A 57,671-nucleotide genomic window follows, 5' to 3' on the forward strand; every position below is an offset into this window, starting at 1 on the left:
ATGCCCGACGTGGAAAGTTTTTGGCATAGCCTTGAAGAAGCCTATCAAGCGATTTTGTCGGCGCCAAGTTTTGATGCTTGGATTAAAACCACACGCCCTTTGAAATTAGACAACAATCAATTGTGGCTAGAAGTCCCTTCTGCAGTTCATCGTGATTACTGGGAAAAAAATCTTTCGGCAAAAATTGTCGAAACTGGATTTAAATTGACCGGTGCAGAAGTGATGCCCCATTTTGTTGTTGCCGATGAAAAAGACGCAGCACTGGCACAAGAACTCGAAGAACCTGCCGAAGAAGAAATTGTTTTTAGTGAACAAAGTAAAAAAGCGATGCTTAATCCTAAGTACACTTTCGACACCTTCGTTATTGGTAAAGGAAACCAAATGGCTCACGCTGCAGCGCTTGTTGTTGCGGAGGATCCGGGTTCGATTTACAATCCCCTTTTCTTCTATGGTGGTGTAGGGTTAGGGAAAACCCATTTGATGCATGCCATTGGTCATCAAATGTTAGTGAATCAACCAGATGCCAAAGTCAAATATGTTAGTAGCGAAACGTTTACGAATGAATTTATCAACTCAATTCAAACAAAGACATCCGAACAATTTCGGAAAGAATATCGCAATGTTGACTTATTATTAGTCGATGATATTCAATTTTTGGCGGAAAAAGAAGCAACATTGGAAGAATTTTTCCATACCTTCAACGATCTTTACAATGAAAATAAACAAATTGTTTTAACAAGTGATCGCCCGCCGAATGATATTCCAAAATTACCTGAACGATTAGTTTCTCGCTTTGCTTGGGGTTTGTCTGTTGATATCACCCCGCCTGATTTAGAAACACGGATTGCAATTTTGCGCAAAAAAGCAGATGCCGAGCGTTTAGAAATTCCGGATGATACACTAAGTTATATCGCTGGTCAAATTGATTCCAACATCCGTGAATTAGAGGGGGCTTTGGTCCGCGTTCAAGCCTTTGCAACTATTAATGGAGAAGATATTACCACTAGTTTAGCGGCGGACGCCTTGAAATCTCTAAAATCAGTTGGTAGTAAAAATCAATTGTCCATTTTACAAATTCAAGAAGAAGTATCCAAATATTATCATGTGCCTCTTAAAGATTTAAAAGGGAAAAAACGGGTGAAAACAATTGTGGTTCCTCGTCAAATCTCAATGTATCTTGCTAGAGAAATGACCGACAATTCCTTGCCAAAAATTGGTGCCGAATTTGGCGGTAAAGATCATACAACGGTGATTCATGCGCACGAAAAGATTCAGCAATTATTGGAAAAAGATCCAGCGATTCAAAAAGAAGTCAGTGAAATTAAAAATTTATTGAACTCTTAGGATGTGGAAAACTAAACAAAAAAGAACAAAGTTATCCACAACTTATACACAAGTGGATAACTTAGTAAAATCAATGCTCTTTTGACTTTTCCACAGAATCAACATGCCCTATTACTTTTATTATTTATTTATATATAATATACAAAACAGTGGCGTACAAAATTAGAACGTATTGAAAATACTTAAAAAGGAGTTTACATTATGAAATTAACGGTCAAACGAAGTGTCTTTTTACAAGAATTACAAACTGTTCAACGAGCAATTTCTTCTAAAACAACGATTCCAATCTTAACAGGTGTTAAAATTGTGTTATCAGAAGATGGCTTATCACTTACTGGGAGTAACGCGGATATTTCAATTGAAAGTTTTTTAAGTAAAGACGATGAAAAAGCTCAAATGACCATTGAACGCACAGGTAGCATCGTTTTACAATCTCGTTTCTTTGGCGAAATTATTCGTAAATTACCAGAAGATATGTTCACAATGGAAGTTCTAGATAACAATCAAGTTGCAATTACTTCAGGAAAAGCTGATTTTACGGTTAATGGATTAGATGCGGATAATTATCCGCACTTACCAGTAATTGATACTCAAAACCAAATGAAATTACCTGTTCATTTATTGACAAAAATTATTAGTGAAACAGGTTTTGCTGTATCGATGCACGAAAGTCGTCCAATTTTAACTGGGGTTCACTTTATTTTAGAAAATCAAAAATTACTTGCCGTTGCAACAGATTCACATCGTTTAAGTCAACGTGTGATCCCGACAGAACAAGCAGTAGAAGACTTTAACATTGTAATTCCAGGAAAAAGTTTAACTGAACTTTCTCGTTCATTAACCAATGAAGAAGAAATGGTTGAAATCAGCATTATGGAAAACCAAGTGCTATTTAAAACAGAAACAATGTACTTCTATTCTCGTTTGTTAGAAGGAAATTATCCTGATACCAACCGTTTAATTCCAACTAGCCATAACACGCAAATTGAATTTTATGTACCAGAATTGCTTTCAGCAATCGAACGTGCCTCTTTACTTTCTCATGAAGGACGTAACAATATTGTTCGCCTTTCAATTTCACCAGATTCTGTTGTTTTATATGGAAATTCACCTGAAATTGGAAAAGTCGAAGAATCGTTAAACTATGAAAATGTTTCTGGTGAAGCGTTGGATATTTCTTTCAACCCAGATTATATGAAAGATGCGTTGCGAGCGTTTGGCGATATGAATATTACCGTGAAATTCCTTTCTCCAATTCGTCCGTTTACATTGGAGCCAACCGAAACAGAACTAGATTTCATTCAACTAATTACACCGGTTCGTACAAATTAATCATGTTTAAAAAAGACCTTCGGAAAATCACTATGATCGCCGAAGGTTCTTTTTTGTCGTCTGTTTAAAGCCGATAAACGCTGCTAGATAAGCTTTTTAAAACTAGAATAGCTTTTACGCTAATAAGATTGTGAATGTTTGAACTATCGTTTGACGAATAAATTCAGCTTTTTTTTTCATGGATAAAGAAAAAAGCCCTTTAATTTTTCGTTTAAGAGCTGTTCATTTTTTTATGAACATTTCCTAGTGAAAGAAGTTTACGTTGCTTAAAACGACGCTCAGACCTCTACAAGCTACTTTTCTTCAATTCCTGCCCTCTTCGTTTGTCTTTGAGTTACCCCTAATTGTTTTTTAGTTAAACGCTACTCGTCATTTCTGCCAAATCAGGCCCCTTTTTTCTCAAGAAAATATCAATTTCCGTTTTAAAATGCTTTTTAAGAGTTTTTTTATCCTAATAATATTTTCGGTCATTTAGAATTAAAATTGCTTAGAATGAAAATTAGACAGATAAATTTGTTTTCTCTTATGAAAAAGGGTATAATATATATGAGAACGTATTAGAAAAAAGAGGGATGTACATTGAAAAAAACGTTTGTTTTAGCAACTGAGTATATAACGCTTGGTCAGTTTCTTAAAGAAATCAACGTCATTGGTAGTGGCGGCCAAGCCAAATGGTATTTGGCAGACAATAGCGTGTTTGTTGATGGCGAGTTGGAAAATCGTCGCGGACGGAAACTTTATGCGGGCATGATGATTGAGATACCTGAAGAAGGTACTTTTTTTATGGTGAAAAACGGAAACGAGTCCGACGATGCGGCTGAATGAGCTGACACTTCAGCATTATCGTAATTATGAAACAGTCAGTTTAGATTTTCCAAAAACGTTAAATCTTTTTTTAGGCGAAAACGCCCAAGGAAAAACCAACTTGTTAGAAAGCATTTATGTTCTAGCAATGACACGAAGTCATCGAACCAGCAATGAAAAAGAATTAATTGGCTGGGAACAAGCAGCAGCTAAAATTAGCGGTGTGGTTGAAAAAAAGACAGGCACCGTGCCGTTGGAAATTTTAATTTCCAACAAAGGACGTAAAACCAAGGTTAATCACATTGAGCAAAAAAGGCTCAGTGCGTACATTGGGCAACTGAATGTTATTTTATTTGCCCCAGAAGATTTATCTTTGGTGAAAGGCTCACCTCAAGTCCGCCGGAAATTTATTGACATGGAACTCGGACAAGTGAGTCCTATTTATCTTTATGATCTTGTCCAATATCAGTCTGTTTTAAAGCAACGGAACCAATACCTAAAACAACTAGCTGAAAAGAAACAAACAGATACTGTTTATCTGGATATTTTGACAGAGCAGCTAGCTGAATTTGGCGGGAAAGTCCTATACGCTCGGTTAGGTTTTCTTAAAAAATTAGAACACTGGGCAAACTTACTCCATCAAAAAATTAGTCATGGACGCGAAACGCTCACCATAGACTACGCATCAAGCATCCCAATTGACAACACGGATCTTTCCTTAGAAGCACTTCAAAATCAATTGCTCCAACAATTAATGAACAATCGTAAGCGTGAATTGTTTAAAGCGAATACTTTTTTAGGCCCTCATCGTGACGATTTGCTATTTATTGTCAATGGTCAAAATGTTCAAACGTATGGCTCACAAGGCCAACAGCGGACGACAGCTTTAAGTATTAAATTGGCAGAGATTGATTTGATGCATTCAGAAACAGGAGAATATCCTGTGTTATTACTAGATGATGTCATGAGTGAATTAGATAATGAACGTCAAATTCACTTGTTAGAAACGATTGAAGGCAAAGTTCAAACGTTCTTAACGACAACTAGTTTAGATCACATAAAAGACAAGCTAACAGTTGAACCAGATATTTTTTATGTTCAACAAGGCAAGATAGAAAGGAATTCAGCGACATGACAGAAGAAGAAAAAAACATGAGAGAACGTGCGCAAGAATATGACGCTAGTCAGATTCAAGTTTTGGAGGGCTTAGAAGCTGTCCGGAAACGTCCTGGTATGTACATAGGTTCTACTAGTGGCGAAGGGTTACACCACTTAGTATGGGAAATCGTTGACAACTCTATCGACGAAGCCTTAGCAGGATTTGCTAAATCAATTCAAGTAATTATCGAACCAGACGATAGTATTACTGTTATCGATGATGGTCGTGGAATTCCAGTCGGGATTCAAGCCAAAACAGGTCGCCCAGCTGTGGAAACAGTGTTTACAGTGCTACATGCCGGCGGGAAATTTGGCGGTGGCGGCTATAAAGTATCAGGTGGCTTGCACGGTGTTGGTTCCTCTGTTGTTAATGCTTTATCGACCAGTTTAGATGTTCGTGTTTATAAAGATGGCAAAGTGTACTACCAAGAATATCGTCGTGGTGCGGTTGTTGATGACCTAAAAGTTATCGAAGAAACGGATCGTCACGGAACCACTGTTCACTTTATTCCAGATCCTGAAATTTTTACAGAAACAACCGTTTATGATTTTGATAAATTAGCAACACGGGTTCGTGAATTAGCCTTTTTAAATCGAGGCTTACACATTTCAATTGAAGACCGTCGTGAAGGACAAGAAGATAAAAAAGAGTATCACTATGAAGGCGGGATTAAGAGTTATGTTGAGCATTTAAATGCCAATAAAGACGTTATTTTCCCAGAGCCAATCTTCATTGAGGGAGAGCAACAAGATATTACAGTGGAAGTGTCAATGCAGTATACAGATGGCTACCACTCAAATATTTTAAGTTTTGCCAACAATATTCATACTTATGAAGGCGGAACGCATGAATCTGGTTTTAAAACTTCTTTAACACGTGTGATTAATGACTATGCACGTAAACAAAAATTGATGAAAGAAAACGATGAAAAATTAACTGGGGAAGATGTTCGTGAAGGTTTAACTGCAGTGGTTTCCATCAAACATCCAGATCCTCAATTTGAAGGACAAACGAAAACGAAATTAGGGAACTCAGAAGTACGGACCGTTACGGATCGTTTGTTCTCAGAATACTTTACAAAATTCTTGATGGAAAATCCAACAGTCGGCAAACAAATTGTCGAAAAAGGTATGTTGGCCTCAAAAGCTCGTTTAGCCGCTAAAAGAGCCCGTGAAGTCACCCGTCGTAAAGGCGCTTTAGAAATTAGCAACTTGCCAGGGAAGCTGGCTGATTGCTCAAGTAAAGATCCGGAAAAATGCGAATTATTTATCGTCGAAGGAGACTCGGCCGGCGGTTCAGCAAAACAAGGCCGTAGCCGTGAATTCCAAGCCATTTTACCAATTCGTGGGAAAATCTTGAATGTCGAGAAAGCTAGCATGGATAAAATTTTAGCCAATGAAGAAATTCGGTCATTATTTACAGCTATGGGAACAGGCTTCGGCGAAGATTTCGATGTTTCTAAAGCACGTTATCACAAACTAGTGATTATGACCGATGCCGATGTCGATGGTGCGCATATTCGAACGTTGTTATTAACCTTGTTCTATCGCTTCATGCGGCCAATTGTTGAAGCTGGTTATGTGTATATTGCCCAACCACCACTATATGGTGTGAAACAAGGGAAAAATATCACCTACGTTCAACCGGGCAAACATGCTGAAGAGGAACTAGCAAAAGTGTTAGAAGAATTACCTGCTTCACCAAAACCAAGTGTTCAACGTTACAAAGGGTTGGGTGAAATGGATGATCACCAACTTTGGGAAACAACAATGGACCCAGAAAAACGATTAATGGCGCGAGTGAGTGTCGATGATGCCATTGAAGCTGACCAAATTTTTGAAATGCTAATGGGCGATCGTGTGGAACCACGTCGTGCGTTTATCGAAGAAAATGCCCATTACGTGAAAAACTTGGATATTTAATGTGTCGCAACGTTGTAAGAGACGCTAGAACATATATTTAGAGGGGAAAAAATTCATGAGTGAAGAAATTAAAGAAAACATTCAAGACGTCAATCTGACCAGCGAAATGAAAGAATCTTTCATTGACTACGCAATGAGTGTTATCGTAGCCCGCGCGTTACCTGACGTTCGTGACGGTTTAAAACCTGTTCATCGCCGAATCTTATATGGAATGAACGAATTAGGGGTAACCCCTGATAAACCACACAAAAAATCAGCCCGGATTGTTGGGGATGTTATGGGTAAATATCACCCCCATGGGGACAGTGCGATTTACGAATCAATGGTGCGGATGGCACAACCTTTTAGTTATCGGGCTATGTTAGTTGACGGCCACGGAAACTTCGGTTCCGTCGATGGTGACGGCGCTGCCGCTATGCGTTATACCGAAGCACGTATGAGTAAAATTGCTTTAGAAATGCTACGAGATATTAACAAAAATACAGTCGATTTCCAAGGAAACTATGATGATTCAGAACAAGAACCAGTAGTTTTACCTGCTCGTTTTCCAAACTTACTAGTTAACGGAACAACGGGGATTGCGGTGGGGATGGCAACAAATATTCCACCACACAATTTAAGTGAAGTGATTGATGCAACAAGTTTATTGATGGACAATCCTGATGTAACGACGAATGAATTGATGGAAGTGTTACCTGGACCAGATTTTCCAACAGGCGGTTTAGTGATGGGGAAATCAGGGATTCGCCGAGCATATGAAACAGGGAAAGGTTCGATTACTGTTCGTGCAAAAGTTGAATTGACTGAAATGCCGAATGGAAAAGAACGTATTTTAGTAACTGAATTGCCTTATATGGTGAATAAAGCCAAATTAATCGAACGAATTTCTGAATTACACAGAGATAAACGAATTGAAGGAATTACTGATTTGCGGGATGAATCTTCTCGTGAAGGCATGCGGATTGTCATCGATGTTCGTCGAGATGTGAGTGCCTCTGTTGTGTTAAACAACTTGTACAAAATGACTGCCTTACAAACATCTTTTGGTTTTAACATGTTAGCCATCGAAAAAGGCGTACCGAAAATTTTAAGCTTGAAACGTATTTTAGAAAACTACGTCGAGCACCAAAAAGAAGTCATTACTCGCCGGACGATTTTTGACAAAAACAAAGCAGAAGCACGGGCGCATATTTTAGAAGGTCTACGAATTGCCTTAGATCATATCGATGAAATCATTGCCATTATCCGTGGGTCACAATCAGATGACGAAGCAAAAGCAACGTTAATTGAACGCTTTGAATTTTCAGATCGTCAAGCGCAAGCGATTTTAGATATGCGTTTACGCCGTTTAACAGGCTTAGAACGCGACAAAATTGAAAATGAATATCAAGAGCTATTGAAATTCATTGCGGACTTAGAGGACATTTTAGCCCGCCCAGAGCGCGTCATTGAAATCATTAAAACAGAGTTAAATGACGTTCGCACAAAATTTGGTGATGCACGACGCACAGAATTATTAGTAGGTGAAGTCCTAAGTCTTGAAGATGAAGATTTAATCGAAGAAGAAGAAGTCGTGATTACGTTAACCAATAACGGCTACATTAAGCGGATGGCAAACTCCGAATTCCGGGCGCAACGCCGCGGCGGACGTGGTGTCCAAGGGATGGGCGTTCACGATGATGATTTCGTGAAAAACCTAGTTTCTTGTTCAACACACGACACGTTATTATTCTTTACGAACACTGGGAAAGTTTACCGAGCAAAAGGTTACGAAATCCCTGAATACGGTAGAACAGCAAAAGGAATTCCAGTGATTAACTTACTGGGAATTGATTCTGCAGAAAAAATTCAAGCGATTATTTCTGTTGAGGGCAAAGCGGAAGCAGGTAAATACTTGTTCTTCACAACCTTAAAAGGAACCGTCAAACGGACAGCCGTAACAGCCTTTTCTAATATCCGTAGTAATGGATTAATCGCCATTAGCTTAAAAGAAGATGATGAGTTAGTTAACGTGGTAACGACTAATGGCAATCAGAAGATGATTATCGGAACACATGCAGGATACTCTGTCACATTTGATGAAAATACTGTACGTGATATGGGCCGGACAGCATCAGGCGTTCGGGGAATCCGTCTCCGCGAAAATGATTATGTGGTCGGTGCAGCGATTCTGGATGAAAACAAAGAAGTCCTAGTCATTACTGAAAATGGTTATGGTAAGCGTACAAAAGCTTCTGAATATCCAGTTAAAGGACGTGGCGGTAAAGGGATTAAGACAGCAAATATCACTGAGAAAAATGGTCCATTAGCTGGTTTAACCACGGTCAATGGGGATGAAGATATCTTATTGATTACGAACAAAGGCGTCATTATCCGCTTTAACGTTGATTCTGTTTCTCAAACAGGACGCGCAACATTAGGGGTTCGTTTAATGAGAATGGAAGATGGTGCCAAAGTGGTAACGATGGCTGTTGTAGAACCAGAAGAAGTGGAAGAAGAAATCGTTGAAGTTGTAGAAACAACAGAAAACGAAACAACATCAGAAACAGAAGAATAACATAAAAAAGTTTCGCCAACTGGCGAAACTTTTTTATTGGGGCTTTTCAAAACTATTTCTTGCTTTTGTCCATCAATTAGCATATAATTAGAGATTGTGAACTACCTTTTTAGGTATGTTCTCCTTGCTCTTAGCCAACTAAGAGCCTTGAAGTCCATAGGGAGGTGAAAATCAATGAGTCAAGATACGAAGTACGAAATCATGTACATTATTCGTCCGAACATTGATGAAGAAGCAAAAACTGCTTTAGTAGAACGTTTCGACACAATCTTAAAAGATAACGGAGCAGAAGTTATCGAATCTAAAGATTGGGAAAAACGCCGCTTAGCATATGAAATGAACGGATTCCGTGAAGGCATCTATCATATCGTTAACGTTACTTCTCCATCAACAGCTGGCGCAATCAACGAGTTTGATCGTTTAGCAAAAATCAATGACGATATTATCCGTCATATGATCGTGAAGGTAGAAGCATAATTTGTTTCACATGAAACATTTATTGACGAAAGGAGATGTTTTGAATGATTAATAACGTTGTATTAGTCGGAAGATTGACAAAAGATCCTGACTTACGTTACACCGCTAGTGGTTCAGCTGTTGCGACCTTTACACTTGCTGTAAACCGTAACTTTACGAATCAAAATGGTGACCGTGAAGCAGACTTTATCAACTGTGTGATTTGGCGTAAACCCGCAGAAACAATGGCTAATTATGCCCGTAAAGGTACATTATTAGGTGTTGTCGGAAGAATTCAAACTCGTAACTACGAGAACCAACAAGGTCAACGTGTCTACGTAACTGAAGTGGTTTGTGAAAACTTCCAATTGTTAGAATCTCGTTCTGCTTCAGAACAAAGAGGAACTGGCGGCGGTAGCTTTAATAACAACGAAAATGGTTATCAATCACAAAATCGTAGCTTTGGTAATAACAATGCCGGTTCTGGATTTAATAACAACAATAGTTTCAATCCATCATCTTCTCAGTCGCAAAACAATAACGGTATGCCTGATTTCGATAAAGATTCTGATCCATTTGGTGGCTCAGGTTCATCTATCGACATTTCAGATGATGATTTACCATTCTAAACGAATTTGATAGGAGGGAACAAGAATGGCACAACAAAGAAGAGGCGGACGTAAACGTCGGAAAGTCGACTACATCGCAGCAAACCACATCGAATACATCGATTATAAAGATACTGAATTGTTAAAACGATTCATTTCAGAACGTGGCAAAATTTTACCACGTCGTGTTACAGGTACTGGCGCTAAAAACCAACGTAAATTAACGATTGCTATTAAACGCGCACGTATCATGGGATTATTACCATTCGTTAGTGACGAACAATAATTTTATGACAATTTCCAGAACCAAAGAGCTTGCTCTTTGGTTCTTTTTTATCTTGACTAGTGTTTCACGTGAAACATAACAAGGTTCGCAGAATGAAGTGTTTTGTGATAAAATAAGGGATGAAATAACTAGTGAATCACCAGAGCAATACGCTCGTTGGAACAAGTCGCCTCAAAGGTCTGCAGAAAGATTGGAGGCAAAAAAATGCAAAAGAAGAGAATTCAAAAAAACGGTTTCTTAATTGTTGTGGGTCTTCTCTTAGTAGAATTTCTCCTCTATTTCTTACTAACAAATAAATGGCTGCTATTGGCGGTAATTATCGCATTAGATATCTTTCTCTTAGTGGTTATTCGGCTGTTGATTAGAGATGTAGAAATTACAAACGTAGAAAAGATTCAAGAAGCAAGTTCCATTGCTGAACAATCGTTGGATTATGTTGTGAATGAAGTACCTGTGGGGATTATTACGTATAACGGGGAAACACGCGCGGTAGAATGGCTTAATCCTTATGCTGCTTCTATTTTTAATAAAGACAATCAGCTAACGTTAACCGCTAGCCAAGTTACGTCTTATTTAGAATTAGCAGAACGAAACCAAGATATCTTTACGATTGATGAAAATACCTATCGCTTTAGCGTCAATAAAGAACAACATACAATTACTTTTGAAGATATCACTAAAGAAAGTAATTTGTATCAAGAAAAAGTCGAAATGCAAACGGCTATTGGCATTGTGTCTGTCGATAATTATGATGATGTCACCGATACAATGGACGAGAAAGAAATTTCTTATTTGAATAGTTTCATTACGACGATGGTTTCTGATTGGATGGACCAATACAAAGTTTTTTATAAGCGAATCAACGCAGAACGTTATTTTTTCATTGCCCAATGGGAAGATATTCAAAAAATGATGGACGAAAAATTTTCTATTTTGGATACGATCCGTAAGGAATCAGCTAACCATGAAGTAGCCATTACGTTAAGTATGGGGATTGCTTATGGGGGGCCAACATTAGATCAAACCGGGACCACGGCTCAAACAAACCTAGATACAGCTTTAGTACGTGGCGGCGATCAAGTGGTTGTAAAAGAAGCCAAAGATGAAGCGAAGCCGTTATTTTTTGGTGGAAAAACGGCAGTAACGACGAAACGTTCCCAAGTACGTTCTCGTGCAATGAGCATGGCAATTAAGGGAATTATTGCGGAATCTGCTGACATCTATATTATGGGCCATCGTTATCCAGATATGGATGCGTTAGGTTCAGCATTTGGTGTTGCTCGTTTAGCTTCGTTTAATAATCGAAAAGCGTGGATTGTTTTAGATGAAAATGAAATCATTCCCGATGTCAAAAGAGTGTTAGAGGCGATTAAAGAGTACCCAGAATTAGAAGAGCGCATTATTAGTCCTAAAGAGGCCATGAAGCGCAAGAAAGAAAGTAGCTTATTAGTTATGGTAGATTACCATAAACCGTCTCTATCGATCTCACAAGAGCTCTATGAGCGTTTTGATAAAGTGGTAATCATTGATCACCATCGACGAGGAGACGAATTTCCAGCAAAACCCTTGCTTTCTTATATTGAATCTTCTGCCTCTTCTGCTTCAGAATTAGTCACAGAATTGATCGAATACCAAAGTAATAGCGCAAATAAACTGCAGGCCTTTGAAGCAACCATGATGTTGGCGGGAATTGTGGTTGATACGAAAAGTTTCAATACACGAACGACGGCGCGAACATTTGATGTGGCTAGTTATTTACGAACTTGTGGAGCAGACTCATCTTTAGTACAATATCTATTAAGTTCTGATCTTACAAGCTATCTGGAAATGAACAACTTAATCTCTAAAAGCGAATATGTCACAAAAGATACCGTCGTTGTTGCAGGGAGTGAAGACAAAGAATATGATAGTGTCACAGCTGCCAAAACAGCGGACACATTACTTTCTATGGCAGGGATTAATGCAGCATTTGTCATTACCAAGCGGACGGATCAACAGATTGGGATTAGTGCTCGGAGTAATGGTTCAATTAATGTCCAAATTATTATGGAAAATTTAGGTGGTGGCGGTCACTTTACTAATGCGGCAGTACAATTATCAAACGTAACAGTAGCAGAAGTAAAAGAGCAACTACTTGATGTAATTCGTCAAAATATTAATGAAATGTATGAACAGGAGTGAAGGAAATGAAAGTCATTTTTTTACAAGACGTTAAAGGAAAAGGAAAAAAAGGGGACGTAAAAGAAGTGCCAACTGGTTACGCCCAAAACTTTTTAATTAAAAATGGTTATGCGAAAGAAGCCAATAAAGGGAGCATGAGTGCGTTAGCGGGTCAAAAGAAAGCCCAAGAAAAACATGAAGCAGAAGTTTTAGCACAAGCAAAAGAAATGCAAGCCTTTTTAGAAGATGAAAAGACTGTTGTAGAGATCAAGGCAAAAGCTGGAGAAGACAGCCGTTTATTTGGCTCAATTCCTTCAAAACAAATTGCAGAAGCCTTAAACAAACAATACAATGTAAAATTGGATAAACGCAAAATCGAATTAGCCAACCCAATTCGTTCTCTAGGTTACACTAACGTACCAGTCAAACTACATCATGAAGTTACAGCGAAAATTAAGGTTCATGTCGTAGCGGAATAATACAATCGATAAAAAAGAAGCCGATTTCTCCGGCTTCTTTTTTATGCAAAATAAATTACTCAAATTATTTTTATAATATTTAAAAATCAAATACACAACAATTTAAATTAACGAAAGTATTATATTTTTATTAATTGTATATTTTTAAAAATTGGAAAGTGAACTAAAAATAGAGAAATCAGCAGAGAAAAAATGTACTTTTTTTAATGAAATTGTGTTAAAATGGATAGACTAAATGAACCAGAAAGTAAGACATCGTGGGAGAGAACAAAATGAATGAATTATTGCAAGATAGGGTACCGCCACAAAATATTGAAGCGGAACAAGCCGTTTTAGGTTCTATTTTCTTAGATGCAGATGTGCTAATAGAAGCGATGGAATATGTGGAACCTAAAGATTTCTATCGTCGTAGTCATCAGTTGATTTTCCAAACGATGATGACCTTAAGCGACCGAAATGAAGCGATTGATGTGGTAACAATCAAAGATCGCCTAGAACAAGAGAATTTGTTAGAAGATGTTGGCGGACTAAGTTATCTGTCAGATTTAGCTTTAGCTGTACCGACAGCTGCCAATGTCATTTATTATGCAAAAATTGTTGAACAAAAATCGTTGCTGCGCAACTTAATCCAAACCGCTACAGAGATTGTAACTAAAGGCTTTGAGCAAGGTGAAGATGTTGAATCTATTTTGGATGATGCAGAACGAAGCATTTTAGAAGTCTCTGAAAAGCGGAATCGCAGTGGCTTTTTATCAATTTCAGATGTTCTAAATACAACTATTGCGAATATTGACCAATTATACCAAAATGATGAAGAGATTACTGGTTTACCTACAGGCTATCAAGCATTGGATAAAATGACTGCTGGCTTGCAAGCGGAAGAGCTAATCATTCTAGCGGCCCGTCCAGCGGTAGGGAAAACCGCTTTTGCATTAAATATTGCCCAAAATGTCGGCACCAAAACAGATAAAGCTGTCGCTATTTTTAGTTTAGAAATGGGGGCAGAGTCATTAGTGAACCGGATGCTTTGTGCAGAAGGATCCATTGAGGCCAGCCATTTAAGAACAGGGCAATTATCTGAAGAAGAATGGCAAAACTTAATTATTGCGATGGGTAGTTTGTCCCGTGCGAATATCTATATTGATGACACACCAGGGATTAAAATTACCGAAATTCGTGCGAAATGTCGTAAATTAGCACAAGAAAAAGGCAACCTAGGTCTAATTTTGATCGACTACCTACAATTGATTGAAGGAACTGGAAAAGAGAACCGCCAACAGGAGGTTTCTGATATTTCACGTCAATTAAAAAAATTAGCGAAAGAATTAAAAGTCCCGGTTATCGCTTTGTCACAGCTTTCTCGTGGCGTGGAACAACGTCAAGATAAACGTCCTGTGTTAAGTGATATTCGTGAATCAGGTTCCATTGAGCAAGATGCCGATATCGTTGCCTTTCTTTATCGTGATGATTACTATGATCGTGGTGAAGGAGAAGACGGCGATCATGAGCCACCAGAAGTTGACAATGTTGTAGAAGTCATCATTGAGAAAAACCGTAGTGGTGCGCGTGGAACGGTCGAATTACTTTTCATTAAAGAATATAATAAATTTTCTTCGCTTTCGCCGAGGACAGAATTTTAAAAAACGAACTCATTTTTTGAGTTCGTTTTTTTGCTTATTAAGGGATTAAAATCAGAGAGTAAAACACGAACAATATTCGTATATTTTATTATTTTACAAAAACATAACTAAAAATGTTCGTATTTTTGACAGAAACGCTTTTGATTGTGAAAGAATATTCGATTTTTACCCTTGAAAGGGACTGGTTTTACTGGTACAATGATTCAGGACAAAAAAATTATGAACGAGGTGTTCGAATGTCATCAGTAGTAGTTGTTGGAACGCAATGGGGCGACGAAGGTAAAGGAAAAATTACAGACTTTCTAAGTGAAAACGCAGAAGTGATCGCTCGTTACCAAGGCGGAGATAACGCCGGACATACCATTAAATTCGACGGCGTAACGTATAAATTACATTTAATTCCTTCAGGGATTTTCTATAAAGAAAAAATTAGTGTAATTGGTAACGGCGTAGTTGTGAATCCAAAATCTTTAGTAAAAGAATTAGCTTATTTAAAAGAAAATAATGTTGCCACTGATAATTTACGTATTTCAGATCGTGCCCATGTCATCTTGCCGTATCATATTAAATTGGATCAATTGCAAGAAGATGCGAAAGGTGAAAACAAGATTGGGACAACGATTAAAGGAATTGGCCCAGCCTACATGGATAAAGCAGCACGGGTGGGAATCCGTATCGCTGATTTATTGGATAAAGAAATTTTTGCGGAACGTTTGCAAATTAACTTAGAAGAAAAAAATCGTCAATTCGTTAAAATGTTTGATAGCGAAGCCATTGAATTTGATGATATTTTTGAAGAATACTATGAATACGGACAACAAATTAAACAATATGTTACAGATACTTCGGTTATTTTAAATGATGCATTAGATGCTGGAAAACGGGTTTTATTTGAAGGGGCACAAGGTGTCATGTTGGATATCGATCAAGGAACCTATCCATTTGTTACTTCCTCTAATCCAGTAGCTGGTGGCGTAACTATCGGTAGTGGCGTTGGTCCATCAAAAATTAATAAAGTGGTTGGTGTCTGCAAAGCGTACACTTCACGTGTCGGTGACGGCCCATTCCCAACAGAATTATTTGATGAAACAGGAGAAACCATTCGTCGTGTCGGTAAAGAATACGGAACAACAACAGGACGTCCGCGTCGTGTCGGTTGGTTTGATTCAGTAGTTATGCGTCATTCAAAACGTGTATCAGGGATTACAAACTTGTCATTAAACTCGATTGACGTGTTAAGTGGTTTAGAAACGGTGAAAATTTGTACAGCTTATGAACTTGATGGTGAATTAATTTATCATTATCCAGCAAGCTTGAAAGAATTAAGCCGCTGTAAACCAGTTTATGAAGAATTACCAGGTTGGTCTGAAGATATCACTGGTTGCAAAACTTTAGCCGATTTACCAGCTAATGCTCGTAACTACGTGCATCGGATTTCAGAATTAGTTGGTGTGCGCATTTCAACATTCTCTGTAGGTCCAGACCGTAACCAAACGAACGTTTTAGAAAGCGTTTGGGCACAAATTTAAGCAGATTTTTAAGGGAACGTAAAGGATGGCTTATGCCAGTTCAGCCTTTACGTTCTTTTTTAATTTTATATAAAAATGAAAAACTATGGTAAAATAAAAGAAAACATGAAGGGGGCAATTGTCCGTGAATTATCAATTAGTGACAGATTCTTGTTGTGACTTGCCGTATACATACTTAAAAGAAAACCAAGTACCTTTTATTAGCATGAATATTCAAATTGACGGGAAAGAATATCGCGATGATTTAGGCGAAACGTTTGATTATCAGAACTTCTTAACGGCCATTAAAAATGGAAGTATGCCCACTACCTCTCAAGTTAATGTAGGACGCTACAATGAATTTTTCCGTCCTTTTGTGGAGCAAGGGTTACCGGTGATTTATTTAGCTTTTTCATCTGGGTTAAGTGGCTCTTATCAAAGTGCGTTGCAATCAGTAGAGATGTTAAAAGAAGAATATGATAATGTAGAAATTCATATTATTGACACAAAAGCAGCTAGCTTAGGTCAAGGGATGTTAGTCCGAGAAGCCATTCGATTACAAACAGATGGTCATTCATTAGGAGAAGTTGTTGCCTATCTTGAAGAGCAAAAAATGAAACTTCACTCGTGGGTAACGGTAGATGATTTAAAACATTTAGAACGTGGCGGACGGATTTCTAAAACAGCGGCTGCACTTGGTGGCTTAATGAACATTAAACCAATTATTCGCGTGGATGCGGCAGGCAAACTAGCATCCGTTGGTAAAACTCGTGGACGAAACAAGTCCTTGCAAAAGATTGCGCAAGAAACGATTCAAGGCATTGTAGAGCCAATGAAACAAACACTGTTGATTGCATATGCAGGAACGAAAGATGACGCGGAAAAAGTCAAAGAATTAATTGAAAAAGAAATAGAAGTTAATGAGATACTGATTTATCCTCTAGGACCCACCATTACTAGTCATACCGGAATAGGTTGTATTGCTGTGTTTTCTTTTGGTGAAAAAAGAAAATAAAAAATAGAGAAGTCATTAAAAAATGACTTCTCTATTTTTTTAATAATCTGAACTGAATAAAACGTCCATTTGTTTTTGAATTTCTGGGTTTTCCAAGAATTCGTCATAGGTTGTTTCTGCCCGATCAATGACCCCTTTATCAGAAACAGCAATAATTCGGTTCGCTAATGTTTGGATAAATTGGTGGTCATGTGAAGCAAAAAGAATTGAACCAGTGAAAGCCATCAACCCATCATTTAACGCAGTGATTGATTCTAAGTCTAAGTGGTTCGTTGGATCATCTAAAACTAAGACATTGGCTTTGGAAAGCATTAATTTTGAAAGCATGACACGCACTTTTTCGCCTCCGGAAAGAACATTGACTGGTTTTAGTACCTCTTCACCAGAGAATAACATCCGACCTAAGAAACTACGTAAGAACGTATTGTCATCTTCTTCTTTACCAGCAAATTGACGTAACCAATCTAAAATGGTTAATGGCTCTTCAAAGTCTTTGCTGTTGTCTTTTGGTAAATAAGCTTGGCTAGTTGTAACGCCCCAACGAACAGAACCTGTATCGGGAGTAATTTCGCCCATAATCACTTTGAATAACGTAGTCGTTGTAATATCTGAGTCAGCGATGAATGCCACTTTATCATCTTTTGTTAAGTTGAACGAGATATTATCTAAGATTTTTTTGCCATCAATCGTTACAGAGACATTTTCAACTTGTAATAAGTCATTGCCGATTTCACGTTCTGGTGTAAAACCAACGAATGGATAACGACGAGAGGAAGGTTGAATATCATCTAAGGTAATTTTATCTAACATTTTTTTACGAGACGTTGCTTGTTTTGATTTTGAGGCATTGGCGCTAAAACGAGCGATAAAGTCTTGTAATTCTTTGATTTGTTCTTCTTTTTTGGCATTAGATTGTGCTTGCAATTTTGTCGCTAGTTGGCTTGATTCCAACCAGAAATCATAGTTACCAACGTAAAGTTTGATTTTACTAAAGTCTAAATCTGCCATGTGAGTGCAGACTTTGTTTAGGAAATGACGGTCATGGGAAACCACGATAACGGTATTTTCAAAGTTGATTAAAAATTCTTCTAACCAATTGATTGAGCGGGTGTCTAAACCATTTGTCGGCTCGTCTAATAGTAAGACATCTGGTTTACCAAAAAGAGATTGAGCTAATAATACTTTGACTTTTTGACCAGCTGTTAATTCGCTCATTTTTTGATCATGTAATTCTTCTGGAATGTTTAGCCCTTGGAGTAAAACAGCTGCTTCAGGTTCTGCTTCCCAACCGTCAAGTTCAGCAAATTCGCCTTCTAGTTCTGCGGCACGAATCCCATCTTCATCTGAAAAATCTTCTTTCATATAGATAGCATCTTTTTCTTTCATTACTTCGTAAAGACGTTTATGTCCCATAATTACAGTTTCTAAAACAGTGTAGTCTTCGTAGTCAAAGTGATTTTGTTTCAGCGTTGCTAGTCGCTCATTAGGACCCATTGAAACCACGCCAGTTGTCGGTTGAATCTCACCTGATAAAATTTTAAGAAACGTTGATTTTCCTGCACCGTTTGCGCCGATTAAGCCGTAACAGTTGCCAGGAGTAAATTTAATATTCACTTCTTCAAAAAGTTTACGATCTGGAAATTGTAAACTTACATCATTAACAGTAATCAATTGTTTTCCTCGCTTTTAATATATTCTTGAACCTCTCTGCATTATATCGGCTACAGAACCTTTTTTCAAGGAGTTTCAATCTTTTTACAGAAACGAATAAAAAGGTGGGTTTTTTATAGAAAAAAGGCGCTTTTTTAAAATGTTTCATGTGAAACAGAATTTTTTTTCATGAAAGGGTTTTTAGTGTATTTTTTTAATGATACACTGTATCATGTAAATTAATTAGTGTATCGATTAAAGGAGCCATCAAAAATGAAGCGGATTGAAAAAATCTATCAATATGTTAAAGAGCAAACGAAGAATTTAACGCCAATGACCTTAACAAGTGATGCGGGAGTCACGACACAAGAAATTTCAGAACGTTTAAACATTCAGCGGACCAATGCTAGTAAAGATTTGAATCAACTGGTTCGTGAAGGGCGCTTGAAAAAATTATCTGGTCGACCAGTAAAATATGTCGCGCAGGTGGCGTTTCAGCATCGACCATTAACCAAGCCAGTTAAAAGTTATCGGGAAAAATCAATGGATCACTCCACAAAAACTTTTATCGAACCATTGGTTGAACCAGTAGTCACGACCAGCAAAACCCCAGAAGTTGAAGATATTTTCAAAAAAATTATCGGTTCAGCTGGAAGCATGAAAACGCCGGTTGAACAAGCCAAAGCAGCGATTTTATATCCGCCAAAAGGCTTGAATTGTTTAATTACTGGACCAACAGGTTCTGGGAAAACTTATTTTGCTCATGCCATGTTTCAATTTGCGAAGCTGAACCAAATTGTGGCCAAAGAAAAAGAGTTTGTGGTATTTAACTGTGCAGACTATGCGCATAATCCAGAACTTTTGATGTCGCATTTATTTGGGTATGTAGAAGGGGCCTTCACAGGCGCTACGAAAGCGAAAGAAGGGATTATTGATGAAGCAGATGGCAGCATTCTGTTTTTAGATGAAGTACATCGGTTACCACCCGAAGGACAAGAAATGATTTTTTATTTTATGGATCACGGCGTGTACGCGCGTTTAGGTGAAACAGTGAAATCACATCATGCGGATGTTCGGATTATTTGTGCTACGACGGAGAATCCTACTTCTTCTTTATTGAATACTTTTGTGCGACGCATTCCGATTATCATTCAATTACCGAACTTTAGTGACCGTCCTGCGAAAGAAAAAATTGACCTCCTAAAAGTGATGGTTTCAATGGAAGCAGCGCGGATTCAACGGCGAATCTCTTTGTCAGAAGATGTGGTCAAAGCGTTAATCGGAAGTGTTTCTTATGGAAATGTCGGTCAGCTAAAATCGAATGTGCAACTTGTGACTGCGCGAGGGTTCCTTAATCAGATGGAACAAGAGGAATTAATGATTACGATGGACGAATTAACGGACAATATTAAAGAAGGCATTATGCAACTTGCCAGTAATCGAGAAGTATTGTCGGAGTTATCGAAATATCTGGAACCGCAATTAGTGGTATCACCAAATGAATCTTTAGTAGCTATTCAGTCAGATGCCTATGAATTGCCTTACAATCTATATGAGATTATTGGAGATAAAGCGGCTCTCTTAAAAGCAGATGGCTTGGACCAAGAACTAATTAATAATTTTATTACAACGGATATCAATGTTCATTTAAAATCTTTCTACAAAGATTATGGATTCACCTTTGATACAGAAAATAAATTGGCCGAAATTGTGGACCAACGAATTATTGATGTCACTAAGAAAATTTATAATTTTGCAGCGAAGCGGTTATCGTATTCGTTTCAACCCAACTTTATTTATGCAATGAGTTTACACATTAGTTCTTTCTTGAAACGCATCCAATTAGGCAAAGATCCTAAGCATCCTTTAAATGAAAGTATTCGAAATATGGTTTTAGATTATCCAACAGAGTTTGAAACAGCGAAAGAAATTAAAAATATTATTGAAAGTAGTTATCAGATGGAGATTCCTGAATCTGAAAGTTACTATTTAGCTGTTTTGCTCATTTCTTTAAGAGAAAATCCTGAGGCTGGCCGGATTGGCATTGTCGTGGCTGCGCACGGAAATAGTACCGCTAGCAGTATGGTACAAGTGGTTTCTCAATTGTTAAATGTTGATAATTTGAAGGCTGTGGATATGCCGTTAGATATGCCACCGAAAGAAGCTTTGCGTAAAATCGTTGAAGCAGTTGGTGAAGTGAATGAAGAAAATGGCGTACTATTATTGGTGGACATGGGTTCATTAAGTACGTTTTCAGAAGAAATTGTACGCCAGACAGGCATTGATGTGCGGACAGTAGACATGGTGACCACGCCAATTGTGCTTGAAGCGGCCCGCAAAACCGCATTAATTGATACGCAATTGGAAACACTTCACGAGTCTTTAAAAAACTTTCATGGCTATGCCGATATTCGCCAAAGTGAAACGAAACAAATCATTGAAAATTGGAAAACAAGAGCAATTATTGCTATCTGCGCTTCTGGAGAAGGAACTGCGCGCCGAATGAAAGAGCTTATTGAGGAAGCTGTCTTGCCACAAATAGACTGGCATTTAGAAGTGATTCCTTTGTCCATTATAAATATGAAAGAAGTCTTGCCTAAAATTCAAGAAGACTATGAAATTATTGCGACAACTGGGATTACCAATCCCAAAATTGGAGTTCCTTATATTTCCATGGAAAATTTCTTTTCCGGTGAAGCAGAAAAAATTATTCAGCAATTACTAGCAGAGCGGAAAGAAGAAGTAATGAATAAGCCGTTGGACGAAGCGGCAGCAAAAGAAATTTGTCTCAAATATATGGAGCAAAGTTTCACTTTTATTAATGGAAAAAAAATCATTGATCTGTTGTGGTCATTCGCTAAAAATATCCAAACCCAATTAGCGATGCCAGAAGAGTACACATTTTACATCAATTTGATTATGCACACATCGGGCATGTTGGAGCGTATTTTACGGAATGATACACTGACGGTTTCAGAAAAGGAACTTGGTCGATTGGTTCAAGAACCAATTTATCCAGTGATTGTGGCCTCAATTGAGACTATGGAAGAAGCTCTTAATATGGATATTCCAGCAGAAGAAGTTTATTTTATCGCACAGTTAGTCAAAAATGCCCAGTGTATCGAAGATAAAATCACCGAAATTGATACACTAGATTAATACAGAAAAATAGATACACTATTTATTAGTGTATCTATTTTTTAATTTTCTTAAAAAAACCTATAATTTTCTAGGTTTCGAACCGATACACTAAAGTTGGCACGAAACTTGCTTATAATAAGGTGTCCCTTTTTACCTAAAATTTTTAAGTAAAAAGACAAAGGTCCTAACCTTTAAAAATGAATTTAAAGGAGCATTCCCGATGGTAATGGATATTCGTTTAGCTCGAATTGATGATCGATTAATTCATGGCCAAGTAGCAACTGTTTGGGCAAAATTGACGAACATTAATCGCATTTTAGTGGTTAGTGATTCCGTTGCTCATGACAATTTGAGAAAAGCCTTGTTGGTCCAAGCTGCTCCACCTGGTGTCAAAGTAAATGTCATCACTGTTCAAAAAATGATTGATGTTTACCCTGATCCTCGTTTTGATTCGTTTCGAGCCATGTTGTTATTCACTAATCCTTTGGACGTGAAACGAGTGGTCGAAGGCGGTGTACAACTAACTTCTGTGAATATTGGCGGAATGAGTTTCAGCACAGGCAAGCGAATGATTACGAATGCAGTCGCAGTGGATGCCAACGATTTAAAAGCATTTCTGTTTTTAAATGAACAAGGTATTGAATTGGAAATTCGAAAAGTCGCAGCAGACAGCCAAGTGAATTTGATGGATTTACTGAAAAAAGAGCGTAGCAAAGAAAATAACGCCAGCTGACGTTTATTTTTACAGACGAAAGACATTGAAAGGATGTGGTGGCCTAGGACCAACATCATTGCTTCATGAACTGTATTGATAAAGGCAAGTGCTGATGTTGAAAAAAATCAAGAACTATTGAAATTTTTTCATTTATTTTTGTCAGAATCTGATTTATCTGATTTTTTTCAAAAAGTGAAAGCGTTTAGCAGTACAACCATGAAAAAAAACATCAATTATACAGGAGGTATAAAAATGGTAGGAATTATCCTAGCAAGTCACGGTGAATTTGCTGAAGGGATCTTGCAATCTGGTGCAATGATCTTTGGCGAACAAGAAAATGTAAAAGCAGTTACGTTAATGCCTAGCGAAGGTCCCGATGATGTAAAAGCAAAAATGCAAGAAGCCATTGCATCGTTTGACAATCAAGACGAAGTACTATTTTTAGTTGACCTATGGGGAGGAACACCATTTAACCAAGCGAACTCATTGTTAGAAGATCATAAAGACAAATGGGCAATCGTTGCAGGTATGAACTTACCAATGGTTATTGAAGCATATGCTTCTCGTTTCTCTATGGAATCAGCACAAGAAATTGCGACACACATTCTTGAAACAGCAAAAGATGGTGTCAAAGTTAAACCAGAAGAGTTACAACCAGCAGAAGCACCAAAAGCTGCTACGACAGAAGATGCACAGCCAAAAGGTTCGTTACCACCAGGTACAGTTGTTGGCGATGGCAAAATTAAATTTGTGCTAGCACGTATTGATTCACGTTTATTACATGGTCAAGTAGCAACAGCTTGGACAAAAGCAACACAACCAAACAGAATTATTGTTGTTTCTGATGCCGTTGCAAAAGATGACTTACGTAAGAAATTAATCGAACAAGCAGCTCCTCCAGGAGTAAAAGCCAATGTTATTCCAATCAGTAAAATGATTGAAGTAGCGAAAGATCCACGTTTTGGCAATACAAAAGCATTATTATTATTTGAAAATCCTGAAGACGTCTTAAAAGTGGTTGAAGGCGGCGTAGAAATCCCAGAAGTAAACGTTGGTTCAATGGCTCACTCTGTTGGAAAAGTCGTTGTAAGCAAAGTATTATCAATGGGTCAAGAAGACGTTGATACGTTTGATGAATTAAAAGCCAAAGGCATCAAATTTGATGTGCGTAAAGTGCCAAATGATTCAAAAGCGAATATGGACGAAATTTTGAAAAAAGCAAAAAATGAGTTAGCAAACGCGTAACTCGCCAAATACAAATCAAAATAGGAGGCTTATCATGTCTGTTATATCAATTATTTTAGTTTTACTCGTTGCCTTTCTAGCTGGTATGGAAGGGATTTTGGATGAGTTCCAATTCCACCAACCGTTAGTAGCATGTACATTAATCGGATTAGTTACTGGTAATTTAGAAGCCGGAATTGTTTTAGGTGGTACTTTACAAATGATCGCGTTAGGTTGGGCGAACATCGGGGCTGCCGTTGCGCCGGATGCCGCTTTAGCATCTGTTGCCTCAGCAATTATTTTAGTTTTAGGTGGCCAAGGTGTTAAAGGTGTTCCTTCAGCGATTGCTATCGCAGTTCCTTTAGCGGTTGCAGGTTTGTTCTTAACAATGATCGTTCGGACAGTTGCGGTGCCAATCGTTCACATGATGGACGCGGCTGCTGAAAAAGGCAACATTAAACAAGTTGAAATGTTACACATTTTCGCTGTATGTTTACAAGGTATTCGTATTGCGATTCCAGCAGGTGCGTTACTATTCATTCCTGCTGACACTGTTCGTAATTTCTTAGAATCAATGCCAGCTTGGTTAACTGATGGTATGGCTATCGGTGGTGGTATGGTCGTTGCCGTAGGTTATGCATTAGTAATCAACATGATGGCAACAAAAGAAGTATGGCCATTCTTCATTATCGGTTTCGTAGTCGCAGCGATTTCTCAATTAACATTAATCGCATTAGGTGCTTTAGGTGTCGCTTTAGCTCTTATTTACTTGAACTTATCTAAAATGGGCGGTTCTTCTAACTCAAATGGCGGAGGCAACTCTGGCGACCCATTAGGCGATATTTTAAACGACTACTAATTCTGAAGGAGGAGCAAAGAAAATGGCAGAAAAAATTCAATTAACTAAAAAAGATCGTTTAGCTGTAGCTTGGCGTTCAACATTTATCCAAGGTTCTTGGAACTATGAACGTATGCAAAACGGCGGCTGGGCATTCTCAATGATTCCAGCAATCAAAAAATTATATAAAACGAAAGAAGAACGTTCAGCGGCGTTAAAACGTCACTTAGAATTCTTTAATACACACCCATACATTGCCTCACCAATTCTTGGTGTAACATTAGCTTTGGAAGAAGAACGTGCCAATGGCGCACCAGTTGATGACGTAGCGATTCAAGGGGTTAAAGTTGGGATGATGGGTCCTTTAGCCGGTGTCGGTGACCCAGTTTTCTGGTTTACTGTTCGTCCAATGTTAGGAGCTTTAGGTGCTTCCTTAGCAATGGGTGGTAACATCTTAGGCCCAATCTTATTCTTCGTTGCTTGGAACTTAATTCGTTGGTCATTCATGTGGTATACACAAGAGTTTGGTTACAAAGCAGGTTCTAAAATTACTGATGACCTTTCAGGTGGTTTACTACAAGATATTACAAAAGGTGCTTCTATTTTAGGGATGTTCGTACTGGCCGCATTGGTTCAACGTTGGGTATCGATTAAGTTCTTACCAATTGTTTCACAAGTTAAGTTAGACAAAGGTGCTTATATCGAGTGGGATAAACTTCCTGCTGGCGGTGAAGGAATGCATAAAGCCTTTGAACAAGTGAACCAAGGCTTGGCGCTTTCACCAACGAAAGTTACTACTTTACAAGATAACTTAGATCAATTGATTCCAGGTCTAGCACCATTACTACTTACATTCTTATGTATGTGGTTATTGAAGAAAAAAGTTAGCCCAATCGTTATCATTCTTGGTTTATTCGTAGTCGGCGTAGTCGGCCACTTAATCGGCTTATTATAAGAATGACGAGGTAAGTTTATTACTTCTAATCAAAAAAAGCGGAAGAGAAGTCGAGAAACTTTTCTTCCGCTTTTTTAAACAAAGATGTAATTTTGTTTGTTTCGATCAGGAAAGAAACGTATAATAAAGAGGAATTAGTCGAATGAAATGGAGCAGATAACATGGTACAATCATTAAACACAAAAGTTGATTTAGTTATAGATGCGACGGCATTTACAGGATTAACAGATTATGGACAAATTATGATAGGTGACCGCGGGTTTGAATTTTACCATGCCAAAGATCCACGTAAGTTTATCCAAATTCCGTGGGAAGAAGTCGATTACGTGTTGGCTTCAGTAATGTTCAAAGGAAAATGGATTCCTCGTTATGCGATTCAAACCAAGAAAAATGGGACGTATACGTTTGCTTCAAAAGAGCCGAAGCGAGTGTTACGAGCTATTCGTGAATATGTTGACCCAGATCATATGGTCCAATCTTTGAGTTTCTTTGATGTCATAAAAAGAGGGATTCTCTCGATTGGGAAAAAGAAAAAATAATTTATAACTGTTACTTTTTTATAAACTAGATGAAAAAGTAACGGTTTTTTTTGCGGGAAAACGAGGGACTTATTTATACAAAAAAGGCACAATTGTGCACCAAAAAAGAGACAATCAAGTGATACGTTGTTTTTAATGGAGTTATCATTGAAATGGTTTTCAGAAAGCACGATGAAAATATTTGACACCTTGTAAAATAGTAGTAACATAATAAGTGTAATAAATTATTTTATAGAGGAGTGAGTGTCATGGAACAACGACAACATCATGGAATGGACTGGGGTTCATTAGTATTAGGAATTCTATTTGTTCTGACTGCATTAATTTCTTTCCAAAATCCTGCCGGTAATTTAATTGCCATTGTGATGGTTTTTGCGATTTTTGCTATTATTAAAGGGATTTTCGAAATTTTTGTACGTAATCGTATGAAAGAATTGCTAGGCTACAAAGCTTATGCACCAATCATCTTAGGGATTATTGATATCCTAATTGGTGTTTACTTATTGTTTAACTTAAATATTGGTGTCGCTGTGTTACCATTTGTTTTTGCAATTTGGTTTTTATTCGACTCAATTTTCGGCTTATTTACTTTAGATTTTGCTAAACGAGTAAGCACAGGTTACTTCTGGTTCACATTAATTGTTGACGTTTTAGGGATTATCTTAGGTGTAATGTTATTATTTAATCCATTGTCTTCAGCACTAACTTTAAGCTTCTTAGTTGGCTTCTACTTTATGATGTTTGGTATTAGTAATATTGTATATGCTTTTAGATAAAAGAAGTAAAAAAACAGGTTTTCCGAAAAGGAAAACCTGTTTTTTTAATAACGACGGTGGCAGTTGCCATTATTTCCCGAAATTGTTCGAACAAGCCACACGATAATCGCTACGGGAACTAAAATTTTTACTGCTAGCCACAATAAGCTTCCCACGATACCGACAACGGCACTAAAGAGTGAACCGACAACTAAAAATAAAAGGACCACTAAAAGAATATTTATAAACATTGGTCGTTGATTATTCATACGTACTACCTCCAAATTTTTCCTGTTTTCTATATACAGAGTATAGCAAGAACGCGCAACAAGTACCTCCATCGGAAGGCTGATTTTTTTCTCTGGCGAATGATGGAGCCGCTGTTGGTTATTTTGGACTTTCTTATTGAAATAATCAGAATATTCTGGTGTATAATTATAAAAAAGGATTTAAAGTGAGGGATTGGATGTCGACTGAAGGATTAATCGCTTTGTTAGAAAAGAAACGAAATGATTTAAGTAAAATTGAAAATCAAGTACTGGATTATATTTTGACGCATATGACGGAAATTAGTTCACAAACCATTTATGAAGTGGCACAGGCGTTGTTCGTCTCAACAGCCACTATTTCTCGAACAGCAAAACACTTAGGTTATCGAGGCTTCCAAGAATTAAAATACGCGATCGTCCAATCGGTGCAGAGCGAGAGCACAGAAAGCGATAGTCGTAGTTTTCAAGCTATTACACAACAGTTGATCGCCAATGTGCAAGACAGTTTTCAACAAATGGATGAAGCCAAAGTCGCGGAAATGCTTAAAATGATTGAGCGTGCGAATACGATTGAAGTGTTCGGTGTTGGTGGCAGTTTTCCTATTTGTACTGATTTTGCACGAAAGCTAACATTTTTAGGAAAAAAAGCCTATGCACGATCTGATTGGGATGAACAAGCGGCAGCAGTTAAGAATCTGGATGGACAGGATTTAGCCATTTTTGTCAGTTATACAGGAGAAACTAAGGGGATTTTAGCGTATGCACGTGTAGCGCAGGAACAGCAAGTGCCGATGATTAGTTTGATTTCGACTAAAGGAAGCACCTTGGAAAAATTGTCGACGACGACGTTATTTGCCAAAGGGACGACACGTTATCATCAGCGCGTGGATTTAAGTTCAAGAATTGCTGTCATTTGTTTGTTCGATACGGTTTTATTAATGTACGCAGAGGCAAAGCAACCGCGGTAATTTTATGCAACACCATACTAAATGATGTAAGGGGATACATAAAGAGTGTAGCCTCTTTTTTCTTTGTTTTGGGCTAGTTATAATGAGGGCAATGAATGTAAACGCAATCATTTTTAGTTTTGTAAAGAATGAATGGAGGAGTTAAGAAATGGCAGTAAAGAAAAAGAAAGCGACTTTCTGGGAGTTTTTCCAAGGATTAGGTAAAACGTTTATGTTGCCAGTGGCTTTATTAGCTTTTATGGGGATTTTGTTGGGATTAGGAAGTTCTTTTTCCAGTGAATCCATGATTGAAACGATCCCGTTTTTAGGAAAGCCCGCAGTGAAAATTATTTTCCAATTTATGTCGACAATTGGTGGTTTTGCGTTTGCCTATTTACCTGTCATGTTTGCAATGGCCATTCCGTTGGGGTTAGTTCGGAAAGAAAAAGGAATTGCTGCGTTTTCAGGTTTCGTAGGCTATACGGTGATGAATTTAGCGATTAATTTCTATTTAGTGCAGACGAATCGCCTCGTGGATCCTGAGCAGTTGCGGGAAGCCGGCCAAGGAATGGTTTTTGGGATTCAAACGATTGAAATGGGCGTTCTTGGTGGAATTATCGCTGGGCTTATTGTCTATAAGTTGCATAATCGATTTTATACGGTGCAACTACCAGATAGTTTTGCCTTCTTTTCTGGTGCACGGTTTGTGCCAATTATTACTTCATTAGTGATGGCCTTCGTGGGCTTAGTAATTCCGTTAGTTTGGCCACTTTTCGCGCTAATGATTATGGCGATTGGCCAACTTATCCAACGTTCTGGTATTTTTGGGCCTTTTCTGTTTGGGTCAGGGGAACGTCTACTGTTACCGTTTGGGTTGCATCATATTTTGGTTTCCATGATTCGTTTTACTGAAGCAGGGGGTTCAGCGGTGGTGGCTGGCAAAGAAGTGTTTGGTGCGTTAAATATTTTCTATGCAGAATTGCAAAATAATTTACCGATTTCACCAAGCGCAACAGCTTTCTTGTCACAAGGGAAAATGCCGACCTTTATTTTTGGCTTACCAGCGGCGGCACTTGCGATGTATCATACTGCAGCTCCGGCGAATCGACATAAGATTAAAGGCTTACTCCTTTCGGGTGTAATTGCTACGGCTATCACTGGCATTACAGAACCAATTGAATTTTTATTCTTATTTATTAGTCCATTATTATGGCTGTTTCATGTCATTATGACTGGTCTAGGTTTCATGGTAATGGCTTTATTGGGTGTTGTGATTGGAAACACTGATGGCGGGCTACTGGACTTTGTTATTTTTGGCTTGTTACAAGGAACTTATACAAAATGGTGGTGGGTTCTCATTGTCGGCGCTATCTGGTTTGTTGTTTATTATTTCGTCTTTAAAACAGTCATTGTAACCTTTGATTTAAAAACACCTGGACGAGACAAGGTCTTAGATGAGACTGAATATACCGATCAAGAAGTTCAATATAAGAAAACGGGTGGCTATGATGCGCCTGGGATTTTAGCGGCTTTGGGTGGGCAAGAGAATATTCAAGCTATTGATAATTGCATTACGCGTTTACGTTTAGTGTTAGCAGATGCTAATAAAGTAGATGATGACAAATTAAAGCAATTAGGGGCTTTAGGCGTCGTGCATTTAGATGCGCAGAATGTGCAAGTGATTATCGGAACCAAAGTGACAACGGTCCGTAATCAATTAGAGATGATTTTAGGTTAGAAAAAAGACAGAAGGTGAAGAGTGTGTCGTTTGATAAAGCAATTGATCGACGAGGAACGTATTGTACACAGTGGGATTTTGTAGAAGATCGATTTGGGGAAGCGGACTTGCTTCCCTTCACTATTTCCGATACGGATTTTGCTGTGCCAGAGGCAGTTCTGGCAACATTACAGGAGCGTTTGAAACATCCCGTATTTGGCTATACGAGGTGGAACCATCCACAATTAAAAGAAGCAATTCAAACGTGGTACCAGACAAGATTCCAGACGAAGATTGAAGAACACTGGATTATGTATACCCCGACCGTTATCTATGGGATTTCTGCGTTGATCCAATTATTAACTAATGAAGGGGAGGGCATTATTTTACAAACACCTGCGTATGATGCATTTTTTAAAGTTATTCAGGAAAATAAGCGGCAAGTAGTGGCAAATGAACTGCTTTATCAAGAGAAGCGCTACAGCATTGATTTTATTGATTTAGAAAAAAAACTAGCGCAACCAGAAAATCGCTGTTTGCTTTTATGTTCCCCGCATAATCCAACAGGACGTGTTTGGGAGCAATGGGAATTAGAGCGAATGGTTTCATTGTGCCAACAGTATGATGTGTTTTTACTTTCTGATGAAATTCATATGGATATCGTTAATAAAGGCCAAGTTCATCGACCAATTACGCAATTTGGTTATAAAAAATCTGCCATTATTACCAGTGGCACGAAAACCTTTAATTTTCCAGGGCTGATTTTTGCTTACGCCCTAATTCCAGATAACGAATTACGTGACGCTTTTCAGCTCAAATTAAAAAATGCCGATGGTTTATCATCAACAAGTATTTTGGGAATGCTAGCAACCATGACGGCCTATCAAAAATGTGGTACTTGGGTTGACGAGTTGAATGATTATTTAGCGGAGAACCAACGTTACGTGAAAGATTTTTTACAGACATATTTGCCAAAAATTAAAGTGACGGAGCTGGAAGCCACTTACTTAATGTGGTTGGACGTATCAGCGGCAGTTCCAGATGTGGCCCGCTTACAAGAGGCTTTAGTTTCTGTGGGGAAAGTCGCCATTATGGACGGCTCGATTTATGGCGGTAATGGACAACGATTTTTACGGTTAAATATTGGCTGTTCGCAAGCAAAACTACACGAAGGACTTGAAAGGATGCGCCAAGGTTTTGAAGCTGTTTTACAAAAGGATGGCACAGCATCAGCGCTTGGGAATAATTGAGAAAAGATAGCATTCCGAAAATGGTTGCAGTACAATGGAAAAATAGAAACAAATAAAATAACAAAAAGTAACAACTTGTCATTTACTGGGGGAAAAGAAATGAAAACAATTAAAACAAAGCAAGCACCACAAGCAATTGGGCCATATTCACAAGCAAAAATTGTGAATGGTTTATTGATTACTTCTGGTCAGATTCCACTGGATCCTGAAACAGGCAAGGTGGTTGGTACAACGATTAAAGAACAAACCAATCAAGTACTGAAAAATATTCAAGGGATTTTAACAGAAGCTGGTAGTGATTTTGCTCATGTAGTCAAAACGACATGCTATTTACAAAATATGGCGGATTTCACGGCATTCAATGAAGTCTATGCTGAGTATTTTAGTGCGGAATATCCTGCACGCACAACGATTGAAATCTCTAAATTACCGATGGATGTGTTGGTGGAGATTGAGATTATCGCAGAAGTAGTGGCGTAAAAAATACAGTTAAAAGAGTGAGAAAAAAATCTAAGACGATTTTTTTCTCACTCTTTTTTTCAATAAAACAATACGATTCAGCCAAAATGTCTAGCCGTGCTGGAAAATTTTCAGCAAATAGGCTACCATGGAAGAAAATCGATAAAACGAAAGTTAAATGAATAGAAAAGAGATATGAAAGAGGCTATAAGATGAAAAAAAATATTAGCCAACTAACGCAGTGGTTGAAAGAACACAGTTTATTATTGAAACTAATTTTTCTTGGTTCTGTATTAGTTTTCGTGGCTAACCAAGTGACACATATCGCTCAAGGCATGACCTGGGCGGATATTTTTTCCACGATGGAACAACAAAGTACGGGGCGTTTAATTGGTATGGTCTTGGCAGGACTATTTGGGGTTATTCCGATGCTCCTTTATGACTATGTAGTCGTTAAATTATTGGAAAAAGAAGGTAAGCCACCAATGAAACGAATGGATTGGTTAACTTCGGCTTGGGTCACTAATACCATTAATAACTTAGCGGGTTTTGGCGGCGTGGTTGGGGCAACGCTACGGATTAATTTTTACGGAAAAGATGTACCGCGGGGCAAGGTTGTAGCAACGGTCTCAAAAGTTGCTCTGTTCTTGATTTCAGGGTTATCTATTTTATCTTTTGTGGCGTTTGTTGATTTATTTTTTATTCGAACCCAAAATGTTTTTCGTGAATATTGGGTTTGGTTATTATTGGGCAGTCTGATTGCGCCAGCGCTCTGGTTTTTCACGTATTTAAAACGGCGAACATTGTTTAAAACATTTTTTCCAAAAGCGGTACTCCTATTATTCGGCGCTTCATTAGGTCAATGGCTAGGGGGGATGTTTGCTTTCTTAATGATAGGTCGCTTGATGCAGGTGCCAGTTTCGATGGTTTCTGTTTATCCAATGTTTGTTATCGCTACGTTAATCGGGATGTTAACCATGGTTCCTGGTGGTATGGGAACGTTTGATGTCTTAATGATTTTGGGCTTATCACAATTAGGGATTGATCGATCACAAGCGGTCGTCTGGTTGTTGTATTATCGTTTGTTTTATTATGTGACGCCTTTTATGACAGGAGTTATTTTGTTCTTGCAACAAGCAGGCATGAAAGTTAATCAATTTTTTGATAATTTACCTCGGTTATTTTCACAAAAAGTGGCGCATTTTATTTTGGTGGCGGCGTTATATTTTGCAGGAATTATGATGGTTCTATTGTCGACTGTGACGAATTTGTCGAATGTCAGTCGTTTATTCCAAGTGTTACTTCCCTTTTCTTTTAATTTTTTAGATCAGACATTGAATTTATTTGTAGGATTCTTGTTATTAGGTTTAGCTCGAGGCATTTCTATGAAAGTGAAAAAAGCTTATTGGCCTACAATTATTTTACTAGGATTTTGTATTGTAAATACGGTGGCACGAACGACTTCGTGGCAGTTGATTACTGTTTATGCTGTTATTTTATTGGCGGTTATTTTGGCTCGTAAAGAATTTTATCGTGAAAAGTTTGTTTATTCATGGGGCGCTTTAACGGTAGATAGTATTTTGTTTGGCTGCTTGTTTATCGGTTATGCGGTTGCTGGCTATTACGCCGCACGACCAGCTGGTGGCAATCAAGTTATCAATCATTTTTTGTTGTTTCCGTCAGATGATGTTTGGTTTAACGGATTGATTGGATTAAGTATTTCCTTGATTGGTTTATTCTTTTTGTATCAATATTTAGCCGAAACAACTGTTACTTTAGGTGAGGGGTTTGAGGAAGCGCGGTTGACACGCTTTTTGGAAAAATTTGGTGGCAACGAAGGCAGTCAATTTTTGTATTTAAAGGATTATGGTCATTTTTATTACCAAGAAGAAGGCGAAGATCAAGTACTTTTTGGGTTTCAAATGAAGTTTAATAAATGCTTTGTCTTGGCGGATCCGATTGGGCAACGAGAGAAATGGACAGCGGCGACACTGGCGTTTATGGATCAAGCTGATTTGTTAGGTTATCAATTAGTTTTTTATCGTATTTCGGAAGAATATGTTATGAATCTTCACGATTGCGGCTTTGAATTTATGAAAGTTGGGGAAGAAGGCTTGATTCAATTTGATGAGCCGTCAACAGTGAATCAAACAGCCTGGACGGAAACAGTGACTGAAAAAATAGCAGCGGAAGCAGCGGATTTTCAGTTTGAATTTTATCCCGAAACGATTAGTGATGCCTTATATCAAGAGTTAGAACGAGTTTCTGCGGACTGGTCACGGAATCAAAAAGAGCGCTACTTTATTGGTGGACGGTTGGATCCCGAGTACTTGAAATGCAGTAGCGTGGGCTTGGTGAGACAGAAACAAACGGTCATCGGTTTCATTACGGGAAAAGAAATGGAAAAAGGCAAAAGTATTTCTTATGATTTGTTACGTATTCGTTCAGACGCACCTGCTTTTACTAGAGAATATTTGTTCACTCATTTTATTGAAACCTATCAACAGCAGGGCTATCAATTAATTGATATTGGGATGGCGCCGTTGGCTAACGTAGGGGAGAGCAAGTACTCTTTCTTAAAAGAACGCTTTGTTAATATTTTTTACAAGTATAGTTATCAAATTTATGCGTTTCAAGATACACGCAAGCGCAAAGAACAATATGTCACTAGTTGGCAACCACGTTATTTTGCTTATCCTAAGCGGACCAGTGTCCTCTTTGCTTTTGTGCAACTTTCCTTGTTGATTACGAAAGGAAGACATCAAAGTGTTTCGCTTGTGGAAGAAGCAATGACTGAAATTTAAAAAAATCACGCGATGACTTAGCCATCGCGTGATTTTTTTATTTGTCTTCTTTTTTACGGTTTCGTCTAGCAGGAATCAAGGTTACGTAGGCAACGAAACCACCAGTACATAGAACGAATAACACGATGCCAGGAATCAATCCTTCTGGTAAATAAGAGAACTGAATAGTATGGGTTCCAGCGCTGACAGGAACGCTTAGAAAGGCATCTTTAAAGGCTTTTGGGGTAACTTTTTTGCCATCAATTTTGACACGCCAACCTTTGTCATAAGGAATTGTAGTGACGAGTACTTGATCTTTGTCGGCGGTAAAGGTACCTGAAGCAGAGCGTTTGCCAGTTGTTAAATCAACGCCTTTTTCTTGCACGGCGGAAATGGCTTTTTCAAATGCATTGGTATTTAAGCCAACTACTTGCGGCTGAACAAAACTTACTGCTTTGGTTCCATAAAAACTTACTTTGAAGTTAACGGTTGTATCTTTGGGATAGTAACCTAAGTTATAATATTGGCCAGTAATGCCAATTTGTGATTGCTGACTCGAGCCGTTCACGGTGACCGTTGCAGTGGAACTTTCCAATTGAGCAAAATCTGTTGGGAATAAACTCAAATAAGCTTGCGTATTGGCGGGCACATTGACTGTATAAGAAATCTCTTTGGCTACGTTATGTTGTTTCTCCGTAAAAGTTACGCCAGCTGTATTTTGCGTAATTGTCACGTTATTTTGAAGCGTCATCGTTGGTTGATAAAAGGTAAAATACCGTTCATTAGTATTGGCTAAAGCATTTAGTAAATTTGTTTGACTACCTAAATTATCATTGAGAGGTTGCCGAACATTGTAAATCTCTTTGTCTGCTAAAAATCCTAACGGCAAAGCATTTTCGTTACGATAAAGCTGATATTTACCAGCAGCTGCTTGTCGCTCAAAGCCGAATTTCATTGGATTGTTTTCAGCAATATTGTATTTAATGCCCATCAAAGCATCCATTAACAAGGTATTATTTTGGTAACGAATATTTAAATTCGTGCCTCGCGAGCGGAAACCTAAGGCGTTTAGGTATGTTGAAGAATGTCGGTTCCGTACGGAAGAAAACATGCTAATGCCACTGTAGCCATAGTTAATGCCGTCATTGGCCGAAACACCATTTAAATTTTCCAAGCGGTAAAAGGTATCATTTTCTTTTTTTGTTTGATCGACTAGATTTTTTAAGTCAGGATAAGGCTCAGAATACAAGCTGCGTGATGCGTAGTTCCAATCATCTAAAATACCAGTGACCATCGCTCGTGTATTAATGATTGCTTCACCAGAAACGAGCAGCAACAACAAAATCACTAAGTATTGCATAGGCGCTTTTTTCAATTGATAAAAAGCAATCCCGAAAAAGTATAATAGTAAAAAAGTTGCCGTTAATACGAAAGAGGTTAAAGTCACATACGTATAACTAGTAGCACCTTTTGTGCCCATTGCAAGAGCAAAAATTGCTAAAAGAATCAAAATCAAGCCGCTTAAGACGCCGAGATCATCCTTTTCAAATTTCTCCCAACCATAACCAGCAAGCAAAATAACTAGGAATGAAAAGAGGAAACTATAGCGAAAAAGAAACATGTTCGGCGCATGCATGCCGTGCCAGAATAAATTTAAGGGCGTGATGTAAAAGCTAGCAATCAATAGGACAAACAAACTGCCAAAAAGTAGTTTGTTTTTCAATGGAACTTCTTTCGTAACGAAATAGAAGAGACAAAAAATCAAAGGCAACAACCCAATGTAAATAAAAGGAATGGACCCATATTTGGTTGTATCGTAAACGCCAATCATATTTTTCATAATAATATCTAAAAAGGCAGTCGCTTCTGTTTTAAAGGTTGTAATTTCAGAAAGAGTTTCACCATTGGTTCGTAAATCTAAGACAGCAGGTAAGACCATAATCATGGATGCTCCACCAGCTAAAAGAGAAGTAGTAAAATACGCAACGATTCGAGATTTATATCGTTGCCAGTCTGTAAACGTTCGTGCAAAATAGTACAGGAAGGAAAACAACCCAATCATAAAGCCAAAATAATAATTTGTAATGAAAAGCAAGAAATAACTGACAAACAATAATGTCGGTTTTCGTTGGTCCATTAAACGATGAATTCCTAAAATTACGAGTGGCAGATAAATAAAGGCATCCAGCCACATAATTAATTCTGAATGGGCCACAATGAAGGACATTAGCGCATAAGACACACTTAAAGTCACATGGGACCATTTAGGAATCTTAAAGGTTTGTTTTGCCAAGAACCAAAAACTCAAGCCAGCACTCCCAATTTTCAACAACGTTAGGAAATAGAGCGCATCAGGCATGTTTTGATTGTTAAAGAAAAAGACGAGCGGCGTAAATAAGCCACCAAGATAATAGGAAATTAAGGACAAGTAGTTTAGTCCCAAAGAAGCATTCCACGTATAGAAAAGACTTTGTTTTCCATGAAGAACATTGTTAAAGCTTGCGTGAAAATTTGAAAATTGAGAAAAGGCATCGCTGGCTAAAACACTGCGACTACTTCCTGGATAAATCCCAATACTCAAATAGATAATTGCCATAATTAAAAATGGAATGAAGAAACTGGCTAACATATAAGGCCAGTTGTTTTTTAAAAACTGCCTACTTTTATTTTTCATAAATAACCTCACCTGATTTTTCGAAAGTACCTATAGTTTATCATACTCTTTATTTGATGTACCAATAGAAGAAAAACTTTAAAATTTTATTAGGATCCTAAGGGTGGAGTGAAGAAGAATTAGTAGTAAGAGATTAACATTCAAATGCTAAATCACCAGATTAAAACAACGAATATTCTCCGAAAAATTGCTGAAAACACCCTGTGGATAACTTTGTGCATAACTCTGTTGAAAACCACAAAAAAGCTTTTTATCTCGGTTTATCCACAAGGATAAGTTTTCGAGTTGCTAAAAAAAATAGACGCAAGTTTAGAAGGCCTGCTTGCTAAAAGTAAAGGAATCCCTAAAGTTGAAAGAAGATGAAAACGTTATTAAAACAACGTTTTCATCTTATTTTTTCTAGAATTTACAAAGATTTAATGTCGAACAAATAAGCACTGTGGAAAAGTTTTTTGGAAAAAATAGGAAATTTCATCCACAAAGTTTTCTGTGGAGAATTTAAAAAATGCTTGTCAAGCTTTTTTTGAAAAAATGTGGATAACTTTTTAAAGACACGCTTTTTTCCATTTGCGAATTTGCGTTCGGAAACTAGTAAAAGGGGCAACGCTATTAATGTGAATCCATTTCCAAAGAGGCCATTGTGCTTTGGTAGTCGCCCAAGCCCGTTGTTGAGGTAAAAATAATTCGTCTTCGGAAAGCGAGTCAATCCAATGAAGTAATTTTTCTAAGATGTCTTGCAACGCAATCAGCTGACTTTCTAAACTCATTTGTCCATAGGTTTGATAAAATGATTGATAGAGAGCGCCCAGTTGATTCCATTTATAACCTTCAGCTGGCGTTTGAACGGTCAGACCACGTTGTTCTTGTTCTTCCCAAGAAAGCAGCAAGTTGAGCCAACCTAATTGATAGGCTAAGTTCTCTGAAGGTGTTTTAGCTACTGTTTCAATTCGGTGATCTTTAAGTGTTTCAGGAATTTCTGCAAATTCAGCTAAATATTTTTGTGAAGCTATTTGAATGGCCTCAATCAAGGCTTCTTTTGATTCATAGGTTCGCATTCTTCGGCTAACGTCCTTTCTTGGTAGGATCTGCTTGTTTTTCTTGAGTAATTTGAGTGACTAAACCAAAAGGATCTTTCACAATCGCATAAAATGTTGCAAATTCATTTTCAATTGGTTCTTGGATAATACAGGATTCGGGATGGCGCGTGAGTTTTTCAAAAATTGTTTTGGCAGAGTGACGGCTATTGACGGTTAAGCTGAGGGTCAATTGTTCTGTGGGCGTGGTATTCATTCCTGCAAACAAAGGATTATCAGCTAGTTGTAATTGAAAAGTGTCCATTTGTAAAATCGAGTGAGAAAGCCAGTGTTCTTCGCCAGCGGGAATGGTCAAAGAAGGATTTAAACGCTCTTTAAATTCTTGATTAGTAATTTTAAAAAGAATATCACCAGCAAAGGCTTCCTGGTAAAACGTCAAGGCTTCCGTTGCTCGTCCATTTAAGACCATAAAAAGGGCAAATTGTGTGTTTTTCATTGTTTGAACCTCCTAAGATTGATAAGATAAGCATAACAATAAAAGGTGTCAAAAAGTGACACCGATGGAGGGAAAAATGAAAAAATCAGAACGTTTAAATCAGGAACTTTTTTTCTTGAGAACCCATCCTCAGTTTAATTTAAATCAGTTAATGAAAACTTTTGGGATTTCTAAAAGCACAGCTTTGCGGGATATTGAAGCTTTGGAAAATTTAGGCGTACCGCTATATGTGGAGAATGGTCGTTATGGTGGCTATCGAGTTTTAAACAAACCGTTGTTGCCGCCGATTTATTTTAATGAAAATGAAGTGTTAGCGATCTTTTTTTCGTTACAATTACTGAAATTAGTCGCAGAGTCACCGTTTGGTCATTCCTATCAGCAAATTCAGCAAAAATTATTGCATTCTTTAGATGAACCAACCCAATTTAAAATCAGTCAAATGAGTAAGGTCGTCTATTACGAAGGAATTGAACAAGTAGAAGCACCAGGCAATTTAGAGCAGCTGTTTCATTGTATTTTGGCGCAACAAGTAATTCAGTTTAACTATACCAGATATGAAGCAACAACGAAAAAAATCTTACCAACCCGGTTAACTATTTTAGAAGGGTATTGGTATTGTTCAGGCTATGATGTGACTAAAAAGGCTTGGCGTACTTACCGCTGTGATTTTATGGAGGCTATTCAGCAGTTAAACCAAACACTGGATTTTACGACTGAAGAACTGAAAGAATCGTATCGCCATCAACAAACGACGGCACGTACGATTCCATTTAAAGCAATCATTACAGAAAAAGGCAAAGAATTTTTTTATAAACATCGCTTTGACAATATTCAGTTGGAAGAAACGCCCACGCAGTGTTTTTTAGTTGGACAGATTCATCCAACAGAAACACAATTTTTAGCCAACTATTTTATGGGCTTTGGTGAAGAAGTGACAATTTTAGAGCCAGTCCAAGTGAAACAAGCGTATTTAGAAAGTATAATGAGGATTCAAAAAAAATATCAAGAATAGATTGTGGAACTGTGAACAATCTCATGTGTAAAAATGCACATTGGAGAGGAGAAAGAAAAACCCTTGATTTAAAAATCAAGGGTTTTTCTTTCTAAGAACGTGCTTGCCCATTTCCATAAATAACATATTTTGTCGAAGTAAGCTCTGCTAAGCCCATAGGTCCACGGGCATGTAATTTTTGCGTACTAATGCCGATTTCGGCGCCAAATCCAAATTCAAAACCGTCCGTGAAACGAGTTGAAGCATTCGCATAAACAGCGGCTGCATCCACTTGTTGTAAAAATTGTTGTGTGGCAAAGTAATTATCACTAATAATACTTTCAGAATGTTTTGTATTGTAGCGATTAATATGCTGGATGGCTTCGTCCAAAGAATCAACGACTTTCACTGCTAAGATAAAGTCGAGAAATTCCGTTTCCCAATCTTGTTCAGTCGCTGGAATGGCTTCTTCAAAAATTGCTAACGCACGTTCATCTGCCCGAAGTTCCACGTGAAACTCCTTCAAGGCTTTTTCAATTGTTGGTAAAAAGGCTTCAGCCACTTCTTGATGAATTAATAACGTTTCGGCGGCGTTACAGACAGAAGGACGTTGACATTTAGCATTGACAATAATTTCAGTTGCCATTGTTAACTGGGCGTCTTTGTCCACGTAAATATGACAATTGCCTGTGCCCGTTTCAATAACAGGAACAGTGGCCGTCGTCAAAACAGTTTTGATTAAGTTGGCGCCGCCACGTGGAATGAGGACATCCAAGTAGTCATTTAAGCACATAAGTTGTTGGGCTGTTTCTCTAGAAGTATCATCAACAAATTGAATGAGATGGGGAGAAACGGCTTCTTGGATTAGCGCTTCTTGTAAAATTGTCACCAATATCTGATTGGAGTGAAACGCTTCTTTTCCGCCTCGAAGAATAACAGCATTTCCTGATTTGAAACAAAGGCTAGCGGCATCTGTTGTCACGTTTGGCCGCGATTCATAAATGATTCCAATAACACCTAAAGGCACGCGTTGTTGCCCAATTAACAGCCCCGCTTCATTGCGCCACATTTTATCTACTTCCCCAATTGGATCGGGTAAAGTAGCGACTTGGCGTATGCCCTCGGCCATCGCTGTGATCCGTTCTTCTGTTAAACGTAAGCGGTCTTGCATTGTTTCAGAAATTCCGTGGGTAGCGGCTTGCTCTAAATCTAATGCGTTTGCTTGTAAAATGCGGGGCGCATTGGCTTCAATGGCTGCGGCCATTTTGTTTAACAAAGTATTTTTTTGACGAGTATCCATCAAGCCTAGCGTATAAGAGGCTTCTTTAGCTTGTTGCCCTAGTTGCTTTAAATCAGTCACTTTCATGCCCTCCTTTAATAAATAACGTACCGATATCTTTTCCTTCTAAAATTTCAAAAATGATTTTTGGCTGCTTTCCGTTTGCTAAAATCATCGCCTGTTGATTAGCTAACACACGTTCAGCAGCTTTTAATTTACTAGACATCCCACCAGTGCCAAAGCGGCTCCCCTTACCACCGGCTAATTGGAACAAGTCTTCATTAATTTCATTGATTTCAGAAAATAACGTGGCTTCTTTGTTGACAGTAGGGTTATCTGAAAAGAAACCATCAATATCTGATAACATAACTAACAAGTCAGCTTGAACAATTTGGCAGACAATGGCTGACAATTGATCGTTATCCCCGAACTTGGTTAAGTGATCCAATTCTTCAATTGCGACAGTATCATTTTCATTGACGATAGGAATAATATTCATTTTTAACAGTTGTTCAAAAGTATTGGTAACATTATTGCGACTTTCAGGGTATTCAATAACATCACGTGTTAATAAAACTTGTGCCATTTGTTGGCTATAGGTTGAAAACCGCTGATTATAAATGTTCATTAATTCTGCTTGGCCGACTGCAGCGACTGCCTGTTGTTCGGGAATTGTCGTTGGGCGTACAGATAGATTTAATTTATTCAGTCCGACACCAATTGCGCCAGAAGAAACTAAAATAATTTCTTTGCCTTGGTTGCTTAAATCACTCAAAGTAAAGGCTAATTGATCAATTGCTTTTAAGTTAATATTGCCATTGGGATAAATCAGAGAACTGGTTCCGACTTTGATCACAATTCGTTTGGCCTGTTGGAGTTTGTTTCTCATAAGTGCCTCGTTTCTTTTTACAGTAAAATTTGACACTCATTATAACAAAATCAGCGGCTACTAGAAAGTGCTAAATAATGAATAGTAAAGAAAGTTTAATGAAAGTGTGAACTTTTTGAGGGAATCTTGGGACTTTTTGGGATTTGGTCTGTTTATTTTAAGAGAAGATGATAGACTAAAAGAAGGAAAATAAACAAAAATTCTCCTCTTTTTTGCGTAGTCTAGATTAACTGGGCTTTTAGAAATGAGAAACTTACTAAAAACAACCAGAGTATCAGAGATTATGGTAAAATAGGAGTAGTTTAGACAGTAGGGGAGAATGAATATGAAACAACGTGGTTTTGAGATTATTTCTAAGTATCAAGAAGAGGGCTTGAGTGTCCCACAACGAGCAACAAAAGGTGCCGCGGGGTATGATTTTCAAGCAGCCGAAACGGTCGTTGTACCAAGTCTTTGGAAGTTACAACAAGCTGGAGAAAATCCCAAACCAATTTTAGTTAAAACAGGGATTAAGGCGTATATGCCTGATTCTGAATATTTAGAATTGGTGAGTCGTTCTTCGAACCCGCTAAAACGGTTCCTACTTTTAGCGAATGGTGTCGGAGTCATTGACAGTGATTATTATAATAACGAGAATAACGAAGGACATATCATGTTCCAATTTTTAAACTTTGGATATGAAGATGTTGTCATTGAGAAAGGTGAACGAATTGGCCAAGGGATTTTTAAGCCGTTTTTATTAGCGGATGATGACCAAGTCGATGCAGAAAGAACGGGCGGTTTTGGTTCATCTGGACAAAAATAAAGCCCATTTTTTCAGTAGGCAACGTTATTCAAACCATTTAATAAATGTTAAAATAAACAACAGATAAGGAGATTCTACATGGCAAAAAAAGCAAAAGTTCAATTTGAATGTCAAAGCTGTGGGTATGTGTCTCCAAAATATCTCGGCCGCTGTCCTAATTGCGGACAATGGAATTCGATGGTGGAAGAGGTTATTCAAGATACTTCTGATCGTCGTGCTAGAGTAAGTTTGACTGGTAAAAAGACACAACCACAACGGCTATCTGAAGTTGTACCTAAAAAAGAGCCGCGTGTAAAAACTGAATTAGTGGAGCTGAATCGGGTTTTAGGTGGTGGCGTTGTTCCAGGTTCATTAGTTTTAATCGGTGGCGATCCCGGAATTGGTAAGTCAACATTGCTCTTACAAGTATCGCAACAATTAGCAGCCACAGGTGGCACGGTTTTATATGTTTCTGGTGAAGAAAGTGCTGAGCAAATTAAATTACGAGCGGAGCGTCTAGGCACCGTCAACGAGACATTTTACTTATACGCAGAAACAGATATGCACGAAATATCACGAGCCATTGAAAAATTAGAACCAGATTATGTCATTATTGACTCGATTCAAACAATGACGCAGCCAGATGTTACCAGCGTTGCTGGTAGTGTCAGTCAAGTCCGAGAAACAACTGCCGAATTATTGAAACTGGCAAAAACGAATGGGATTGCCATTTTTATTGTCGGACACGTAACGAAGGAAGGGTCTATCGCAGGGCCACGGATGTTGGAACATATGGTAGACACGGTTCTTTATTTTGAAGGAGATAAGCATCACACCTTTAGAATCTTACGGGCTGTCAAAAATCGGTTTGGCTCAACGAATGAGATTGGTATTTTTGAAATGCAGACACATGGATTGGTTGAAGTTATGAATCCTTCTCAGGTCTTTTTAGAAGAACGTTTAGAAGGAGCCACTGGGTCTTCGATTGTGGTAGCAATGGAAGGTTCACGCCCCATTTTGGTGGAAATCCAAGCGTTAGTTACCCCAACGATGTTTGGCAATGCCAAGCGAACGACCACCGGGTTGGACTTTAATCGCGTTTCTTTAATCATGGCGGTTTTAGAAAAACGGGCAGGCCTTTTATTACAAAACCAGGATGCGTATCTAAAAGCGGCTGGTGGAGTCAAAATTAATGAACCAGCTATTGATTTAGCGTTAGCAATCAGTATTGCTTCTAGCTATAAAGAAAAAGGAACCTCATCTTCAGAATGTTTCATTGGTGAGATTGGTTTAACTGGTGAAATCCGCCGCGTGAATAGTATTGAACAACGAGTGCGTGAAGCGCAAAAACTAGGCTTTACAAAAGTCTATGTCCCTAAAAATAACCTTGGTGGCTGGGAAGCGCCTGAAGGGATTGAAATTATTGGCGTTTCAACAATTGGTGAAACGTTAAGAAAAGTTTTTAAATGATGAAAGTAGAAATAATCCGTTTAGGTTGTTGGTGGCGTATGATTTTTGTACGCCCCACAACGCTAGACGTCTTTATTAAATAAACGAGGAGGATGGCTATATGCAAAAACGAATCATCACGTTGCTGATGATCATTGCTGGTGCAAGTTTAGGAATTTCTCTTTTCCCAATGGCTTGGGAAATGGCTAAGCAAGGCAATAACAGTTGGTTAAACAATAACTTTACGAACGGATTAATTGGTGCAATTATTTTCTTTATTTTATCTTTAGGGTTAGCAAAGTATATTGTTTCCGCTGTCAAAAAAATCGAAGCAGCTTTAAATGAAATGAGTTTAACCTATTTATTATTTGGAAGTATTGGTGCCATCATTGGTTTAACAATTGGTGTCATTATTTCCATTCCAATGTACAACTTACAAATTCCTGTCGTGAATAGTTTACTGCCAATTCTAGTTATGATTATTCTGGGTTACTTAGGTTTCCGAATGGGAACAACACGGATTGAGGAGTGGAAAAAAGTTTTTACACCTCGCCAAAAGAAAGCAAATACGGAAGACACCGAAGGACAAATGTTGGAACGTAAAGTGGAAGACAACTTCCATAAATACAAAATTTTAGACACCAGTGTCATCATTGATGGCAGAATCTACGATATCGCTAAAACAGGCTTTTTAGAAGGTGTTTTGCTGATCCCTAACTTTGTTTTATATGAATTACAATACATTGCTGATTCTGGAGACAGTTTAAAACGGGTGAGAGGTCGTCGTGGCTTAGATATTTTAAATGCTTTACAAAAAGAAGAAGGTATCTCCGTTGAGATGTATGACGGAGATTTCGAGGATATCTCTGAAGTAGACAGTAAATTAATCAAATTAGCAAAATTATTAGATGGCGTGGTTGTGACCAATGACTACAACTTAAACAAAGTCTCTGAATTTCAAAATGTGCCTGTTTTAAACATTAATGCTTTAGCTAATGCTGTGAAACCAGTGGTGATTCCAGGTGAAACGATGAATGTGATGGTTGTAAAAGCTGGAACAGAGCGTCAACAAGGGGTCGCTTACTTAGATGATGGCACAATGGTTGTGGTTGAAGATGGCCAGCATTACATGAATGAGCAAATCGAAGTGGTCGTTACAAGTGCTTTACAAACCGCAGCTGGGCGTATGATTTTTGCCAAACCGGCGCATGCGGGTCGCGGGATTAATGATCGCAAGGATAACCATCCTAAAAACGATAAAAATTAAGCAAAGTGAGGACTTAGTATGATTCGAATCGGTCAAGGTTTTGATGTTCATCAATTAGTTCCGCAACGACCTTTAATTATTGGTGGGGTTACTCTTCCTTATGAAAAAGGTCTGTTAGGGCACTCAGATGCCGATGTTTTAACACATGCAATTATTGATGCAATCCTTGGTGCCGCTGGTCTGGGTGATATTGGGCAACTGTTTCCCGAAACCGATCCGCAGTTCAAAAATGCGAATTCTGTAAACTTATTAAAAAAAGTAAATGAAAAAGTTGGGCGGTCGGGCTTTACTATTGGCAATATTGATTGTACAATTTTAGCGGAAGAGCCAAAGATGAGCCCATACTTGGCAGAGATGAAAAAGAATCTAGCCGCGAGTTGCCACTTAGCGGTCACACAAGTGAACATTAAGGCAACGACCATGGAAACGATGGGCTTTGTTGGTAAAAAAGAAGGAATCGGCGCAATTGCCGTTGCTTTATTGGAAAAATAACTGAAAACGACGTTAAACCGTCTGTTTTTAAAAAATGGAAAGAGGAATGAACATGACGAAAGTTCGTGTGCGTTATGCACCAAGTCCAACTGGACACTTGCACATTGGGAATGCAAGAACAGCATTATTTAACTACTTATTTGCCCGCCACAATGACGGAGAATTTATCATTCGTATCGAGGATACCGACCAAAAACGGAACATCGAAGACGGCGAGAAAAGTCAGTTGGAAAACTTAGCATGGTTAGGGATGGAATGGGATGAATCACCTGCTCATCCGGGAGAATATGGTCCATATCGTCAATCAGAACGTAAAGAAATTTACCAACCATTGATTGATCAATTATTAAGTAGCAATCGTGCGTATAAGTGTTATTGTACGCCAGAAGAATTAGAAGCAGAACGTGAAGCACAACAAGCTCGTGGGGAAATGCCTCACTACGCAGGCACTTGTGCGAATTTAACACCTTCTGAACAAGCAGCCAAAGAAGCGGCTGGTCTAGAACCAGTGATTCGCTTCCGTGTGCCACGTAACACAGAATACAAATTTGATGACATCGTGAAAGGTGAAATTACTTTTGAGTCAGATAACATTGGTGGCGATTTTGTCATCCAAAAACGCGATGGGATGCCAACGTATAACTTTGCCGTTGCAGTAGATGATCACTTAATGAAAATTTCTCACGTTTTACGTGGCGATGATCATATTGCTAACACACCAAAACAATTAATGATTTACGAAGCGTTTGAATGGACACCACCTGTCTTTGGCCATATGACCTTAATCATTAATTCAGAAACTGGCAAAAAATTGAGCAAACGTGATGAAACAATTTTACAATTTATTGAACAATACCGTGAATTAGGTTACTTACCAGAAGCCATGTTCAACTTTATTGCTTTACTAGGATGGTCTCCTGTTGGCGAAGAAGAAATCTTCTCACAAGAAGACTTGATTAAATTGTTTGATGAACAACGCTTAAGCAAGTCACCAGCGGCCTTTGATGCGAAAAAATTAGAATGGATTAACAATCAATACATGAAACAAATGGACTTAAGTGAACTAACAGATATGTGTATTCCTTATTTAGTCGCTGACGGTCGTGTTGAAGAAAATCCATCTCCTGAAAAAATCGAATGGTTAAAACAATTAGTTAGCTTGTATCAACCACAAATGAGTTATGCAGCTGAAATTGTGGAACTATCAAACTTGTTCTTTAATGAACATCCAGTTTTAGATGATGCTGCGAAAGAATTCTTGCAAGGAGAAACAGTGCCAACTGTGTTACATGCGTTTAAAGAACAATTAGAAGCCTTGGACGTTTTCGATGTACCAAGTATTAAAGCAGCGATTAAAGCCGTCCAAAAAGAAACCGGCGTTAAAGGCAAAAACTTGTTTATGCCAATTCGAATTGCTGTTTCTGGACAAATGCATGGTCCTGAATTAGGCGAAACCATCGAATTATTAGGCAAAGAAAAAGCATTAGATCATTTAAATAAAGTGTTATAAAAACACAAAGAATAGAAGAAGTAGACAATCAGATGGATTTCAGAGACGCTGTGGGTGGTGAGAACAGCGAGCATCTTTTGTCGAAATGCATCTATGAGTGGCTTTGGTGAAAAAAGTAACCGAAGACGTCGGCAGGCGTTAACTGTATCGAGGCAAGAGCTAGTTCTTGTGAAGAAAAGTGGAACCACGCATGGGCGTCTTTTAAGCAACGTTTTTTTGTTGCTTAAAAGACGTTTTTTATTTTTGTATAGTAGAAAGGAGTTCACCCTATGAGTTGGTTGAAACGTAGCGTCGCAGCTGTTAAAAGAAACGATCCTGCAGCGCGGACCACACTAGAAGTTCTTTTAACGTATCCTGGCTTGCACGCCCTGTTTTGGCATCGCTTGTCTCATTTCTTATATAGGCATCAGTTGTTTTTGTTGGCGAAGATTCATGCACAATTTTGGCGTTTCATAACGGGCGTAGAAATTCATCCCGGAGCCACAATTGGAGCGGGGGTTTTTATCGATCACGGCATGGGCATTGTGATTGGGGAAACCGCGGAAATAGAAGAAGATGTTGTTTTGTTTCACGGAGTGACGTTAGGTGGGACCGGTCGTGATACGGGTAAACGCCATCCAACAGTGAAAAAAGGAGCGATGATTTCGGCACGAGCTCAAATTTTAGGGCCAGTTGTGATTGGTGAACGTTCAAAATTGGGGCGGGTGCTGTTGTTATTTCAGACATCCCAGCAGATGCTACAGCTGTGGGTGTTCCTGCGAAAGTCGTTCGTCTAAATGGAAGAAAGGTGGAAAAAGGGCATGATTAAAATTTATAATACATTGACCAGAGAAAAAGAAGTATTTACGCCAATTGAGGCGCATAAAGTTCGGATGTATGTCTGCGGACCAACCGTGTATAACTATATCCATATCGGTAATGCGCGCAGTGCGATCGCCTTTGATACAATTCGTCGTTATTTTGAATATCGTGGGTATGAAGTGAATTATGTCTCGAACTTTACAGATGTCGATGATAAAATTATCAAGGCAGCTAAAGAATTGAAAATTACTGCGCCGGAAGTGGCGGAGCGTTTTATCAAAGCCTTTGAAGAAGACACGCAAGCATTGAATGTCCAACCAGCAACGCTACATCCCCGGGTGATGGACCACATGACTGATATCTTAGCTTTTATCGACGTTTTAATTGAAAAAGGTTTTGCTTATGAGGTCGCAGGTGATGTGTATTATCGCACCCGTAAATTCCCTAATTATGGTAAATTAAGCCATCAATCGATTGATGAATTAGAAGTGGGGGCAAGTCAACGAACTGGCGTTGAACAACAATTAAAAGAAGACCCATTGGATTTTGCTCTTTGGAAAAGTGCCAAAGAAGATGAAATTTCTTGGGATTCTCCTTGGGGTAAAGGACGTCCCGGCTGGCATATTGAATGCTCTGTCATGGCGACAAAACACTTGGGAGAGACGATTGATATTCATGGCGGTGGACAAGATTTAGAATTTCCACATCATGAGAATGAAATTGCACAGAGCGAAGCCAAAACAGGCCATACCTTTGCCAATTACTGGATGCATAACGGCTATGTCACAATTGGTGAAGACGATGAAAAAATGAGCAAATCCCTAGGTAACTTCATTACTGTTCATGAAATGATTCAAAAAGTGGATCCGCAAATTTTACGTTTCTTTATGTCCACCACCCAGTACCGTCGCCCGATTCGTTATAGCGAAAGCACTCTAAAAGAGGCAGCAGCCAATTATCAAAAATTGAAAAATGCGTTTGAAAATTTACGTTTTAGACAAGCAGATGCGGTCGCAAGTTTGCCAGAGGATGAACACTATTTAGCTCAATTAAACGAATTAGAACAACGTTTTATTACGGAAATGGACGATGATTTCAATGCAGCTAACGGGATTACGATCGTTTATGAATTAGCGAAGATGATGAATCAGTACAGTGAACAAGCGACAGTTTCGGAACCAGTTCTAGTGGCGATGGATAAGCTTTTCAGTGGCTGGTTAGCTATTTTTGGTTTATTCTTTAAAAACGAAGAATTAGTGGATGCACAAGTCGATGCGTTAATTGAAGAACGGAACCAAGCACGGAAAGACCGTGATTTTGCCCGAAGTGATGAAATCCGCGATTTATTAAAAGAACAAGGCATTGTTTTAGAAGATACTCCGCAAGGAACGAGATGGAGAAGAAGTGAATGAGAGATTACAAACAATTAAACGGTTTAGCTTTGGCCTATGTTGGCGATGCGATTTATGAAATTTACATTCGTGATTATTTAGTTTCCTTGGGACAAACGAAACCGAATGTTTTGCATCGCATGGCGACACACTACGTGTCAGCAAAAGCCCAAGCAAGCTTAATGCAAGCGATGTTAGCGGGAGAAATGCTAACGGAGGAAGAAGAAGTGATGTACAAACGCGGTCGGAATGCTAAAAGTCACACCTTTGCCAAAAATGCTGATGTGACGACCTATCGGGTAGCGACCGGTTTCGAATCCTTGATGGGGTATTTACATTTGACACAACAAAAAGAACGTTTAGAAGAATTAATTAACTGGTGTATCAAGAAAGTAGGTGAAACCAATGAAAAATGAAAAATCTCGTCCTTTTAAAAAAGGTAAGAAACGTCCAGAACGTTCAGATAAGCGTTCAAAAGAACGGAACCCACGACCAGCGACAGCAGGTGCTGATGGAACCTCAGAAGAGCTAGCAGATAACTTTGTCTTTGGTTTCCATGCGACTGTTGAGGCGTTGCAGCAAGGACGCGGGAATAAATTGTTTTTACAAGAAGATGCTCGTGGCGAGAAAATTGGGCAATTAAAACAAGCAGCGAAAGAACAGGCTGTTCCAGTTAAATGGGTGCCTAAAGCAAAATTAGATACGATGAGTGATCACGGCGTGCATCAAGGTATGGTTTTAGCAATCACGGCGTATCAATATTTAACTTTAGAAGAATTATTGGAACAAACAAAAGAAAAGACAGCAACACCATTTTTCCTAATTTTAGACAGTCTAGAGGACCCACATAACTTTGGTTCAATTTTGCGAACAGCTGATGCGACAGGCGTGGACGGTATTATCATTCCGAAACATCGTGCAGTGGGAATTACACCAACCGTAACCAAAGCGTCAACAGGGGCCGTGGAACATATTCCAGTGGCTCGTGTAACGAATCTAGCGCAAAGTATTGCAACGCTAAAAGAGAATCAATTTTGGATTTTTGGTACAGATATGTCTGGGACGGATTATCGTCGCTGGAATACACAAGGCGCAATTGCCTTAATCATCGGAAATGAAGGTCGTGGCATGAGTCAAGGTCTTCATAAAGAAGTGGATGAATTATTAACGATTCCAATGACTGGACACGTTCAAAGCTTAAACGCTGGTGTGGCTGCAGGCTTGCTAATGTATGAAGTCTATCGTGGCCGCAACCCATTATAGAAGAAGGCGATTGTATGAAAAAACAATTGTTAATCGTTGATGGCTATAATATGATTGGTGCTTGGCCAGAATTGGTCCAGTTGAAAAAGCAAGAGCGTTTAGAGGATGCGCGTGAACTGCTTCTTAGTCGTCTGTCCAACTATGCCAAATATGAAGGGTTGGAAATCATTGTGGTCTTTGATGCCCAATTAGTCCCAGGCATTCAGCAAACGTACAAAAAGTACCTTTTGACCGTGGTTTTCACCAAAGAAGATGAAACAGCAGATAGTTATATTGAACGTCTAGCTGGTGAAAAAAATGATCGTTTAACGCAAGTAACAGTCGCAACGAGTGATTTGGCTGAACAATGGATGGTCTTTTCACAAGGTGCATTGCGGACTTCGGCCAATGAACTTTACAAAGCTGTCCAGAAAACAGAAAAGACGATTGCCATTCATGCAACGGATATCCATTTCCAGCAATTTCGTCGAAATTCTCCATGGAACGTGGAGCAGTTATCAAAACTTTCTGAGAAGCTAGAAGAATTGTCTCAAAAAAAAGATTAAACAAATGTTCGCTTAAGTCATAAATTTCTAACATGCTATGCTCTCCTAAATCATTCGATACGTTTATCGAAAAGGAGGGCTTTTTATGTTAGAACAGATTCAGCAAGCATTAGCAGGAGACCAAGAACAATTTCAAGCTTTATATGGGCAATATCAGCCAGTGATTTATAAGTGTATGAAAAAATACTATTTAAAAGATTATGATACTGAGGACTGGCTTCAAGAAGGGCGAATTGTCTTCTTTCGGACGTTAGAACGATTTGATTCAGAAAAACAAGCATCATTAGGAAAGTTTTTTAAACGAAATTTTGAAAATCACGTACATAGCTTAATTCGCCATCAATGCGCCTATAAGCGGCGAACAGATACCTTGTCTATTTCTCTGGAACAACGATTAGAAAGCGCTGGTGAAGAGTTAGTGGACTATTTAGGGACAACGGCCACCGACCCATTAGGTCAATTAATGATTCAAGAAAAATTGGCAGCTTTTCCGACACGTCTTTCCTCGTTGGAACAACAAATTTTAAACGCATACTTAAAAGGCTACACGTTAGAAGAAATCGCTAAAGTACGTGGGGGAACTTTTTCAGCTGTCCGAAGTGCCTATGATCGTGCCAAAGCAAAAATGAAATATACATTAGAAAATGAATAAAAATTCGACAAAACAGCCGGTTTGTCGAGCAAAAGTAGTTGCAAACAGACTTCTAGTATGATAAACTTGAAATTTTTTAAAAAAAGTGATATAATATTTCTCGAGGTGAATGCAATGCCAACAACGTTATCGTCAATTAAGAAAGATTTGGAAGGCCGTATCGGCAGTGAAATTATGTTAGTTGCTCAGACTGGAAGAAAGCGCCAAACAGAACGTAAAGGAATCTTAACGGAGACTTATCCATCTGTTTTTGTTGTTGACTTGGATCCAGACGAGAACTCATTTGAACGTGTATCTTATAGCTATTCAGATGTTTTAACACGCACCGTTGAAATCGAATTCATCGGTCAAGCCGTATAATTTAGAAAGTCCGCTTAGGAGTGAAGGAAGAGCCCTTCGTTCCTAAGCTCTTTTTAATTTCAACCATCTGTCGTCAGAGAAAGAGCAATCTTCGGTGTACTTCTTCATGGACATATGATAGAATCTAAAAGATTAAAATGTTGGTAGACAAAAGATTAAGGAAGGTGAATCAGGGAACCGATGGAAATAATCGAACGAGCTCCTGCGAAAATTAATCTTGGGTTAGATGTTCTGCATAAACGTGTGGATGGCTATCATGAAGTTGAATCTATTTTTGCAAGTGTAGATTTAGCCGATCATTTAACTTTTGAAAATCTAGAAGAAGACATCATTCGTATTGAAACGGACAGCTCTTTTTTACCCGTGGATCGACGGAATCATGTCTATCAAGCAGTTGACTTATTAAAGCGTACCTATAATATTCATAAAGGAATTAAAATATATATTGAAAAACGTATCCCCGTGGCAGCTGGTTTAGCAGGGGGTAGCAGTGACTGTGCCGCAGCATTACGAGGCTTGAACAAGCTGTGGAATCTGGGGTTGACGATGGACGAACTCTGTGAAATTGGCAGCCAAATTGGTATGGATGTTCCTTATTGTTTAAGGGGCGGAACAGCCTTTGCAAACGGACGTGGGGAGAAAATTGAAGCATTACCGACCATGCCTCAATGCTGGATTGTGCTAGTTAAACCAAGAATTAGTGTATCCACTAGTACCGTTTTTAATGATTTAGCGGTAGATGAATTGCACCATCCAGATATTGCTGGACTAAGAATAGCTATTGAAAATGGTGATTATACTGGGATGACCCAAACGGTTGGCAATGCGTTGGAAAGTGTCACGATTGCCAGACATCCGATCGTGCAACAAATCAAGGATCGCATGCTGAAGTACGGCGCTGATGCAGCGTTGATGAGCGGCAGTGGACCGACAGTCTTTGCTTTATGTGAAAAGAAAACACGAGCACAACGGATTTATAATGGACTTAAAGGCTTTTGCGAAGAAGTTTATTTGGTTCGGACATTGAAATAAAAAACAACAGAGCGTGGAGCAAAAAACCAAAGTGATTTTTGTCCCACGCTCTGTTGTTTTTTTAAATTTATTCCTTGACGTCCCGTGATCCATTTGGTACATTATTCCTGGCAAATCGTAAATATTACGGTTTATAACAGGTAAATCGAAAAGAGGACAGAACATGACGAAAATCTACCGCCGTTTGATAATCGGCGTTACTTTAGCAATCAGTGCTTTTCTTTTAGCTAGTTGTGGGCAAACCACACAATCGCCAAAAGAGAAGAAAGAGCTCACGGTAATGACTACTTTTTATCCGATGTACGACTTCGCAAAACAAGTCGTTGGTGATGAGGGAGAGGTTGAGCTGTTGATTCCAGCTGGAACGGAACCACACGATTATGAACCAAGCGCAAAAGACTTAGCGAAAATTACTGATGCGGATGTCTTTGTTTATAATAGTAAAGAGCTAGAAACTTGGGTTCCGAATGTTATTGAAAACTTGGACACGAAAAAAGTTTCAATCGTGGAAGCCAGTCAATCCATTCAATTGATGCAAGGAACAGAAGAGGAAGAATCTGGCGAAGAAGGTCATGAAGGCCATAACCATTCCCACGAACTGGATCCGCATGTCTGGTTAGATCCCGTGTTAGCGCAAAAAGAAGTGACAGCGATTCGGGATGCGCTTATCAAAAAATATCCTGAGAAAAAAGCCGTATTTGAAAAAAATACCGCTGCTTATTTGGAAAAATTGACTGCGCTAGATAAGGAATACCAAGCTGCATTTGCAGGCGCTAAAAATCGGACCTTTGTGACGCAACATGCTGCATTTGGCTATTTGGCGAAACAATATGGCTTGACCCAAGAACCGATTGCTGGGATTTCTCCAGACCAAGAACCTTCGCCAAGTCGTTTAGCCGAATTAAAAAAATATATTAAAACAAACAATGTTTCTGTGATCTATTTTGAAGCATCGGCTTCTACAAAAGTAGCCAAAACATTGGCAGACGAGACAGGCGTCGAATTAGCCGTATTGAATCCTTTAGAGAGTTTAACTCAAAAAGAACAAGAAGCAGGCGAGAACTACGTGTCTGTCATGAAAGAAAACCTCGCTGCTTTACAAAAAAGCATTCATTAATCTGGCAACAGAAAGGAGCCAACTTATGCATTATATTGAAGTCGAAAATTTAACCTTCTATTATGATGATGAACCTGTTTTAGAAGATGTTTCTTATTATGTTGATCCAGGGGAATTCGTTATTTTAACAGGAGAAAATGGCGCTGCCAAGTCAACGCTGATCAAAAGTACCTTAGGGTTATTAAAACCAACAAGTGGCAAAATTACGGTCGCTAAAAAAAATAGTGCTGGTGAAAAAATCAGCATTGGCTACATTCCACAACAAGTCGCTTCTTTCAATGCGGGCTTTCCTAGCACCGTCATTGAATTAGTACGTTCAGGTCGCTTTCCCAGAAATCGTTGGTTCAAACCGTTGACGAAAAAAGATCATCTTCATGTGGAAAAAGCTTTGAAATCAGTGGACATGTGGGAAATGCGCCACAAACGAATTGGCGAGCTTTCTGGCGGGCAAAAGCAACGAATTAGTTTAGCACGAGTGTTTGCGACCGATCCAGATTTGTTTATTTTAGATGAGCCAACAACAGGTATGGATGAACAATCGCGAAACGAATTTTATCAATTGTTGCAACACAGTGCGCATGAACATGGAAAAGCTATTTTGATGATTACGCATGATCATGAAGATATCAAAACCTATGTGGATCGTCAAATTCGTCTTGTCCGCAAAGAAGATTCGAAATGGCGTTGTTTCCATATGAGTGAAGAATCGTATACGTAAAGTTTCCAATAAAACGTTATCTGGCTCGATCATAACGAAAGCCAAGGAACGGCTTAAAGAAATGTTGGAAAAATTTAAAAAATAAGCAGGAATTAAAAAATTAATTCGCTTAAACGTCGCTACAATGGTAGTGTTCATTTTAGCGGTAAGGAGTGAATCGTATGGCAGAAATGCTTTCTTATGCATTTATGCAAAAGGCCTTTTTAGCAGCACTGTTTATCTCAGTGATTGCCCCAATGCTCGGCGTCTTTCTAGTTATTCGCCGACAATCTTTAATGGCAGATACCCTTTCACATGTGTCATTAGCCGGTGTGGCACTAGGCTTCTTTTTTAATTGGAATCCTAATTTAATGACCTTAATTGTCGTGATTGTGGCTGCAATCATTCTAGAATATTTACGAATGATTTATAGCACCTATTCAGAAATTTCGATTGCTATTTTAATGTCAGGCGGTTTGGCTTTGGCGTTAGTTTTGATGAATTTAACAGGAGGCAATTCAGCTGCTAGTATTCAATCGTATTTATTTGGTTCCATCGTCACGATTACGTGGGATCAAGTGGTTATGTTGGCAATTTTATTCGTAGTTTTAGTTCTATTGTTTATGTTATTTAAACGTCCAATGTATGTTTTAACATTTGATGAAGATACTGCTCATGTTGATGGGCTACCTATTCATTGGATGTCGATGCTTTTTAATGTAATTACTGGCGTGGCGATTGCTGTGATGATTCCGATCGCGGGAGCCTTGTTAATTTCAGCAATTATGGTCTTACCAGCTGCAATAGGTATGCGAATTGGTAAAGGCTTCAACACGGTGATCATCATCAGTGTGTTTATGGGCTTGATTGGCATGCTAACAGGGTTGACTAGCTCGTATTATTTGGAAACACCACCGAGTGCAAGCATTACCCTAATTTTTATTGGTTTATTCTTATTAGTCAATATTTATCGCCGAGTGGTTGTCATGGTCCAACGAAAACAAAAAATGCAAAGAAACTAAGGAGAAAAACGAAAGTTTTTCTCCTTTATTTCTTTTTTTTAAAAGAAATGGCGAACTATTTTCAGTTATTTGAAAAAAATCCTCGAATTTTTCGGTTAAACCCCTTATAATAAGGAACGATAGAATGAAAAGGAGTGACGAATTTGAAAATTCGGAGAAGTGAACGATTAATCGATATGACCCAGTATCTTTTAGATCATCCCCATACATTGGTTTCTTTGACATATTTTGCTGACCGATACCAATCTGCCAAGTCTTCCATTAGTGAAGATTTAGCAATTGTTAAAAAAACATTTAAAGAACGTGGAACAGGTATTTTAGAAACGATTCCAGGCGCTGCAGGCGGTGTCCGCTTTATCCCTGAAATTCCTTATGAGGAAGCGGAGCAGTTGATTATGGATTTGTGTGATCGTTTGTCAGAACAAGATCGCTTATTACCTGGGGGCTATGTTTATCTTTCAGATTTACTTGGGGAACCGAATTTATTAAGACAAGTGGGCCGGATTATTGCTTCTAAATATTTAGGCAAACAAATTGATGCGGTAATGACCGTTGCGACTAAAGGAGTGCCAATTGCGCAAGCTGTGTCTTATTACTTAAATGTTCCGTTTGTGATTGTTCGTCGCGATTCTAAGATTACTGAAGGTTCAACGGTGAGCGTGAACTATGTATCAGGGTCTTCAGAACGTATCGAAAAAATGGAACTTTCAAAACGCAGCTTAAAACGCGGCTCAAAAGTTTTAGTCGTGGATGACTTCATGAAAGGCGGCGGCACCGTCAATGGTATGAAGAGTATGATTGAAGAATTTGAAGCAGAACTTGTGGGCATTACCGTTTTTGCTGAGTCAAAATTCAATGGCCGTCGTGCAATCGATGACTACACTTCGCTATTGTACGTGGAAGATGTGGATACACAAACAAAAACGATTAGCGTAGTCCCAGGAAACTATTTCACAGAGAAATAATTTGAAAAAGAGCGTGGAAATGGTCCATTCCATTTTCAGGTTCTTTTTTTCTGTTTTATTCCTTTAAAAAAAGATGAGAAAATAAATTGGTCTACCTTTTAAATGCCTTATTTTGTTGAAAAAGACAAAAGAGTAAGATAAACTAGAAAAGGTATAATGAGGACGATTTAGAAGAAAATCAAACAATTTAGTTAATTTGAGGTGGCAAACGTGGAAAATAGATACGCAATTATTTTAGCAGCTGGTAAAGGAACACGCATGAAATCTAAACTTTATAAAGTATTGCATCCAGTTGCTGGTAAACCAATGGTCGAACATATTTTAGATCAAGTAGAACAAACAGAACCAACAGAAATCGTGACGATCGTTGGACACGGGGCGGAAATGATTAAAAGCCATTTAGGCGAACGTAGTCAATATGCCTTACAAGCTGAACAATTGGGAACTGG

The 57,671-nt window shown here is 38.5% G+C and carries 51 protein-coding genes, 1 pseudogene and 1 other annotated feature (1 of these 53 running past the window's edge); of the genes and pseudogenes, 45 read left to right on the forward strand and 7 right to left on the reverse strand.

Annotation, left to right across the window (positions count from 1 at the left end; genetic code table 11):
• The 14 genes from dnaA to IGL93_RS00070 all read left to right on the forward strand — a co-directional run bounded on the left by dnaA (position 1) and on the right by IGL93_RS00070 (position 17,270).
• A complete protein-coding gene (gene dnaA / locus IGL93_RS00005) occupies positions 1-1,344 on the forward strand; it encodes a chromosomal replication initiator protein DnaA (protein WP_010707915.1) in 1,344 nt (447 codons plus the stop codon).
• Positions 1,345-1,545: 201 nt separating this feature from the next.
• A complete protein-coding gene (gene dnaN, locus IGL93_RS00010) occupies positions 1,546-2,676 on the forward strand; it encodes a DNA polymerase III subunit beta (RefSeq protein WP_010775466.1) in 1,131 nt (376 codons plus the stop codon).
• 579 nt (positions 2,677-3,255) lie between these two features.
• Positions 3,256-3,501, forward strand: a complete 246-nt coding sequence (yaaA, locus tag IGL93_RS00015; protein WP_002356015.1) for a S4 domain-containing protein YaaA — start codon at positions 3,256-3,258, stop codon at positions 3,499-3,501.
• A complete protein-coding gene (recF, locus tag IGL93_RS00020) occupies positions 3,488-4,615 on the forward strand; it encodes a DNA replication/repair protein RecF (protein ID WP_002356016.1) in 1,128 nt (375 codons plus the stop codon). The genes yaaA and recF overlap by 14 nt, the downstream gene beginning before the upstream one ends.
• Positions 4,612-6,561 (forward strand): DNA topoisomerase (ATP-hydrolyzing) subunit B, encoded by a 1,950-nt coding sequence (gene gyrB, locus IGL93_RS00025; RefSeq protein ID WP_002359210.1) that lies wholly within the window; start codon positions 4,612-4,614, stop codon positions 6,559-6,561. Before recF ends, gyrB begins: the two co-directional genes overlap by 4 nt.
• Before the next feature lie 55 nt (positions 6,562-6,616).
• On the forward strand, positions 6,617-9,118 hold the full coding sequence (gyrA, locus tag IGL93_RS00030; RefSeq protein WP_002361457.1) for a DNA gyrase subunit A: 2,502 nt from the start codon (positions 6,617-6,619) through the stop codon (positions 9,116-9,118).
• A gap of 174 nt (positions 9,119-9,292) precedes the next feature.
• On the forward strand, positions 9,293-9,595 hold the full coding sequence (gene rpsF, locus IGL93_RS00035) for a 30S ribosomal protein S6 (RefSeq protein WP_002356019.1): 303 nt from the start codon (positions 9,293-9,295) through the stop codon (positions 9,593-9,595).
• A 44-nt stretch (positions 9,596-9,639) separates the two neighbouring features.
• The gene (ssb, locus tag IGL93_RS00040; RefSeq protein ID WP_002363544.1) at positions 9,640-10,203 is read left to right on the forward strand and encodes a single-stranded DNA-binding protein; all 564 of its coding nucleotides are present in this window, start codon (positions 9,640-9,642) and stop codon (positions 10,201-10,203) included.
• Positions 10,204-10,228: 25 nt separating this feature from the next.
• A complete protein-coding gene (gene rpsR / locus IGL93_RS00045) occupies positions 10,229-10,468 on the forward strand; it encodes a 30S ribosomal protein S18 (protein ID WP_002356021.1) in 240 nt (79 codons plus the stop codon).
• Positions 10,469-10,624: 156 nt separating this feature from the next.
• The gene (locus IGL93_RS00050) at positions 10,625-12,649 is read left to right on the forward strand and encodes a DHH family phosphoesterase (RefSeq protein WP_002363542.1); all 2,025 of its coding nucleotides are present in this window, start codon (positions 10,625-10,627) and stop codon (positions 12,647-12,649) included.
• A gap of 5 nt (positions 12,650-12,654) precedes the next feature.
• Positions 12,655-13,107 (forward strand): 50S ribosomal protein L9, encoded by a 453-nt coding sequence (gene rplI, locus IGL93_RS00055; protein ID WP_002356023.1) that lies wholly within the window; start codon positions 12,655-12,657, stop codon positions 13,105-13,107.
• 272 nt (positions 13,108-13,379) lie between these two features.
• Complete coding sequence (gene dnaB, locus IGL93_RS00060) at positions 13,380-14,747, forward strand: replicative DNA helicase (protein ID WP_002381331.1); 1,368 nt, start codon at positions 13,380-13,382, stop codon at positions 14,745-14,747.
• A 236-nt stretch (positions 14,748-14,983) separates the two neighbouring features.
• Positions 14,984-16,276 carry an adenylosuccinate synthase gene (locus IGL93_RS00065; protein ID WP_002359213.1) on the forward strand — a complete coding sequence of 431 codons (1,293 nt, stop codon included), beginning with the start codon at positions 14,984-14,986 and terminating at the stop codon, positions 16,274-16,276.
• Between the two features lie 124 nt (positions 16,277-16,400).
• Complete coding sequence (locus tag IGL93_RS00070) at positions 16,401-17,270, forward strand: DegV family protein (protein WP_002359214.1); 870 nt, start codon at positions 16,401-16,403, stop codon at positions 17,268-17,270.
• Between the two features lie 39 nt (positions 17,271-17,309).
• On the opposite strand, the gene IGL93_RS00075 is transcribed toward IGL93_RS00070, so the two are convergent.
• Positions 17,310-18,941, reverse strand: coding sequence for an ABC-F family ATP-binding cassette domain-containing protein (locus IGL93_RS00075; RefSeq protein ID WP_002359215.1), 1,632 nt, complete (start codon positions 18,939-18,941; stop codon positions 17,310-17,312).
• Between the two features lie 252 nt (positions 18,942-19,193).
• Here IGL93_RS00075 and IGL93_RS00080 point away from each other — a divergent pair, with 252 nt between their 5' ends.
• The 7 genes from IGL93_RS00080 to IGL93_RS00110 all read left to right on the forward strand — a co-directional run bounded on the left by IGL93_RS00080 (position 19,194) and on the right by IGL93_RS00110 (position 27,108).
• Entirely contained in the window at positions 19,194-22,079 is a 2,886-nt protein-coding gene (locus tag IGL93_RS00080; protein ID WP_010775467.1) for a sigma 54-interacting transcriptional regulator, read from the forward strand.
• Between the two features lie 202 nt (positions 22,080-22,281).
• Positions 22,282-22,794: a mannose/fructose/sorbose PTS transporter subunit IIB gene (locus tag IGL93_RS00085; protein ID WP_002385473.1), complete on the forward strand. Its 513-nt coding sequence runs from the start codon at positions 22,282-22,284 to the stop codon at positions 22,792-22,794.
• Between the two features lie 234 nt (positions 22,795-23,028).
• Positions 23,029-24,021, forward strand: coding sequence for a mannose/fructose/sorbose PTS transporter subunit IIA (locus IGL93_RS00090; protein WP_010775468.1), 993 nt, complete (start codon positions 23,029-23,031; stop codon positions 24,019-24,021).
• A 34-nt stretch (positions 24,022-24,055) separates the two neighbouring features.
• A complete protein-coding gene (locus IGL93_RS00095; protein WP_002356031.1) occupies positions 24,056-24,859 on the forward strand; it encodes a PTS mannose/fructose/sorbose transporter subunit IIC in 804 nt (267 codons plus the stop codon).
• A 22-nt stretch (positions 24,860-24,881) separates the two neighbouring features.
• Positions 24,882-25,793 carry a PTS system mannose/fructose/sorbose family transporter subunit IID gene (locus IGL93_RS00100; RefSeq protein ID WP_002356032.1) on the forward strand — a complete coding sequence of 304 codons (912 nt, stop codon included), beginning with the start codon at positions 24,882-24,884 and terminating at the stop codon, positions 25,791-25,793.
• 161 nt (positions 25,794-25,954) lie between these two features.
• Entirely contained in the window at positions 25,955-26,332 is a 378-nt protein-coding gene (locus tag IGL93_RS00105) for a DUF956 family protein (protein WP_002356033.1), read from the forward strand.
• Between the two features lie 248 nt (positions 26,333-26,580).
• Positions 26,581-27,108, forward strand: coding sequence for an HdeD family acid-resistance protein (locus IGL93_RS00110; RefSeq protein WP_002356034.1), 528 nt, complete (start codon positions 26,581-26,583; stop codon positions 27,106-27,108).
• A gap of 44 nt (positions 27,109-27,152) precedes the next feature.
• On the opposite strand, the gene IGL93_RS00115 is transcribed toward IGL93_RS00110, so the two are convergent.
• The gene (locus tag IGL93_RS00115; protein WP_002383512.1) at positions 27,153-27,356 is read right to left on the reverse strand and encodes a hypothetical protein; all 204 of its coding nucleotides are present in this window, start codon (positions 27,354-27,356) and stop codon (positions 27,153-27,155) included.
• A 197-nt stretch (positions 27,357-27,553) separates the two neighbouring features.
• Here IGL93_RS00115 and IGL93_RS00120 point away from each other — a divergent pair, with 197 nt between their 5' ends.
• From IGL93_RS00120 to mprF, 5 genes are all read left to right on the forward strand, one after another.
• Positions 27,554-28,324, forward strand: coding sequence for a MurR/RpiR family transcriptional regulator (locus tag IGL93_RS00120; RefSeq protein WP_010707921.1), 771 nt, complete (start codon positions 27,554-27,556; stop codon positions 28,322-28,324).
• Positions 28,325-28,472: 148 nt separating this feature from the next.
• The gene (malX, locus tag IGL93_RS00125) at positions 28,473-30,041 is read left to right on the forward strand and encodes a maltose/glucose-specific PTS transporter subunit IIBC (RefSeq protein WP_002378674.1); all 1,569 of its coding nucleotides are present in this window, start codon (positions 28,473-28,475) and stop codon (positions 30,039-30,041) included.
• A 14-nt stretch (positions 30,042-30,055) separates the two neighbouring features.
• Positions 30,056-31,270 (forward strand): MalY/PatB family protein, encoded by a 1,215-nt coding sequence (locus IGL93_RS00130; RefSeq protein WP_016618494.1) that lies wholly within the window; start codon positions 30,056-30,058, stop codon positions 31,268-31,270.
• A 99-nt stretch (positions 31,271-31,369) separates the two neighbouring features.
• Positions 31,370-31,750 (forward strand): RidA family protein, encoded by a 381-nt coding sequence (locus tag IGL93_RS00135; protein ID WP_002356039.1) that lies wholly within the window; start codon positions 31,370-31,372, stop codon positions 31,748-31,750.
• 191 nt (positions 31,751-31,941) lie between these two features.
• Positions 31,942-34,533, forward strand: a complete 2,592-nt coding sequence (gene mprF / locus IGL93_RS00140) for a bifunctional lysylphosphatidylglycerol flippase/synthetase MprF (protein WP_010713657.1) — start codon at positions 31,942-31,944, stop codon at positions 34,531-34,533.
• 37 nt (positions 34,534-34,570) lie between these two features.
• On the opposite strand, the gene IGL93_RS00145 is transcribed toward mprF, so the two are convergent.
• From IGL93_RS00145 to IGL93_RS00155, 3 genes are all read right to left on the reverse strand, one after another.
• A complete protein-coding gene (locus IGL93_RS00145) occupies positions 34,571-37,186 on the reverse strand; it encodes a YfhO family protein (protein WP_002361467.1) in 2,616 nt (871 codons plus the stop codon).
• Positions 37,187-37,731: 545 nt separating this feature from the next.
• Positions 37,732-38,241 (reverse strand): ClbS/DfsB family four-helix bundle protein, encoded by a 510-nt coding sequence (locus tag IGL93_RS00150; protein ID WP_002378680.1) that lies wholly within the window; start codon positions 38,239-38,241, stop codon positions 37,732-37,734.
• Between the two features lie 7 nt (positions 38,242-38,248).
• Entirely contained in the window at positions 38,249-38,716 is a 468-nt protein-coding gene (locus IGL93_RS00155) for a VOC family protein (protein ID WP_002364587.1), read from the reverse strand.
• A gap of 64 nt (positions 38,717-38,780) precedes the next feature.
• On the opposite strand from IGL93_RS00155, the gene IGL93_RS00160 reads away from it, so the two are divergent.
• The gene (locus IGL93_RS00160; protein ID WP_025192085.1) at positions 38,781-39,728 is read left to right on the forward strand and encodes a helix-turn-helix transcriptional regulator; all 948 of its coding nucleotides are present in this window, start codon (positions 38,781-38,783) and stop codon (positions 39,726-39,728) included.
• A 91-nt stretch (positions 39,729-39,819) separates the two neighbouring features.
• On the opposite strand, the gene IGL93_RS00165 is transcribed toward IGL93_RS00160, so the two are convergent.
• Entirely contained in the window at positions 39,820-41,073 is a 1,254-nt protein-coding gene (locus IGL93_RS00165; protein ID WP_016626237.1) for a glutamate-5-semialdehyde dehydrogenase, read from the reverse strand.
• Positions 41,060-41,875: a glutamate 5-kinase gene (proB, locus tag IGL93_RS00170; protein WP_002389550.1), complete on the reverse strand. Its 816-nt coding sequence runs from the start codon at positions 41,873-41,875 to the stop codon at positions 41,060-41,062. The genes IGL93_RS00165 and proB overlap by 14 nt, the downstream gene beginning before the upstream one ends.
• A 319-nt stretch (positions 41,876-42,194) precedes the next feature.
• Between proB and IGL93_RS00175 the strand changes: the two genes are divergently transcribed.
• From IGL93_RS00175 to glmU, 18 genes and pseudogenes are all read left to right on the forward strand, one after another.
• Entirely contained in the window at positions 42,195-42,680 is a 486-nt protein-coding gene (locus IGL93_RS00175; RefSeq protein WP_002367569.1) for a dUTP diphosphatase, read from the forward strand.
• A gap of 78 nt (positions 42,681-42,758) precedes the next feature.
• Entirely contained in the window at positions 42,759-44,129 is a 1,371-nt protein-coding gene (gene radA / locus IGL93_RS00180; RefSeq protein ID WP_002356050.1) for a DNA repair protein RadA, read from the forward strand.
• Positions 44,130-44,229: 100 nt separating this feature from the next.
• Complete coding sequence (locus tag IGL93_RS00185) at positions 44,230-45,375, forward strand: PIN/TRAM domain-containing protein (protein ID WP_002368622.1); 1,146 nt, start codon at positions 44,230-44,232, stop codon at positions 45,373-45,375.
• Between the two features lie 18 nt (positions 45,376-45,393).
• A complete protein-coding gene (gene ispF, locus IGL93_RS00190) occupies positions 45,394-45,867 on the forward strand; it encodes a 2-C-methyl-D-erythritol 2,4-cyclodiphosphate synthase (RefSeq protein WP_002367570.1) in 474 nt (157 codons plus the stop codon).
• Positions 45,868-45,919: 52 nt separating this feature from the next.
• Positions 45,920-47,377, forward strand: a complete 1,458-nt coding sequence (gltX, locus tag IGL93_RS00195; RefSeq protein ID WP_010706819.1) for a glutamate--tRNA ligase — start codon at positions 45,920-45,922, stop codon at positions 47,375-47,377.
• Positions 47,376-47,582 (forward strand) — a binding site (T-box leader). Its footprint overlaps the gene before it by 2 nt.
• A gap of 64 nt (positions 47,583-47,646) precedes the next feature.
• A pseudogene (gene epsC, locus IGL93_RS00200) lies at positions 47,647-48,185 on the forward strand (serine O-acetyltransferase EpsC).
• Positions 48,178-49,590 carry a cysteine--tRNA ligase gene (gene cysS / locus IGL93_RS00205; RefSeq protein ID WP_010713655.1) on the forward strand — a complete coding sequence of 471 codons (1,413 nt, stop codon included), beginning with the start codon at positions 48,178-48,180 and terminating at the stop codon, positions 49,588-49,590. Before epsC ends, cysS begins: the two are co-directional and overlap by 8 nt.
• On the forward strand, positions 49,587-49,985 hold the full coding sequence (locus IGL93_RS00210) for a Mini-ribonuclease 3 (protein WP_002356056.1): 399 nt from the start codon (positions 49,587-49,589) through the stop codon (positions 49,983-49,985). Before cysS ends, IGL93_RS00210 begins: the two co-directional genes overlap by 4 nt.
• The gene (gene rlmB / locus IGL93_RS00215) at positions 49,975-50,832 is read left to right on the forward strand and encodes a 23S rRNA (guanosine(2251)-2'-O)-methyltransferase RlmB (protein WP_430600014.1); all 858 of its coding nucleotides are present in this window, start codon (positions 49,975-49,977) and stop codon (positions 50,830-50,832) included. The genes IGL93_RS00210 and rlmB overlap by 11 nt, the downstream gene beginning before the upstream one ends.
• 14 nt (positions 50,833-50,846) lie before the next feature.
• Positions 50,847-51,377, forward strand: a complete 531-nt coding sequence (locus tag IGL93_RS00220; protein ID WP_010713654.1) for an NYN domain-containing protein — start codon at positions 50,847-50,849, stop codon at positions 51,375-51,377.
• Between the two features lie 85 nt (positions 51,378-51,462).
• A complete protein-coding gene (locus IGL93_RS00225) occupies positions 51,463-52,029 on the forward strand; it encodes a sigma-70 family RNA polymerase sigma factor (RefSeq protein WP_002383498.1) in 567 nt (188 codons plus the stop codon).
• 57 nt (positions 52,030-52,086) lie between these two features.
• Positions 52,087-52,389 (forward strand): Veg family protein, encoded by a 303-nt coding sequence (locus IGL93_RS00230; RefSeq protein WP_025189153.1) that lies wholly within the window; start codon positions 52,087-52,089, stop codon positions 52,387-52,389.
• Between the two features lie 180 nt (positions 52,390-52,569).
• Entirely contained in the window at positions 52,570-53,421 is an 852-nt protein-coding gene (ispE, locus tag IGL93_RS00235) for a 4-(cytidine 5'-diphospho)-2-C-methyl-D-erythritol kinase (protein WP_002356061.1), read from the forward strand.
• A 163-nt stretch (positions 53,422-53,584) separates the two neighbouring features.
• Positions 53,585-54,538, forward strand: coding sequence for a metal ABC transporter substrate-binding protein (locus IGL93_RS00240; RefSeq protein ID WP_002367576.1), 954 nt, complete (start codon positions 53,585-53,587; stop codon positions 54,536-54,538).
• Positions 54,539-54,563: 25 nt separating this feature from the next.
• Entirely contained in the window at positions 54,564-55,256 is a 693-nt protein-coding gene (locus IGL93_RS00245) for a metal ABC transporter ATP-binding protein (RefSeq protein WP_002356064.1), read from the forward strand.
• Between the two features lie 161 nt (positions 55,257-55,417).
• Positions 55,418-56,257: a metal ABC transporter permease gene (locus IGL93_RS00250; RefSeq protein WP_002383493.1), complete on the forward strand. Its 840-nt coding sequence runs from the start codon at positions 55,418-55,420 to the stop codon at positions 56,255-56,257.
• 143 nt (positions 56,258-56,400) lie between these two features.
• The gene (gene purR / locus IGL93_RS00255) at positions 56,401-57,222 is read left to right on the forward strand and encodes a pur operon repressor (protein WP_002381336.1); all 822 of its coding nucleotides are present in this window, start codon (positions 56,401-56,403) and stop codon (positions 57,220-57,222) included.
• Positions 57,223-57,423: 201 nt separating this feature from the next.
• Positions 57,424-57,671: the 5' end (the start) of a bifunctional UDP-N-acetylglucosamine diphosphorylase/glucosamine-1-phosphate N-acetyltransferase GlmU gene (gene glmU, locus IGL93_RS00260; protein ID WP_002356067.1), read on the forward strand. It continues 1,138 nt past the right edge of the window; 248 of the gene's 1,386 nt are visible here — the first part of the coding sequence; the start codon lies at positions 57,424-57,426; the stop codon falls past the right edge of the window.

This window comes from Enterococcus sp. DIV1328a (assembly GCF_050536905.1).
GTDB classification, from domain to species: domain Bacteria; phylum Bacillota; class Bacilli; order Lactobacillales; family Enterococcaceae; genus Enterococcus; species Enterococcus faecalis.

Coding starts and splice junctions, on each gene's coding strand:
- gltX (WP_010706819.1), top strand. CDS start 45,920: ATGACGAAAGTTCGTGTGCGTTATGCACCAAGTCCAACTGGACACTTG.
- rlmB (WP_430600014.1), top strand. CDS start 49,975: ATGAAAAATGAAAAATCTCGTCCTTTTAAAAAAGGTAAGAAACGTCCA.
- dnaB (WP_002381331.1), top strand. CDS start 13,380: ATGAATGAATTATTGCAAGATAGGGTACCGCCACAAAATATTGAAGCG.
- cysS (WP_010713655.1), top strand. CDS start 48,178: ATGATTAAAATTTATAATACATTGACCAGAGAAAAAGAAGTATTTACG.
- IGL93_RS00115 (WP_002383512.1), bottom strand. CDS start 27,356: ATGAATAATCAACGACCAATGTTTATAAATATTCTTTTAGTGGTCCTT.
- mprF (WP_010713657.1), top strand. CDS start 31,942: ATGAAAAAAAATATTAGCCAACTAACGCAGTGGTTGAAAGAACACAGT.
- rpsF (WP_002356019.1), top strand. CDS start 9,293: ATGAGTCAAGATACGAAGTACGAAATCATGTACATTATTCGTCCGAAC.
- IGL93_RS00150 (WP_002378680.1), bottom strand. CDS start 38,241: ATGCGAACCTATGAATCAAAAGAAGCCTTGATTGAGGCCATTCAAATA.
- ispE (WP_002356061.1), top strand. CDS start 52,570: ATGGAAATAATCGAACGAGCTCCTGCGAAAATTAATCTTGGGTTAGAT.
- IGL93_RS00145 (WP_002361467.1), bottom strand. CDS start 37,186: ATGAAAAATAAAAGTAGGCAGTTTTTAAAAAACAACTGGCCTTATATG.
- IGL93_RS00230 (WP_025189153.1), top strand. CDS start 52,087: ATGATAAACTTGAAATTTTTTAAAAAAAGTGATATAATATTTCTCGAG.
- IGL93_RS00160 (WP_025192085.1), top strand. CDS start 38,781: ATGGAGGGAAAAATGAAAAAATCAGAACGTTTAAATCAGGAACTTTTT.
- IGL93_RS00080 (WP_010775467.1), top strand. CDS start 19,194: ATGAAGCGGATTGAAAAAATCTATCAATATGTTAAAGAGCAAACGAAG.
- IGL93_RS00065 (WP_002359213.1), top strand. CDS start 14,984: ATGTCATCAGTAGTAGTTGTTGGAACGCAATGGGGCGACGAAGGTAAA.
- IGL93_RS00240 (WP_002367576.1), top strand. CDS start 53,585: ATGACGAAAATCTACCGCCGTTTGATAATCGGCGTTACTTTAGCAATC.
- IGL93_RS00225 (WP_002383498.1), top strand. CDS start 51,463: ATGTTAGAACAGATTCAGCAAGCATTAGCAGGAGACCAAGAACAATTT.
- IGL93_RS00185 (WP_002368622.1), top strand. CDS start 44,230: ATGCAAAAACGAATCATCACGTTGCTGATGATCATTGCTGGTGCAAGT.
- IGL93_RS00100 (WP_002356032.1), top strand. CDS start 24,882: ATGGCAGAAAAAATTCAATTAACTAAAAAAGATCGTTTAGCTGTAGCT.
- proB (WP_002389550.1), bottom strand. CDS start 41,875: ATGAGAAACAAACTCCAACAGGCCAAACGAATTGTGATCAAAGTCGGA.
- IGL93_RS00105 (WP_002356033.1), top strand. CDS start 25,955: ATGGTACAATCATTAAACACAAAAGTTGATTTAGTTATAGATGCGACG.
- gyrB (WP_002359210.1), top strand. CDS start 4,612: ATGACAGAAGAAGAAAAAAACATGAGAGAACGTGCGCAAGAATATGAC.
- IGL93_RS00245 (WP_002356064.1), top strand. CDS start 54,564: ATGCATTATATTGAAGTCGAAAATTTAACCTTCTATTATGATGATGAA.
- ispF (WP_002367570.1), top strand. CDS start 45,394: ATGATTCGAATCGGTCAAGGTTTTGATGTTCATCAATTAGTTCCGCAA.
- IGL93_RS00120 (WP_010707921.1), top strand. CDS start 27,554: ATGTCGACTGAAGGATTAATCGCTTTGTTAGAAAAGAAACGAAATGAT.
- IGL93_RS00250 (WP_002383493.1), top strand. CDS start 55,418: ATGGCAGAAATGCTTTCTTATGCATTTATGCAAAAGGCCTTTTTAGCA.
- IGL93_RS00220 (WP_010713654.1), top strand. CDS start 50,847: ATGAAAAAACAATTGTTAATCGTTGATGGCTATAATATGATTGGTGCT.
- radA (WP_002356050.1), top strand. CDS start 42,759: ATGGCAAAAAAAGCAAAAGTTCAATTTGAATGTCAAAGCTGTGGGTAT.
- IGL93_RS00165 (WP_016626237.1), bottom strand. CDS start 41,073: ATGAAAGTGACTGATTTAAAGCAACTAGGGCAACAAGCTAAAGAAGCC.
- recF (WP_002356016.1), top strand. CDS start 3,488: ATGCGGCTGAATGAGCTGACACTTCAGCATTATCGTAATTATGAAACA.
- dnaA (WP_010707915.1), top strand. CDS start 1: ATGCCCGACGTGGAAAGTTTTTGGCATAGCCTTGAAGAAGCCTATCAA.
- rpsR (WP_002356021.1), top strand. CDS start 10,229: ATGGCACAACAAAGAAGAGGCGGACGTAAACGTCGGAAAGTCGACTAC.
- IGL93_RS00210 (WP_002356056.1), top strand. CDS start 49,587: ATGAGAGATTACAAACAATTAAACGGTTTAGCTTTGGCCTATGTTGGC.
- malX (WP_002378674.1), top strand. CDS start 28,473: ATGGCAGTAAAGAAAAAGAAAGCGACTTTCTGGGAGTTTTTCCAAGGA.
- IGL93_RS00175 (WP_002367569.1), top strand. CDS start 42,195: ATGAATATGAAACAACGTGGTTTTGAGATTATTTCTAAGTATCAAGAA.
- ssb (WP_002363544.1), top strand. CDS start 9,640: ATGATTAATAACGTTGTATTAGTCGGAAGATTGACAAAAGATCCTGAC.
- gyrA (WP_002361457.1), top strand. CDS start 6,617: ATGAGTGAAGAAATTAAAGAAAACATTCAAGACGTCAATCTGACCAGC.
- rplI (WP_002356023.1), top strand. CDS start 12,655: ATGAAAGTCATTTTTTTACAAGACGTTAAAGGAAAAGGAAAAAAAGGG.
- IGL93_RS00090 (WP_010775468.1), top strand. CDS start 23,029: ATGGTAGGAATTATCCTAGCAAGTCACGGTGAATTTGCTGAAGGGATC.
- IGL93_RS00110 (WP_002356034.1), top strand. CDS start 26,581: ATGGAACAACGACAACATCATGGAATGGACTGGGGTTCATTAGTATTA.
- IGL93_RS00085 (WP_002385473.1), top strand. CDS start 22,282: ATGGTAATGGATATTCGTTTAGCTCGAATTGATGATCGATTAATTCAT.
- dnaN (WP_010775466.1), top strand. CDS start 1,546: ATGAAATTAACGGTCAAACGAAGTGTCTTTTTACAAGAATTACAAACT.
- IGL93_RS00155 (WP_002364587.1), bottom strand. CDS start 38,716: ATGAAAAACACACAATTTGCCCTTTTTATGGTCTTAAATGGACGAGCA.
- IGL93_RS00135 (WP_002356039.1), top strand. CDS start 31,370: ATGAAAACAATTAAAACAAAGCAAGCACCACAAGCAATTGGGCCATAT.
- IGL93_RS00095 (WP_002356031.1), top strand. CDS start 24,056: ATGTCTGTTATATCAATTATTTTAGTTTTACTCGTTGCCTTTCTAGCT.